This is a genomic window from Modestobacter lacusdianchii (genome assembly GCF_054177765.1).
This window is the reverse complement of sequence record NZ_JBJJTJ010000002.1, coordinates 171,767-227,400: the sequence shown is the minus strand read 5'-3', so window position 1 is coordinate 227,400 and position 55,634 is coordinate 171,767. Positions and strand designations below refer to the sequence as shown.

52 protein-coding genes, 2 tRNA genes, 1 other RNA gene and 1 pseudogene (2 of these 56 running past the window's edge) are annotated in these 55,634 nt (G+C 74.8%); 22 read left to right on the top strand and 34 right to left on the bottom strand.

Going from position 1 to position 55,634, the window contains the following annotated elements; translation table 11 throughout:
* From ACJTNH_RS02565 to ACJTNH_RS02550, 4 genes are all read left to right on the top strand, one after another.
* Positions 1-1,060, top strand: partial view of an ABC transporter ATP-binding protein gene (locus tag ACJTNH_RS02565; protein ID WP_458172702.1) — the 3' portion only. It extends 38 nt beyond the left edge of the window; the window shows 1,060 of its 1,098 coding nt (coding positions 39-1,098); its start codon lies off the left edge, out of view; it ends in the stop codon at positions 1,058-1,060.
* 140 nt (positions 1,061-1,200) lie between these two features.
* Positions 1,201-2,598 carry a GH1 family beta-glucosidase gene (locus ACJTNH_RS02560; RefSeq protein WP_458172701.1) on the top strand — a complete coding sequence of 466 codons (1,398 nt, stop codon included), beginning with the start codon at positions 1,201-1,203 and terminating at the stop codon, positions 2,596-2,598.
* Positions 2,595-3,320, top strand: a complete 726-nt coding sequence (locus ACJTNH_RS02555; RefSeq protein WP_458172700.1) for an SDR family NAD(P)-dependent oxidoreductase — start codon at positions 2,595-2,597, stop codon at positions 3,318-3,320. Before ACJTNH_RS02560 ends, ACJTNH_RS02555 begins: the two co-directional genes overlap by 4 nt.
* A gap of 70 nt (positions 3,321-3,390) precedes the next feature.
* Entirely contained in the window at positions 3,391-4,362 is a 972-nt protein-coding gene (locus ACJTNH_RS02550) for a glycoside hydrolase family 88 protein (protein ID WP_458172699.1), read from the top strand.
* A 31-nt stretch (positions 4,363-4,393) separates the two neighbouring features.
* Here the strand turns inward: ACJTNH_RS02550 and ACJTNH_RS02545 are convergent, their stop codons facing one another.
* The 9 genes from ACJTNH_RS02545 to ACJTNH_RS02505 form a co-directional block, all read right to left on the bottom strand.
* Positions 4,394-5,761 carry a glycoside hydrolase family 6 protein gene (locus ACJTNH_RS02545; protein WP_458172698.1) on the bottom strand — a complete coding sequence of 456 codons (1,368 nt, stop codon included), beginning with the start codon at positions 5,759-5,761 and terminating at the stop codon, positions 4,394-4,396.
* Between the two features lie 360 nt (positions 5,762-6,121).
* Complete coding sequence (locus ACJTNH_RS02540) at positions 6,122-7,252, bottom strand: ABC transporter ATP-binding protein (protein ID WP_458172697.1); 1,131 nt, start codon at positions 7,250-7,252, stop codon at positions 6,122-6,124.
* Positions 7,249-8,319, bottom strand: coding sequence for an ABC transporter ATP-binding protein (locus ACJTNH_RS02535; protein ID WP_458172696.1), 1,071 nt, complete (start codon positions 8,317-8,319; stop codon positions 7,249-7,251). Before ACJTNH_RS02535 ends, ACJTNH_RS02540 begins: the two co-directional genes overlap by 4 nt.
* A 5-nt stretch (positions 8,320-8,324) precedes the next feature.
* On the bottom strand, positions 8,325-9,266 hold the full coding sequence (locus ACJTNH_RS02530; RefSeq protein ID WP_458172695.1) for an ABC transporter permease: 942 nt from the start codon (positions 9,264-9,266) through the stop codon (positions 8,325-8,327).
* A 29-nt stretch (positions 9,267-9,295) separates the two neighbouring features.
* Positions 9,296-10,300, bottom strand: coding sequence for an ABC transporter permease (locus ACJTNH_RS02525; RefSeq protein WP_458172694.1), 1,005 nt, complete (start codon positions 10,298-10,300; stop codon positions 9,296-9,298).
* 97 nt (positions 10,301-10,397) lie between these two features.
* On the bottom strand, positions 10,398-12,098 hold the full coding sequence (locus ACJTNH_RS02520) for an ABC transporter substrate-binding protein (RefSeq protein WP_458172693.1): 1,701 nt from the start codon (positions 12,096-12,098) through the stop codon (positions 10,398-10,400).
* Positions 12,099-12,324: 226 nt separating this feature from the next.
* Positions 12,325-14,412 (bottom strand): TPM domain-containing protein, encoded by a 2,088-nt coding sequence (locus ACJTNH_RS02515; RefSeq protein ID WP_458172692.1) that lies wholly within the window; start codon positions 14,410-14,412, stop codon positions 12,325-12,327.
* Positions 14,413-14,429: 17 nt separating this feature from the next.
* On the bottom strand, positions 14,430-14,873 hold the full coding sequence (locus ACJTNH_RS02510) for a hypothetical protein (protein ID WP_458172691.1): 444 nt from the start codon (positions 14,871-14,873) through the stop codon (positions 14,430-14,432).
* Between the two features lie 133 nt (positions 14,874-15,006).
* Positions 15,007-15,765 carry a VOC family protein gene (locus ACJTNH_RS02505; protein ID WP_458172690.1) on the bottom strand — a complete coding sequence of 253 codons (759 nt, stop codon included), beginning with the start codon at positions 15,763-15,765 and terminating at the stop codon, positions 15,007-15,009.
* A 174-nt stretch (positions 15,766-15,939) separates the two neighbouring features.
* On the opposite strand from ACJTNH_RS02505, the gene ACJTNH_RS02500 reads away from it, so the two are divergent.
* Complete coding sequence (locus tag ACJTNH_RS02500; protein ID WP_458172689.1) at positions 15,940-16,290, top strand: Rieske (2Fe-2S) protein; 351 nt, start codon at positions 15,940-15,942, stop codon at positions 16,288-16,290.
* A 72-nt stretch (positions 16,291-16,362) separates the two neighbouring features.
* Here the strand turns inward: ACJTNH_RS02500 and ACJTNH_RS02495 are convergent, their stop codons facing one another.
* The 6 genes from ACJTNH_RS02495 to ACJTNH_RS02470 form a co-directional block, all read right to left on the bottom strand.
* Positions 16,363-16,878, bottom strand: coding sequence for a hypothetical protein (locus ACJTNH_RS02495; RefSeq protein ID WP_458172688.1), 516 nt, complete (start codon positions 16,876-16,878; stop codon positions 16,363-16,365).
* Between the two features lie 187 nt (positions 16,879-17,065).
* Positions 17,066-17,887 carry a MetQ/NlpA family ABC transporter substrate-binding protein gene (locus ACJTNH_RS02490; protein ID WP_458172687.1) on the bottom strand — a complete coding sequence of 274 codons (822 nt, stop codon included), beginning with the start codon at positions 17,885-17,887 and terminating at the stop codon, positions 17,066-17,068.
* Positions 17,888-17,924: 37 nt separating this feature from the next.
* The gene (locus tag ACJTNH_RS02485; protein ID WP_458172686.1) at positions 17,925-18,584 is read right to left on the bottom strand and encodes a methionine ABC transporter permease; all 660 of its coding nucleotides are present in this window, start codon (positions 18,582-18,584) and stop codon (positions 17,925-17,927) included.
* Positions 18,581-19,702, bottom strand: coding sequence for a methionine ABC transporter ATP-binding protein (locus tag ACJTNH_RS02480; protein WP_458172685.1), 1,122 nt, complete (start codon positions 19,700-19,702; stop codon positions 18,581-18,583). Before ACJTNH_RS02480 ends, ACJTNH_RS02485 begins: the two co-directional genes overlap by 4 nt.
* Before the next feature lie 343 nt (positions 19,703-20,045).
* A complete protein-coding gene (recR, locus tag ACJTNH_RS02475) occupies positions 20,046-20,645 on the bottom strand; it encodes a recombination mediator RecR (RefSeq protein WP_222192708.1) in 600 nt (199 codons plus the stop codon).
* A gap of 42 nt (positions 20,646-20,687) precedes the next feature.
* Complete coding sequence (locus ACJTNH_RS02470) at positions 20,688-21,029, bottom strand: YbaB/EbfC family nucleoid-associated protein (RefSeq protein WP_299955143.1); 342 nt, start codon at positions 21,027-21,029, stop codon at positions 20,688-20,690.
* A 79-nt stretch (positions 21,030-21,108) separates the two neighbouring features.
* Here ACJTNH_RS02470 and ACJTNH_RS02465 point away from each other — a divergent pair, with 79 nt between their 5' ends.
* From ACJTNH_RS02465 to ACJTNH_RS02455, 3 genes are read left to right on the top strand one after another with little or no spacing between them, the layout of a single operon-like run.
* Positions 21,109-22,344 carry an MFS transporter gene (locus tag ACJTNH_RS02465; protein ID WP_458172684.1) on the top strand — a complete coding sequence of 412 codons (1,236 nt, stop codon included), beginning with the start codon at positions 21,109-21,111 and terminating at the stop codon, positions 22,342-22,344.
* A gap of 54 nt (positions 22,345-22,398) precedes the next feature.
* Positions 22,399-22,881, top strand: coding sequence for a cation:proton antiporter regulatory subunit (locus ACJTNH_RS02460; protein WP_458172683.1), 483 nt, complete (start codon positions 22,399-22,401; stop codon positions 22,879-22,881).
* Positions 22,881-24,062 carry a cation:proton antiporter gene (locus tag ACJTNH_RS02455; protein ID WP_458172682.1) on the top strand — a complete coding sequence of 394 codons (1,182 nt, stop codon included), beginning with the start codon at positions 22,881-22,883 and terminating at the stop codon, positions 24,060-24,062. The genes ACJTNH_RS02460 and ACJTNH_RS02455 overlap by 1 nt, the downstream gene beginning before the upstream one ends.
* A gap of 4 nt (positions 24,063-24,066) precedes the next feature.
* On the opposite strand, the gene ACJTNH_RS02450 is transcribed toward ACJTNH_RS02455, so the two are convergent.
* On the bottom strand, positions 24,067-26,517 hold the full coding sequence (locus ACJTNH_RS02450) for a DNA polymerase III subunit gamma and tau (protein ID WP_458172681.1): 2,451 nt from the start codon (positions 26,515-26,517) through the stop codon (positions 24,067-24,069).
* A 98-nt stretch (positions 26,518-26,615) separates the two neighbouring features.
* On the opposite strand from ACJTNH_RS02450, the gene ACJTNH_RS02445 reads away from it, so the two are divergent.
* Both ACJTNH_RS02445 and ACJTNH_RS02440 read left to right on the top strand, forming a co-directional pair.
* Entirely contained in the window at positions 26,616-26,915 is a 300-nt protein-coding gene (locus ACJTNH_RS02445) for a type II toxin-antitoxin system TacA family antitoxin (protein WP_458172680.1), read from the top strand.
* Positions 26,912-27,433 (top strand): GNAT family N-acetyltransferase, encoded by a 522-nt coding sequence (locus ACJTNH_RS02440; RefSeq protein ID WP_458172679.1) that lies wholly within the window; start codon positions 26,912-26,914, stop codon positions 27,431-27,433. The genes ACJTNH_RS02445 and ACJTNH_RS02440 overlap by 4 nt, the downstream gene beginning before the upstream one ends.
* On the opposite strand, the gene ACJTNH_RS02435 is transcribed toward ACJTNH_RS02440, so the two are convergent.
* The 3 genes from ACJTNH_RS02435 to ffs all read right to left on the bottom strand — a co-directional run bounded on the left by ACJTNH_RS02435 (position 27,430) and on the right by ffs (position 29,800).
* Positions 27,430-28,761, bottom strand: a complete 1,332-nt coding sequence (locus ACJTNH_RS02435; protein WP_458172678.1) for a hypothetical protein — start codon at positions 28,759-28,761, stop codon at positions 27,430-27,432. The two genes, ACJTNH_RS02440 and ACJTNH_RS02435, sit on opposite strands and share 4 nt — an antisense overlap.
* Positions 28,762-28,963: 202 nt before the next feature.
* Positions 28,964-29,632, bottom strand: a complete 669-nt coding sequence (locus ACJTNH_RS02430; RefSeq protein WP_458172677.1) for a YceI family protein — start codon at positions 29,630-29,632, stop codon at positions 28,964-28,966.
* Between the two features lie 72 nt (positions 29,633-29,704).
* An RNA gene (gene ffs / locus ACJTNH_RS02425) (signal recognition particle sRNA small type) lies at positions 29,705-29,800 on the bottom strand.
* 60 nt (positions 29,801-29,860) lie between these two features.
* Between ffs and ACJTNH_RS02420 the strand changes: the two are divergent.
* A pseudogene (locus tag ACJTNH_RS02420) lies at positions 29,861-30,688 on the top strand (DMT family transporter); the annotation flags it as partial.
* A 63-nt stretch (positions 30,689-30,751) separates the two neighbouring features.
* On the opposite strand, the gene ACJTNH_RS02415 reads toward ACJTNH_RS02420, so the two are convergent.
* Positions 30,752-30,836, bottom strand: a tRNA-Ser gene (locus tag ACJTNH_RS02415).
* Between the two features lie 138 nt (positions 30,837-30,974).
* On the opposite strand from ACJTNH_RS02415, the gene ACJTNH_RS02410 reads away from it, so the two are divergent.
* Together ACJTNH_RS02410 and ACJTNH_RS02405 are read left to right on the top strand one after the other, a co-directional pair.
* Positions 30,975-31,322, top strand: a complete 348-nt coding sequence (locus ACJTNH_RS02410) for a hypothetical protein (protein WP_458172676.1) — start codon at positions 30,975-30,977, stop codon at positions 31,320-31,322.
* Positions 31,323-31,344: 22 nt separating this feature from the next.
* Positions 31,345-33,162 carry a serine/threonine-protein kinase gene (locus ACJTNH_RS02405; RefSeq protein WP_458172675.1) on the top strand — a complete coding sequence of 606 codons (1,818 nt, stop codon included), beginning with the start codon at positions 31,345-31,347 and terminating at the stop codon, positions 33,160-33,162.
* A gap of 88 nt (positions 33,163-33,250) precedes the next feature.
* On the opposite strand, the gene ACJTNH_RS02400 is transcribed toward ACJTNH_RS02405, so the two are convergent.
* From ACJTNH_RS02400 to ACJTNH_RS02385, 4 genes are all read right to left on the bottom strand, one after another.
* Positions 33,251-33,338: transfer RNA gene (locus ACJTNH_RS02400), tRNA-Ser, on the bottom strand.
* A 10-nt stretch (positions 33,339-33,348) separates the two neighbouring features.
* Positions 33,349-33,819 carry a nucleoside deaminase gene (locus ACJTNH_RS02395; RefSeq protein WP_458172674.1) on the bottom strand — a complete coding sequence of 157 codons (471 nt, stop codon included), beginning with the start codon at positions 33,817-33,819 and terminating at the stop codon, positions 33,349-33,351.
* Positions 33,816-34,454, bottom strand: a complete 639-nt coding sequence (locus ACJTNH_RS02390) for an HAD-IA family hydrolase (RefSeq protein ID WP_458172673.1) — start codon at positions 34,452-34,454, stop codon at positions 33,816-33,818. Before ACJTNH_RS02390 ends, ACJTNH_RS02395 begins: the two co-directional genes overlap by 4 nt.
* Positions 34,451-34,975, bottom strand: a complete 525-nt coding sequence (locus ACJTNH_RS02385; RefSeq protein ID WP_458172672.1) for a tRNA adenosine deaminase-associated protein — start codon at positions 34,973-34,975, stop codon at positions 34,451-34,453. The genes ACJTNH_RS02390 and ACJTNH_RS02385 overlap by 4 nt, the downstream gene beginning before the upstream one ends.
* Positions 34,976-34,987: 12 nt before the next feature.
* Here ACJTNH_RS02385 and ACJTNH_RS02380 point away from each other — a divergent pair, with 12 nt between their 5' ends.
* Entirely contained in the window at positions 34,988-35,932 is a 945-nt protein-coding gene (locus tag ACJTNH_RS02380; protein WP_458172671.1) for a prephenate dehydrogenase, read from the top strand.
* An 82-nt stretch (positions 35,933-36,014) separates the two neighbouring features.
* The gene (locus tag ACJTNH_RS02375; protein ID WP_458172670.1) at positions 36,015-36,248 is read left to right on the top strand and encodes a DUF2630 family protein; all 234 of its coding nucleotides are present in this window, start codon (positions 36,015-36,017) and stop codon (positions 36,246-36,248) included.
* An 88-nt stretch (positions 36,249-36,336) separates the two neighbouring features.
* Here the strand turns inward: ACJTNH_RS02375 and ACJTNH_RS02370 are convergent, their stop codons facing one another.
* Complete coding sequence (locus tag ACJTNH_RS02370; protein ID WP_458172669.1) at positions 36,337-37,554, bottom strand: helix-turn-helix domain-containing protein; 1,218 nt, start codon at positions 37,552-37,554, stop codon at positions 36,337-36,339.
* A gap of 271 nt (positions 37,555-37,825) precedes the next feature.
* On the opposite strand from ACJTNH_RS02370, the gene ACJTNH_RS02365 reads away from it, so the two are divergent.
* The 7 genes from ACJTNH_RS02365 to ACJTNH_RS02335 all read left to right on the top strand — a co-directional run bounded on the left by ACJTNH_RS02365 (position 37,826) and on the right by ACJTNH_RS02335 (position 45,978).
* The gene (locus ACJTNH_RS02365) at positions 37,826-38,626 is read left to right on the top strand and encodes an ABC transporter ATP-binding protein (RefSeq protein WP_458172668.1); all 801 of its coding nucleotides are present in this window, start codon (positions 37,826-37,828) and stop codon (positions 38,624-38,626) included.
* On the top strand, positions 38,619-39,392 hold the full coding sequence (locus ACJTNH_RS02360) for an ABC transporter ATP-binding protein (RefSeq protein ID WP_458172667.1): 774 nt from the start codon (positions 38,619-38,621) through the stop codon (positions 39,390-39,392). The genes ACJTNH_RS02365 and ACJTNH_RS02360 overlap by 8 nt, the downstream gene beginning before the upstream one ends.
* Before the next feature lie 44 nt (positions 39,393-39,436).
* Positions 39,437-40,321: a branched-chain amino acid ABC transporter permease gene (locus ACJTNH_RS02355; RefSeq protein WP_458172666.1), complete on the top strand. Its 885-nt coding sequence runs from the start codon at positions 39,437-39,439 to the stop codon at positions 40,319-40,321.
* Between the two features lie 2 nt (positions 40,322-40,323).
* Positions 40,324-41,487, top strand: coding sequence for a branched-chain amino acid ABC transporter permease (locus ACJTNH_RS02350; protein WP_458172665.1), 1,164 nt, complete (start codon positions 40,324-40,326; stop codon positions 41,485-41,487).
* Between the two features lie 89 nt (positions 41,488-41,576).
* A complete protein-coding gene (locus ACJTNH_RS02345) occupies positions 41,577-42,935 on the top strand; it encodes an ABC transporter substrate-binding protein (RefSeq protein WP_458172664.1) in 1,359 nt (452 codons plus the stop codon).
* A gap of 174 nt (positions 42,936-43,109) precedes the next feature.
* The gene (locus ACJTNH_RS02340; RefSeq protein WP_458172663.1) at positions 43,110-44,102 is read left to right on the top strand and encodes a UDP-glucuronic acid decarboxylase family protein; all 993 of its coding nucleotides are present in this window, start codon (positions 43,110-43,112) and stop codon (positions 44,100-44,102) included.
* Between the two features lie 196 nt (positions 44,103-44,298).
* Positions 44,299-45,978: a VWA domain-containing protein gene (locus ACJTNH_RS02335; RefSeq protein ID WP_458172662.1), complete on the top strand. Its 1,680-nt coding sequence runs from the start codon at positions 44,299-44,301 to the stop codon at positions 45,976-45,978.
* Positions 45,979-46,091: 113 nt separating this feature from the next.
* On the opposite strand, the gene ACJTNH_RS02330 is transcribed toward ACJTNH_RS02335, so the two are convergent.
* The 9 genes from ACJTNH_RS02330 to ACJTNH_RS02290 all read right to left on the bottom strand — a co-directional run.
* Positions 46,092-47,021: a glycosyltransferase family 9 protein gene (locus tag ACJTNH_RS02330; RefSeq protein WP_458172661.1), complete on the bottom strand. Its 930-nt coding sequence runs from the start codon at positions 47,019-47,021 to the stop codon at positions 46,092-46,094.
* 65 nt (positions 47,022-47,086) lie between these two features.
* Positions 47,087-48,439 carry a D-glycero-beta-D-manno-heptose 1-phosphate adenylyltransferase gene (rfaE2, locus tag ACJTNH_RS02325; protein WP_458172660.1) on the bottom strand — a complete coding sequence of 451 codons (1,353 nt, stop codon included), beginning with the start codon at positions 48,437-48,439 and terminating at the stop codon, positions 47,087-47,089.
* Entirely contained in the window at positions 48,436-49,104 is a 669-nt protein-coding gene (locus ACJTNH_RS02320) for a D-sedoheptulose-7-phosphate isomerase (protein WP_458172659.1), read from the bottom strand. Before ACJTNH_RS02320 ends, rfaE2 begins: the two co-directional genes overlap by 4 nt.
* A 23-nt stretch (positions 49,105-49,127) precedes the next feature.
* Positions 49,128-50,396, bottom strand: coding sequence for a glycosyltransferase (locus ACJTNH_RS02315; RefSeq protein ID WP_458172658.1), 1,269 nt, complete (start codon positions 50,394-50,396; stop codon positions 49,128-49,130).
* Positions 50,393-51,358 (bottom strand): glycosyltransferase, encoded by a 966-nt coding sequence (locus ACJTNH_RS02310; protein ID WP_458172657.1) that lies wholly within the window; start codon positions 51,356-51,358, stop codon positions 50,393-50,395. Before ACJTNH_RS02310 ends, ACJTNH_RS02315 begins: the two co-directional genes overlap by 4 nt.
* Positions 51,355-52,347, bottom strand: a complete 993-nt coding sequence (locus ACJTNH_RS02305) for a glycosyltransferase family 9 protein (protein ID WP_458172656.1) — start codon at positions 52,345-52,347, stop codon at positions 51,355-51,357. Before ACJTNH_RS02305 ends, ACJTNH_RS02310 begins: the two co-directional genes overlap by 4 nt.
* An 86-nt stretch (positions 52,348-52,433) precedes the next feature.
* Positions 52,434-53,933, bottom strand: a complete 1,500-nt coding sequence (locus ACJTNH_RS02300; RefSeq protein ID WP_458172655.1) for an HAD-IIIA family hydrolase — start codon at positions 53,931-53,933, stop codon at positions 52,434-52,436.
* A gap of 303 nt (positions 53,934-54,236) precedes the next feature.
* A complete protein-coding gene (locus tag ACJTNH_RS02295) occupies positions 54,237-54,752 on the bottom strand; it encodes a MarR family winged helix-turn-helix transcriptional regulator (RefSeq protein ID WP_458172654.1) in 516 nt (171 codons plus the stop codon).
* Between the two features lie 63 nt (positions 54,753-54,815).
* Positions 54,816-55,634, bottom strand: the 3' portion of a protein-coding gene (locus tag ACJTNH_RS02290) for a hypothetical protein (protein WP_458172653.1). 225 nt of this gene lie beyond the right edge of the window; only the last 819 of its 1,044 coding nucleotides appear in the window; the start codon falls outside the window, past its right edge; it ends in the stop codon at positions 54,816-54,818.

Below are 55,634 nucleotides of genomic sequence, written 5' to 3'. Positions count from 1 at the left end.
CCCCAAGGCCGAGCGGCCGGCGGTCGACTCGCTGGACCTGCAGATCGCCGACGGGGAGTTCCTCGTCCTGGTCGGCCCGTCCGGCTGCGGCAAGTCCACCTCGCTCCGGATGCTCGCCGGGCTGGAGGAGGTGGACTCCGGGTCGATCGTGATCGGCGACAAGGACGTCACCGACGCCCCGCCCAAGGACCGCGACATCGCGATGGTGTTCCAGAACTACGCCCTGTACCCGCACATGACGGTCGAGGAGAACATGGGCTTCGCGCTCAAGCTCGCCGGCATCGGCAAGGAGGAGCGGGCCACCCGGGTGCGCGAGGCGGCGAAGATCCTGGACCTGGAGTCCTACCTGTCCCGCCGGCCCAAGGCCCTCTCCGGTGGCCAGCGCCAGCGGGTCGCGATGGGCCGGGCGATCGTGCGCAACCCGCAGGTGTTCCTGATGGACGAGCCGCTGTCCAACCTCGACGCCAAGCTCCGGGTGCAGACCCGCACCCAGATCGCCGCCCTGCAGCGCCGGCTGGGCACCACCACCGTCTACGTCACCCATGACCAGGTCGAGGCGATGACCATGGGCGACCGCGTCGCGGTGCTCAAGGACGGCGTCCTGCAGCAGTGCGACACCCCCGGGGCCCTCTACGACCGCCCGGCCAACGTGTTCGTCGCCGGCTTCATCGGCTCCCCGGCGATGAACCTGGTCACCGGCGAGGCCGTGGACGGCGGCGTCCGGATCGGCGGCGCGGTGCTGCCGGTCCCCCGCGAGCAGCTGAGCCGGGCCGCCGCCGGCCACGGCAGGGTCACCGTCGGCTTCCGCCCCGAGGCGGTGCGCCTGGTCGGCCCCGGCGAGGGCCTGCCGGTGCGGGTCGAGGTGGTGGAGCAGCTGGGTTCGGACGCGTTCCTCTACACCTCGCTGGCCGACGCCCACGAGGACGTCCTGCACTCCTCCGACCTCGTCGTCCGCACCGAGCCGCGCACCGCCGTCACCGCCGGGCAGCAGCTCTGGCTGGGCGCCGACCGAAGTGCCCTGCACGTCTTCGACGCCCAGACTCAGCAGCGGGTCGACTGAAGAAGGACCCCCCTGCCCCCCACCGCTCGCACGCTCGCGGCGGGCCCCTGCAGGGGGCCGAAGCACCTCCCGCGCGACCCGGTACCGGCCGCGCCGGTCAGCCACGACCACAGACCACCCGAGCTAGGAGCAGCACCGCCATGACCTCCACCGACGTGCGCCCGGACACCGCCTCCGGGCTGTCCTTCCCGCCCGGCTTCACCTTCGGCGCCGCCACCGCCGCCTACCAGATCGAGGGCGCGGTCGACGTCGACGGCCGCGGGCCCTCGATCTGGGACACCTTCAGCCACACCCCCGGCAAGACCCACCTGGGCCACACCGGCGACGTCGCCGTCGAGCACTACACCCGGTACCCCCAGGACGTCGCCCTGATGAAGGACCTCGGGCTGGACGCCTACCGGTTCTCCGTCTCCTGGCCGCGGGTGCTCCCGGCCGGGGCCGGCGCGATCGAGCAGCGCGGGCTGGACTTCTACCGCCGGCTGGTCGACGAGCTGCTCGAGGCCGGCGTCGCGCCGTGGCTGACGCTGTACCACTGGGACCTCCCGCAGGCGCTGCAGGACCAGGGCGGCTGGGCCGACCGGGACACCGCGTACCGCTTCGCCGAGTACGCCGGGGTGGTCTACGACGCCCTGGGCGACCGGGTGCCGCACTGGTCGACGCTGAACGAGCCGATGTGCAGCTCGCTGCTGGGCTACATGGCCGGCCAGCACGCCCCCGGCCACCAGGACCCGGTCGAGGCCTCCCGCGCGGTGCACCACCTGCTGCTCGGGCACGGCCTGGCCACCCAGGTGATGCGCGACAAGGGCGCCGACCACCTGGGCATCACGCTGAACTTCACCCCGATGAAGCCGGCCACCGACTCCGCCGCCGACGTCGACGCCGCCCGCCGGCTCGACGGCCAGCAGAACCGGATGTTCCTGGTGCCGATCGCCACCGGCGAGTACCCGGCCGACGTCGTCGACGACCTGGCCGCCGCCGGGGCGCCGCTGCCGGTCCAGGACGGCGACCTCGAGATCATCTCCACCCCCGTCGACTGGCTGGGGATCAACTACTACTTCCAGTCCACCGTGCGCGCGCTCAGCGAGCCCAGCGGCAAGCACCCGACCTTCATCGGCGCGGAGCTGGTCGAGGACCTCCCGCCCGAGGGCCCGACCACCACGATGGGCTGGGGCATCAACCCCGAGGCGTTCACCGAGCTGCTGACCTGGATCAGCGGGGTCGCCCCGGGCCTGCCGATGTTCATCACCGAGAACGGCTCCGCCTGGCCGGACCAGGTCTCCGCCGACGGGCAGGTGCACGACCCCGAGCGGGTCGACTACCTGCTGCGCCACCTGGCCGCGATGACCGAGGCGATGGACGCCGGCGCCGACGTGCGCGGCTACTTCGCCTGGTCGCTGCTGGACAACTACGAGTGGGCCCGCGGCTACGACCAGCGCTTCGGCATCGTGCACGTCGACTACGAGACCCAGGTCCGGACGCCGAAGGACAGCGCCCGCACCTACGCCGACGTCATCCGCAGCGCCAAGGACGGCGTGTGACGGGCGGCTCCCCCAGCGCCGACCTCGCGGGACGCCGGGTGCTGCTCACCGGCGCCTCCCGCGGGGTCGGCGCGGCCGTCGCGCGGCAGCTGGTCGCGGCCGGCGCCGACGTGCTGGGCACCGCCCGGGACGCGGCGGCCCTCGACGCACTGGCCGCGGAGCTGGCCGACGCGCCCGGCTCGTTCACGTCCCTGGTCGCCGAGCTCACCGACGAGGCCACGCCCGAGCGGCTGGCCGAGGCGGTCGGGCAGCGGTGGGGTGCGCTGGACGTGCTGCTGAACAACGCCGGGGTGATGCTCGCCCGCGAGGCCCGTTTCGAGGACGAGCCGGCCGGCACGCTCGAGGAGAGCCTGCTGGTCAACTGCGTCGTCCCGCACCGGCTGGTGCTGGCACTGCTGCCCGCCCTGCGCAAGGGCGACGAGCCTCGGGTGGTGCACGTCAGCTCCGGGGCGGGCACCACCGAGCTCATCCGGGACGCCGGCATCGGCAGCTACCGGGTGAGCAAGTGGGCGCTCAACGGGCTGGTGCTCATGCAGGCCGCCCAGCTGGCCGGCGAGGTGGCGGTCAACGCCCTGGACCCCGGCTGGGTGCGCACCGACCTCGGCGGCGACGAGGCCCCCGGCACGCCGGAGGAGAGCGCGGCGGGCGCGCTGGCACTGCTGCGCGAACCGCCGTCGGTGACCGGCCGCATCTTCAAGGACGGCGCCGAGATCGCCTTCTGAGGCCGTTCACCACCGCTTGAGCCCTGCCCCGCACCGGGGGCAGGGCTCAAGTCGTCCGGAAGGACATCCCGTGCTCGATCAGGACACCCGCCGGCGCGTGCTCGACTGCCTGCTGGTGAGCCAGCGCCACTCCTGGGACCAGGGCCTCACGGCCGCGGCGCTCGACGACGCCGGCACGCCCGGCCCGCTGCGCGCGCTGGTCGACGACGCGGTCGCCCGGCAGCGGGACGACGGGCGGCTGGCCGAGCTGGACCCGGCGTGCGCGGTGAACGGCGGCGCGGTCGGTGAGTTCGTGCACGCGCTCGCCGTCCGCACCGGCGACCCGGCGCTGTCAGCGGCGGCGGCCCAGCAGCGGGCCTGGCTGACCAGCGGGGCGCCGCGGGCCGCCGACGGCACGCTGTTCCACCTGCTCGGCAGCCGGCAGGTGTGGGCGGACTCCGTCTACATGGTGGTGCCGTTCCTCGCCGCGGTGGGCGAGCCGGCCGTCGCGCTCGCCCAGCTCGCCGGCCACCGCGCCCGGCTGCGCGATCCGGACACCGGCCTGTGGGCGGCGCGCTGGGACGAGGACGACGACGCCCTCGCCGACGCCCGCGCCTGGGGCACCGGCAACGGCTGGGTCGCTGCCGGGGCCGCGCGCACGGTCGGCCGGCTGACCGGCGAGGACGCCCGGGCGGTGGCCGCCGAGGTGCGCGAGCTGCTGGACGCCTGCCTGGCGCACCGCCGTCCGGACGGGCTGTTCGGCGACGTGCTCGACGACCCGTCCGGGCCGGCGGACACGAACGTGGCCGCGATGCTCGCCACCGCGGCGCTGACCGGGGCGGCCGAGGGCTGGCTGCCGTCGTCCTGGGGCGAGACGGGCGGGTCACTGCTGGCGGCGGTGGTCGACCGGGTCGACGACCTGGGCCGGGTCACCGGCGCGAGCGCCGCCCCGCACTTCGACCGGCCCGGCTGCTCCCCCGAGGCCCAGGCCTTCCTGCTGCTCGCCGACGCCGCCGCTCGGCGATGGCGGGCCGGGACGCACCGGGGCGCCGCGTCGAGCTGACGCGGCGCCCCGGTGATCTCGACCCCCTCGGTCAGCGCAGCCGCGGCTCCGCCAGCCAGGCGAGCTCCAGTGCCTGCTCGGGGAACCACGCACCGGCGGCCGGGTCGGTGATGCCGCCCCACTCCGGGTCGGTGGTGCTGCCGGCGATCCCACGGTTGCACTGACCGTCGGACTGACCCGGCGTCTTCACCCAGAGGTAGGCGTCCAGCAGCGGGAAGGCGGCCTCCGGCATGGCCTGCGGGGTCTGGCCCAGGCCGCGGCCGGGCGGGTTGCACCAGGTCTGCGGGTCCGGGTAGGACGTGCCCTCGGCCGGCGCCCACGGCCCCTGCCCGTTGCGGCTGGTGTCGAGCACGAAGTGCTCGGTCGGCTGCACGCCGCCCAGCTGCTGGGCGTACCGGGAGTTGACCCCGGCGGTGTTCGCCGTGGGGTCGGCGGCCGTGTCGCTCCACTCGACCATCGGGTCGAGGGCGACGCCGGTGAAGTCGTTGGCGGGGCCACCGCTCCAGTACTGGTCACCGCAGCTGCCGTAGTCGCCGACGGTGACCACGGTGACGTAGGTGACGCAGCTGGAGATCCAGGTGCCGTACTGCTGCAGGTTGGGCGTGTACTGGTAGTTCGAGGTGTTCAGCGCGAAGCCCTGGAACTGCTGCACCTGGGCGCGGACCAACCGCTCGGAGATGCTGCCGACGTTGTGCCAGCTGCTGTGGCCGGCGTCGAGGTAGACCAGCGCGTTCGGGTTGGCCCGCTCGATGGCCTGACCGACGTAGGTGATGTCGGCGAGCCGGCCCTCGTCGGTGGGCTCCGTGCCCACCGGGTAGGTGCCTGCCGGGCAGTCACCTGGCATCAGCGCCAGGCCGTCGGGCTCGATGACCACCGTCACCGTGCCGCCCTTGGCGATCCCGGCGGCGACACCGTCGGCCCACGCGCGGTAGGCAGCGTCGTCGGCGGCACCGCCCGCGGAGTACTGCGAACAGTCCCGGCCCGGCACGTTGTAGACGACCAGCGTCGGCACCGTCTTCTGCGCCTTCGCCATGAGCACCGCGCGCTGGGCCTGCGAGCGGACCTCGGCCGGGGTCCCGCCGGTGAGCCACACCGCCTGCGGGGTGTCCACCTCGGCCTCGATCAGGCCGGCCTCGGCGAAGTGCCGTGCCCTGCGCGCGTCGCTGATCTGCCGGCGTGCGCCGGGATCGGCCTCGGGCGTGAAGAACGCGGTGCCGGCCGGCAGGACCGCCGGCTCGGGTGCCAGCAGCGCCGGCGGCTGGGCGGGCGCCGCAGGGGCGGCGGGCGGAGCAGCAGGGGCGGCCACGGCCGGGGAGACCGTGGTCAACCCCCCGGCCGCAACGGCCGCAGAGACGGCCAGCAGGGTGGCACGCCTGCGGATCGGGGAGCTCGAGAACATCGTCGTCCTGTCGTCGGTTGATCGACGGAGCCGGCACGGCGCCGTGAGAGCGCTCTCACAGGCGACAGACGAAGGCCGTCGGTCGGCTGTGGGAGCGGTCACACTCTCTCCCGTCGATCCGGCATCTGACAAGTACCCGACCGTTTCGGATCCGGTTCGACCGCACGGTCGGGGATCCCGACCGGGCGACGTGCCCAGGACGGTCGCCAGGCGGCGGCCAGCTCGCCACGACTCCCCGAGCCCCGCGGCCACCGACCACCCCGGGCGGTCGGTGCGCGGGCTGGCGGATGGACGGATGGCCGAGCCGGACACACGGCCCCGGAGGCGCAGTGGCGCGGGCGCCGAGTTCGTCGACCTGGCTCAGCGGAACTCGACGGGTTCGTCGAACCCCTCGAGCATCGTGTCGTTCGCGTCCCGCCCGCCCGGTGCGGCGATGGCGACCCCCTGCGAGGCCCCCACCTCCCGCGGTGACCGCGCGGTCAGCTCGCCGGACCGGATCTGCTCGGCCCAGTGGCAGCTGACCAGGTGCCCCGGTGCCAGCTCGCGCAGGACCGGCGCCTCGTCGTCGCAGCGGGTCTCCTGCCGCCAGGGGCAGCGCGTGTGGAACCGGCAGCCGGAGGGCGGGGCGGCCGGGGACGGCAGGTCGCCGGAGAGGATGATCCGCTCCCGCGAGTCCTCGACCACCGGGTCGGGCACCGGGACGGCGCTCATCAGCGCCCGGGTGTAGGGGTGCAGCGGCTGCTCGTACAGCGCGTCGGCCGGGGCCTGCTCGACCAGCGAGCCCAGGTACATGACCCCGACGACGTCGCTGATGTGCCGCACGACCGCGAGGTCGTGGGCGATCACCAGGTAGGTGAGGCCCAGCCGGTCCTGCAGCTCCTCCAGCAGGTTGAGCACCTGGGCCTGCACCGACACGTCGAGGGCGGAGACCGGCTCGTCGGCGATCAGGAGGTCGGGCTCGACGGTGATCGCCCGGGCGATCCCGATGCGCTGGCGCTGGCCGCCGGAGAACTCGTGCGGGTACCGCCGCAGCGCTGCTGCGGGCAGCCCCACCGCGTCCAGCAGCTCCCGGATCCGGCGGGCGATGGCCGCCTTGTCCCCGCCCAGACCGTGCGCGCGCAGCGGCTCGCCGAGCAGCGACTCGACGTCCTGGCGGGGGTCCAGCGACCCCAGCGGGTCCTGGAAGACCATCTGCATGCGGCGCCGCATCCTGCGCAGCGGCTCACCGGACAGCGAGGCGACGTCGGTGCCGTCGAAGACCACCTCGCCGGCGGTGGGCTCCTCCAGCCGCAGGATCGCCCGTCCCAGCGTCGACTTGCCGCAGCCGGACTCACCGACCAGCCCGTACGTCGTCCCGCGGTCGATGGAGAGGTCGACCCCGTCCACGGCCTTGACGTGGCCGACCGTGCGGTCGACGAACAGGCCGCGCTTGATCGGGAAGTGCACCTTCACGCCGCGGACCTGCAGCAGCGGCTCGGCCGGGGTGGTCATCGCTCGGCTCCTGGTGTCGTGGGCGAGCCGGCGACGGGCGGGACGGCGAGCGGGTGACGGCAGCGCAGCTCGCGGCCGTACCCGTCGTCCTCCAGGGGCACCGTCGAGCCGGACACCTCGGTGAGGCAGTCGTCCTGGCCGGAGTCGCAGCGGGGGGCGAAGGCGCAGCCCTGCGACCACGGGATGGCGTCCCGCGCCGACCCGCGGATCGGGGTCAGCGGCGTGCCGCGTGTGGTGTCCAGCCGGGGCACGGACGCCAGCAGGCCACCGGTGTAGGGGTGCCGGGGGCGGGCGAACAGGTCGCGCCGGTCGGCGGTCTCGATGATCCGGCCGGCGTACATGACGTGCACCCGGTCGCACAGCCCGGCGACCACGCCGAGGTCGTGGGTGATCATCACCAGCGCGGTGCCCGAGCCCTGCACCAGCTCGCGGAGCAGCTCCAGGATCTGCGCCTGGATGGTCACGTCCAGGGCCGTGGTCGGCTCGTCGGCGATCAGCAGCCGCGGCGAGCAGGCCAGCGCCATCGCGATCAGCGCGCGCTGGCGCATGCCGCCGGAGAGCTGGTGCGGGTACTCCCCCAGCCGCCGGCGCGGGTCGGGGATGCCGACCCGGTCGAGCAGGTCGGCGGCCTCCTCGGTGGCCTCCTTGCCGGTCATGCCCCGGTGCTCCTTGAGCACCTCGGTCACCTGGAGGCCGACGGTCACCGTCGGGTTGAGCGAGGACAGCGGGTCCTGGAACACCATGGCCATGTCCGCGCCGCGCAGCGAGCGGAGCGTCCGGTCACCGGCCCCCAGCAGCTCCTTGCCGTCCAGCCGCACCGAGCCGCTGACCTGCACGCCCCGCCTGGGCAGCAGGCCCATGACCGCCAGCGACGTCACCGACTTGCCGCAGCCGGACTCGCCGACCAGGCCGACGGTCTCCCCCGGGGCGACGGAGAAGCTGACCCCGTCGACGGCCTGGGTGCCGGCCTCACCGCGCCGGGTGAACCGGACGGCGAGGTCCTCCACCTCCAGGACGGGCGCCTGGCCGGCGCCGGTCGCGCGGGACGCGGCGGTCGCTCCGGACACGCGGGTCACCTCCGGAACTTCGGGTCGAGGGCCTCGCGCAGCGACTCACCGAGCAGCGTGAAGCCGAGCGCGACGACGATGATGCACAGCGCCGGGTAGATGGCCAGCTCCGGGCGGAAGGACAGCACCGACTGCGCACTGGAGAGCATGGCCCCCCACTCCGGGCGGCCGATGTCGGGGTCGCCCAGGCCCAGGAAGCTCAGCGCGGCCGCCTCGATGATCGCCGTCGCCAGCGACAGCGTCGCCTGCACGATCACCGGGGACAGCGAGTTGGGCAGCACGTGCCCGAAGACGATGCGGCTCTTGCGCACCCCCAGCGCCTTCGCGGCCACGGCGTAGTCGCTGTCCCGCTGCACGAGCATCGACCCGCGCAGCAGGCGGGCGAAGACGGGGACCTGGGTGACCGCGATGGCGATCATCAGCGCGTACTGGTTCTGCCCCAGCAGCACCGAGATGCTGATCGCCATCAGCAGCCCGGGGATGGACAGCAGGATGTCGACGAACCGCATGACGACGGTGTCCACCCAGCCGCCGAAGGCCCCGGCGAGGACACCCAGCGCCATGCCCGCCGCCGCGCCGAGCACGGTGGAGACGACACCGATCAGCAGCGACTGCCGGGAGCCGTAGATCAACCGGGAGAGCACGTCGCGGCCGAGCTGGTCGACACCGAGCGGGAAGCCCTCGCGCGACCCCGGGATGGAGCCCTGCCGCACCTCGCTCAGCAGCGCCTGCTCCAGCGGGTCGCGCGGCGCCAGCCACGGAGCCAGCGCGGCGATCACCAGGAAGGCGATCACGATGACCGCCCCGATGATGGCCACGGGGTTGCGGCGCAGCCGCCGGATGGCGCTGCGGGTGAGCGAGACGCCGCCGCCGTCGTCGGGCACCTGGCCGGCCCGGGCGGCCAGCTCGTCGATCCGCTGGCGGCGGTTGCCCAGTGATGCGGTCATCGGCCCTGCTCCCTCTCCGGTTCGCGAGCTCACCGGACGCGCACCCGCGGGTCGAGCAGACCGTAGGAGATGTCGACCAGCAGGTTCACGAGCACGTAGACCACCGCGAGGATCAGGATGAAGCCCTGCAGCAGGGCGTAGTCACGGTTGGCGATCGCGTCCCGCAGGGCGGAGCCCACCCCGCCGAAGGCGAACACCGTCTCGGTGAGCACCGCCCCGGACAGCAGCAGGCCGGTCTGCAGGCCGATCGTGGTGGACACCGGCAGCAGGGCGTTGCGGACGATGTGCCGCTGCCGCACGGTCGCCGTGGCCAGGCCCTTGGCGTTCGCCGTCCGGACGTAGTCCTCGTTCACCACGTCGAGCACTGACGCACGGGTGATCCGCACGATGATGGCCAGCGGGATGGTGCCCAGGGCGATGCCGGGGAGGACCAGGTGCAGGACGGCGTCCCACGAGGCGTCGAACTCGCGGGTCAGCAGCCCGTCGAGCACGTAGAAGTTGGTGACGTGGGTCGCGTCGATCCGCACGTCCTGCCGACCGGAGCCGGGCAGCCAGCCGAGCTCGACGGCGAAGACCAGGCGCAGCAGGTATGCCAGGAAGAACACCGGGATGGCGACGCCGAGCAGCGAGCCGATGACCGAGCTCGAGTCGATCCAGCTGCCGTGCCGGCGAGCGGCCAGGTACCCCAGCGGGATGCCGATGCCGATCGCGAAGACCATCGCGAACAGGGTCAGCTCGATGGTGCCGGGGAAGCGCAGGAAGAACTCCGACGTCACCGACTGGCCGGTGCGCGAGGAGGTGCCGAAGTCCAGCTGCAGCGCGCGGCCGAGGAACTTGCCGTACTGGACCAGCACCGGCTGGTCCAGCCCGAACACCTCGTTGTAGCGGGCGATGTCCTCGGGGGTGGCCCGCTCACCCAGGGCGGCCTGGGCCGGGCCGCCGGGGAGCGCGCGCAGCCACGCGAAGAGCAGGACCGAGAGCCCGAGCAGGATGGGGATCAGCTGCAAGAGCCGCCGGACGATGAAGCGGAGCACGCTGTCTGGTCAGCCTTCCTGGACGACGATCGGCGGGGTGGTACGCCACGGGCATGCCACCGGGGCGGTCCTGGAGGACCGCCCCGGTGGTCGTGGGTCAGTTGCCGATCGTGACGGTGGAGAAGTCCTCCGCCGACAGCGGGCTGGGGATCAGGCCCTCGACGTCGTCGGCCACCACGAGCGCGTTGGGCGCGTGGGAGACCGGGACGGCCGGGAGGAAGTCCATGATCGCCTGGTTCGCCTGCTCGTACAGCGGGCCGCGGGCGTCCACGTCCGGCTCGCCGTCACCGGCGGCCAGGGCCGAGAAGACCTCCGGCGCGCTCCAGCCACCGAACTCGGCCTTCATCCGGCCACCGCCGGCGTCGGCGAAGAAGGTGCCGATGAAGTTGTAGGCGTCGTTGTAGTCACCGGTCCAGCCCAGCAGGTGGACGTCGGCCTGTCCGGCCTGGACCGCGTCCAGGTAGTCCGGGTTCCACGGCAGCGAGACGGGCTCGATGGTGAAGCCGGCGTCGGTCAGGTTCCGGCTGATCACCTCGTACATGGCGGCCGGGTCCGGCAGGTACGGGCGGCTGACGTCGGTCGGGTAGTAGAACCGCAGCGTCGTGCCGGTCGCGCCGGCCTCGGCGAGCAGCGCCTGGGCCCGCTCCGGGTCGTAGTCGTAGGTGGTGACGTCCTCGGTCCAGCCGTCGACGGCCGGCGGCACGAACTCGATCGCCGGCTCGGCACCCTCGGGCAGCAGGGAGTTGACGATGGTGTCGCGGTCGATGGCGTGGGCGATGGCCTGCCGGACGCGGATGTCCTGCAGCGCCGGGTTCGCGCTGGTGCCCTCGATGGCGCCACCGTTCATGGCCAGGTAGAGGACGTTGAACGGGTCGCGGGGCAGCACCTGGAAGCCGCCGTCCTCCAGCGTCTGGTAGTCGGCGGGGGCGACCAGGTCGTAGCCGTCGATCGAGCCGGCCTGCAGCTCCTGGCGGCGGGTGTTGCCGTCGGCGATCGACCGGAAGACGATCTCGTCGACGCCCGGGGCGTCACCCCAGTAGTCCTCGTTCGCCACGATGGTGACCTCGCCGTTGCCCTGGTCCCAGCTGTCGAACCGGAACGGGCCGGTGCCGGTGGGGTGCTCGAGGGCGTACTCGGTGTAGGTCAGCGCGTCGCCGTTGCCGCCGAGCTCGTCGGCGGCGTACTCCTCAAGCGCCGTGGGGCTCTGGATCGCGAAGCTCGGCAGCGCCAGCACGGCCGGGAAGCGGCTGGTGGTCTGGGTGAGCGTGAGCTCGGCGGTCAGCTCGTCGGTCGCCTCGCAGCCGGCGTACAGGCTCGGGACGTCGGGGGTGTCGGCGAAGCCGCCGAAGTTGTTCTGCCAGTACTCCGAGGCGGCCGGGCTGGCGGCGAGGCCGGTGAAGTTGTACCAGCGCTCGAAGTTGAAGCAGACGGCCTCGGCGTTGAACTCGGTGCCGTCGTGGAAGGTCACCCCGTCGCGCAGCGCGAACGTGTAGGTGAGCCCGTCCTCGGAGACCTCGTAGTCCTCCGCCAGCGCCGGGGCGAGGTCGGCCGTGCCCGGCTCGTTGGTCAGCAGGCCCTCGTAGATCTGCCGGGTGACCCGGAAGGTCTCCCCGTCGGTGGCGAAGGCGGGGTCGAACATGGTCGGGTCGCCGGCCGCGCCGAAGACGAACGTGCCACCGCTGTCGGCGCTCCCCTCCTCACCGGAGTCGTCACGGTCACTGGAGGCGCAGGCCGCCATCGAGAGGGCGGCGAGCGTGGCCGCCGAGACGGCCAGCGCACGGGTGGGGCGGCGGTGCATCGCGGAAGACCTGCCTTCTCGGCCACGAGTGGCCGGATGATCTGGAGCGGGACCGCCCGCGGGCCGGAAGGCCGGGGGCACGGAGAGGGACACTAAGTGCGGTTTGTGACGGCGATGTGACCGGTCCGTCCATCGTCACCGGATCGAGACCTGTCACTGCCGCCGGCGCGGCGGGGCCCACCGGCGCCGGCCCTCGACCGGAGCCCGGGTGGTGTCCGGTCACCGGTCAGAAGTCGCCGCCGCCACCGAAGTCGCCACCGCCGAACCCGCCGCCGCCACCGAAGTCACCGCCGCCACCGAAGCCCCCACCACCGCCGAAGTCGCCGCCCCCGCCGCCGTAGCCGCCCCCGTAACCGCCACCGAGCCCGCCCAGCAGCACGCTGCCCAGCAGCCCGCCGGCCACCCCACCGGCGAAACCGCCCCCGAAGCCGCCCCCGCCGTAGCCGCGCCGGTAGCCGGGGCCGCCGTAGCCGCCTGACTGGTAGGTCTGCACGTCCTGCTGGGCCGCCGCCAGCGCCTGCTGGGCCAGCCCGTCGGCCCGCTGGGCCGAGCGCAGCGCGGCGACCGGGTCGGAGTCGCCGAGCCGTGCGGCGTCGTCCAGCAGCCGCTCGGCCTCGGCGAGCCGGGTGCGGGCGGAGCTGCCGACCGCGCCCCGGCGGGTGGCGATGAAGTCACCGGCCACCGCCACCGACGCGTCCGCCGCGCGGTAGGCCTGCTGCAGGTGCGCCGCCGCCCGCTCCTGCTGCTGGCGCGCGTCGCGTGCCGGCTCCAGCGCGGCCTCCAGCGCGAGGTCGGCCTCGTCGAGCTGGCGGACGACGGCCAGCGGGTCGGGCAGCGCGCCGTCGCGGGGCTGCAGCCGGGCGGCCGACCCGGCGAGGGCGGTCTCCGCGCGGGCGAGCTGCTCGCGCAGGCCGGGGGTGTCGACGCCGCGGGCCAGCAGCGCCCGGGCCTCGGCGATGTCCTTCTCCGTCTCGGCGCGCACCTCGTCGAACCGCCCCTGGGCCGCGGCGAGGTCACCGGCGACCCTGCCCACCGCCTCCAGCAGCGTGCGGCTCTGCGCCAGTGCGTCCTCGGCCGCGCGGATCGCCGGCACCGCCCCCGCCGGCCGGCCCTCGGCCAGCTCGGTGCGGCCGTGCGTGACGGCCTGCTCGGCCAGCTCGATCCGGGCGCGCGCCTCGGTCACGTTGTCGGCGACCGGAGCCCAGGCGGCGCGCGCGTACCGCTGCTCGAGGTCCTGCAGCGACCGCTCCGCGGCCGGCACCTGGCCGCGGGCCGCCTCGACCGCCGGGTCGAGGGCGGCCAGCGCCTCGGGCGCGGACTCCTGCAGGTGCCGCAACCGGCCGTAGGCCTCGGCCTGGTCGGCCAGCCGGGCGTCGGCCGCGCCGGTCAGCTGGAGCAGCTCGGTGAGCATCTGGCGCTGGGTCGGCTCGTCCTCGGGGTGCTCGTCGTCCAGCTCCTGGCGGATGGTGAACGCCCGGGACAGCTCGGCCTTGGACTGGTCCAGCGCCTCCTGGAAGCCGGCGACCGGCTGCTCGCCGTACTGCGAGCGGGCGTAGGCCAGGTCGAGCTCGGAGGTCTTGACCGCCTCGTCGAGGGCGAGCAGCTGCTCGCTGGCCCGGTACATCAGCTGCTGGGTGGACGTGCCGTGGTGCGGGTCGCGCGCGGCGGCCTCGGCCTCGGCGCGCTCCCGGGCGGCCTGCGCCTGGGCGGCGGCCCGCTTCTTCCTGCTCCGGCTGCGCATCAGGGCGTACCCGCCGCCGCCGAGGACGCCGATCCCGAGCAGCACCGCCAGCGCTCCCCCACCGCCGCCGTCGCCGCCGGTGGCCGCTCCGGTGGCGTTCCCCGCGCCGTCGTCCTGCAGCGCCTGGGCCATCGCCGTGGCCGCACCCGCCCAGTCCCCCTGCCGGAGCTCCGGCCGGACGTCGGCGTCGACGAGCTGCTCCAGCTCGGCCTGGTCGGCGACGCCGGTCGCCGGCCCCGACTGGTAGCCGACCAGCTGGTCGCCGGTGGCCACGGCCAGCAGCACGGCGTCGTCGGGCAACCCCGCGTCGAAGGCCTGGTCGACCCAGACGCCGGGGTCGGTGCCGTCGAAGGAGTCGACGTAGACGACGTAGAGCTGGGTGCCCTCCTGGGCCTCGAGCTCCTGCAGGGCCGACTCGACCTCGCCCTCCGCACCGCTGTCGAGCACGTCGGACTGGTCGGTCAGCTGCTCGGACGGGAGGAACGGGTCGACGGCGTACGCCGGCCCGGCGCCGAGCAGCACGACCCCCAGGCCGAGGGTGCCGACGGCGGCGGGACGCAGGAGGTGACGCATGCCCCCATCGTCGCCGATCAGGCCGTGGCCGCGCCGAGCGGAGCGTCCGCCAGGGCCAGCCGTCGCTTGGCGACGGCGATCGGCAGCTGGCCGACCACCGCCGGCAGCAGCCAGAACACCGGGTTGCCGGTCTCGGCGATGAGCACGCCGGTCACCAGCGCGATGTAGGAGCCACCGAGCAGGTGCGGCTGCCAGGTGCGCCAGCCCGACCACCCACGGCGCCGGGCCAGTGCCCCGGTCACGGCGAGCACCTCGGTGGCGGCGGCCACCGGCAGCAGCCACCCCAGGCCCGGGCCGGTGACGGCCAGCACGCCGGCGGACGCCGCCACGGCAACGACCCCGCACTGGTAGCCGACCGCCAGCAGCCGCCTGCGGCGACCAGCGGCCAGCAGCCAGGCCGGCCCGAGCAGCAGGCCGGCGGTGCCAGCCACGACGTGCAGGTGCAGAACGACGTCGCGCATGCCGACCACGCCCTCCAGCGGGTCGGGGAGGCGACCCGGCCCTGCCCGCCGCCGGCTGGTCGGTCGGTGGGCAGGACCAGCCTGTCCGCGGCCACCGGCCCGGGACAGGTGCCAGATGTCAGGTCTTCCGGCCTCAGCCCCCGGAGACCTCCATCACCGAGAACGCCGCACCCCACGGGTCGGTGACCACGGCGAACCGGCCGAAGGGGGTGTCCTCGGCCGGCATCAGCACCTTGCCGCCACCGGACTCGACCGCCTGCACCGCGGCACCGGTGGAGGCGACCGCGAAGCAGGTGCTCCATCCGCGCGGCAGGCCCTCGACCACGCCGCTCAGCCCACCGAGCGGGCGGTCACCGGTGGCGAAGGTCCAGTAGGCGTCCTCCCCCGGGATCGCCTCCCAGGCGAACCCGAACACGGCCGTGTAGAACTCCCGGGCCGCGGCCGGGTCGTCGACGGCGGCCTCGTTCCAGACCAGCGACCCGGGCTCGTTGAACACCTGGACCCCGGTGGTGGCTCCGGCCTGCCAGAGCCCGAAGGGGTTGCCCTGCGGGTCGGCGGCGATCGCCATCCGGCCGGCCGGGCCGACGTCCATCGGCGGGGCGAGGACGCGACCACCGGCCGCCGTCACCCGCGCGGCCGTCGCGTCGGCGTCGTCGGTGGCGAGGTACGTCGTCCACCGCGGCGGGTCGGCCGGGTCCTGCTGCGGGCCGAGGCCGGCGGCCTCGTGCCCGTTCAACAGGCACATCAGGTAGCCCCCGGCGTCGGGACCGGGGTCGAGGTACTCCCAGTCGAGGAACGCCGCGTAGAAGGCGCGGGCGGCGTCGACGTCGGGGGTGCCGAGGTCGACCCAGCACGGGGTGCCGGGGGGCCAGGCGGTGTCGCGAGTGGGCATGTCTCCTCCTCGGGAAGGACTGCACTCGGTCGGACGGCCGAGGCGACGACCGTCCCGCCGGGGTCCGACGGTTCCGGGGGCTGCTGGCCCCGGTGCACCGATCTGCCGGTCGAGGTCTCCCGTGTCGCTGCCCTGGGTAGGTGCCCGGGCACCCACCGAGACCAGGAGGCCCCCGTGTCCGACCGCGTCCGCGCCAGCGACCTGCCCCCGGGCACCGTCCGCCCCGCCGGCCAGTGGGCGGTGGTCAACACCGGCGACCGGCTCTCCGCCGTCTCCCGGCGCTGTCGCCACCAGCTCGCCGACCTGGCCGAGGGCAGCGTCGACGCCGACGGCTGCCTGGTCTGCCCCTGGCACCAGGCCCGTTACGACGTCTCGACCGGGGAGATGGTGTCCGGGCCGCGCGGCTTCCTCGGCTGGCACGGGCCCACTCCGGGCTACACCACGCTGGTGCGCTGGTTCGGCCAGGTCGCCCGACTGCGGGTCCGCCGCGCCATCCGGCGGGGAGACGACGTCGTCGTCCGGTGACCGCGACCCGGCAGGGACGACGGCCCCGCCGTCACGCAGGTGACGACGGGGCCGGCTCTGTCACATCAGCGGTCAGAGGGGGACGGTCTCCGCGAGGGTCCTGACGTCCGAACCGTGGACGATCGCCGACCCGATCTTGTTCCCCAGCTCGCAGGCCCTGGTCTCCTGGTACTGGGACACCACCGTGGTCGTGGGGATGCTCTGCAGCACGACCCGGCCCTGCTCGCCGGGCTGGATCGTGATCGTCAGCGTGCTGCTGGTGCTCGTGGTGACGTCGTACGTCCACGTCGCACCCACCGTCGCCGATGCCTGGGCGATCGCGAAGTCGGCCGACACGGTGCCGGACACCGAGACGCTGCCGCCGACCGACGACTGGCTGGCCGCGGTCAGCGACTGGTTCGCCGGGCTGGTCGTCGCGTTGGCCACCCACTGACTGCTGCCCAGCTCCTGCGGCGTCCCGGTGTTCGACGACGTCGTGGTCCGGACTGCGCTCCCGTCGCACGGGCTGGCCTGCGCGACGGCAGGGACGGTCAGCGCACCGGCGGCCAGGAGGGCGACGGTCGAGGTACGGGCGAGCATCGTGCGCATGGGTGCCTCCATGTCAGTAGGTGGCCGACAGCGGACCCTCGGTCACCGGGTGATCGCCGCCGGACCTCACACTGGGATGTACAGCACAATTGTAACCAAACACACACGCTGAGCTTGGTCAAGAGTTGGGCTTGACTCTGCGGCCAGACACGGGAGGCGCTCCAGCCACGAGCGGCCGCAGCGCAGCTCAGAAGGCGGGGATGACGGCGCCCTCGTAGGTCTCCTCGATGAAGGTCCGCACCTCGTCGGAGTGCAGCAGCTCCTCCAGCTGACCGATGCGCTCGTCGTCCTCGGTGCCGGCGCGCACCACGACCAGGTTGGCGTTCGGGTTGCCCTCGGCCTCCTCCAGCGCAAGGGCGTCCTCGGCCGGCGACAGGTCGGCGTCGATCGCGTAGTTGCCGTTGATCACCGAGGCGTCGACGTCGGCCAGCGACCGGGGCAGCTGAGCGGCCTCGATCTCCTGGATCTGCAGGTTCTTCGGGTTGTCGTCGATGTCGAGGGAGGTCGGCGCCGCGTCCCCGGTGTCGGCCAGCGTGATCAGGTCGTTGGCGGCCAGCAGCCGCAGCGCCCGCCCGGCGTTGGTCGGGTCGTTCGGGATCGCCACCGTGGCACCGTCCGGCAGGTCGGCGAGGCTGGTGAGCGAGTCGGAGTAGATGCCCAGCGGCTCGATGTGCACCGGCTCCAGGGCGGTGAAGTCGTAGCCGGCGTTGGCCTCCTGCTCCTCCAGGTAGGGCACCGTCTGGAAGTAGTTGGCGTCGATCGAGCCGTCGTCCAGGGCCACGTTGGGCTGCACGTAGTCGGTGAACTCGACGATCTCCAGGTCCAGGCCGGCGTCCTCGGCGAGCTCCTCGTCGACGAACCGGAGGATCTCCGCGTGCGGCACCGGGGAGGCGCCCACCCGCAACGGCTCGTCCTCGGCCGACAGCTCGGCGCTGCCCCCGCCGCAGGCGCTCAGCACCAGGGCGGTCGCGACGGCGGCAGCAGCGGCCAGGGGGTTCTTCGCGCGCATGATCAGGTCTCTCCTCGGAACGGGGTGGAACGGACGGTCAGTGGGTGGCGAGCCGGCGGGCCCAGCGGTCGCCGGCCCACTGCAGGAGCTGCACCACCACGAGCAGCAGGACGACGGTGGCGAGGGTGATGTCGGTGCGGAACTGCTGGTAGCCGTAGCGGATGGCGAAGTCGCCCAGCCCACCGCCGCCGATCGCCCCGGCCATCGCCGAGTAGCTGATCAGCGCCACGACGGTGACGGTGACGCCGGCGGCCAGCGAGGGCAGCGCCTCGGGCAGCAGCACCGTGCGGACGACGTCGCGGCGGCGGGCGCCCATGGCCAGCGTGGCCTCGACCTTGCCGTGCGCCACCTCCCGCAGGCTGGTCTCGACCAGCCGGGCCAGGAACGGGACGGCGCCGATGGTCAGCGGCACGATCGTCGCCGTCGACCCGATCGTGGTGCCGACGATGCCGCGGGTCACCGGGGCGACGAGCACCAGCAGGATGATGAACGGCAGCGAGCGGCCCAGGTTGACCACCAGGCCGAGCAGCCGGTTCAGCACCGGGTGCGGCGCAAGCGCCCCGGGCGCGGTGACGGTGAGCAGCACGCCCAGCGGCACGCCGAGCAGCACGGTCAGCGCCGTGGCGACGCCGACCATGTAGAGCGTCTCGCCGGTGGCGTCGAGCAGCTGCGGGGCGACCCGCGACCAGTCGTTCACCGCTGCACGTCCGGGGCGTCGGCGAAGCGCTGCACGTCCGGCTCCTCCTGGGTCGGGGGTTCGTCCTCGGCGGCGGGCTCCGGCCGCGGGTCGCCGGCGGCGGCGCGCTCGACCAGGGCACCGTCGGCGCGCAGCCGGGCCAGCGCCGGGTCCAGCCGGCCATCGTCGCCCTCCACCCGCAGCAGCAGCCGGCCGAAGCGGCGGCCGGCGACGGTCTCCACCGACCCGGCGGCGACCTCCACCGACAGCCCGAGCTCGGCGGCGAGGGTGTGCAGGACGACACCCTGCGGGCTGGCGTCGGTGACCGTGACCTGCACGAGCGCGCCGCTCCCGCTCTCCGGCGCGGCCGGTGCCGGCACCAGCTGGGCGGCCAGCGCGGAGTCGGGGCGGGCGAGCACCTCGGTCAGCGGGCCGCCGTCCACCACCCGGCCGGCGCTCATCAGCACCGCGCTGTCGCAGACCGCCCGCACCACCGACATCTCGTGGGTGATCAGCAGCACGGTGAGGCCCAGCTCGGCGCGCACCTGGCGCAGCAGGTCCAGGACGCCGGTGGTGCTGGCCGGGTCGAGGGCCGAGGTGGCCTCGTCGCAGAGCAGCACCGACGGCCGGGCGGCCAGGGCCCGGGCGATCGCGACCCGCTGCTTCTGCCCGCCGGAGAGCTGACCGGGCCGCGCGGCGTGCCGGTCGGCCAGGCCCACCAGGTCGAGCAGGTCGGCGACCCGGCGGCGGCGCTCGGTGCGGCCGACCCCGGCCAGCTCCAGCGGGTGCTCGACGTTGCCGGCCGCGGTGCGCGAGTCGAGCAGGTTGAAGTGCTGGAAGATCATGCCGATGCTGCGCCGCGCCTCGCGGACGCCGGTGTCGTCGAGGTCGGTGAGCACCCGGCCGTCGACGGTGACCGTGCCGGACGTGGGCCGCTCCAGCAGGTTCACCAGCCGGGCCAGCGTGCTCTTGCCGGAGCCGCTCGGGCCGACCACGCCGGCGAACTCCTCACGGGCCACGGAGATGCTGACCCCGTCGAGGGCGATCACCTCGCCGGCGCCGCGGCGGGCGGGGAAGACCTTGCGGACGTCGGACAGCTCGATCATGGGCGTGGCTCGATCATGGGCTGGCTCGATCATGGGAGTGGTCCTCGGGCAGGTGCGGGCGGTCGGGCGCTGCTCCCCGGACGGCGGTGCCACGTGTGGCGACCCGGCGCGGGAGCTCCTCGGTGGGAGGGGCGGGACGGCTCTACGTCAGAGCGTGCGGCGTCAGAGCGTGCTGGCGACGCGCATCAGGTCGATGGCGCGACGACGCGTCAGCGAACCCGGCTCGACCACCCGTCCAGAGTGCCGTGTCCCCGGGTCGACTGCCACTTCCGGACCGCTGCTGTGATGGAACGCTCAACAAGGAAGGCCCCCGAGCCCTTCGATCCCAGGCTCTCGATCGCCCCCTGGGCAGAAATGGCCATCTCTGCCCAGTGCGTCAGGCGTCGATGCGGCGGCGGCCCTCGAAGGCCCGGCCGAGGGTGACCTCGTCGGCGTACTCGAGGTCACCACCGACCGGCAGGCCGCTGGCCAGGCGGGAGACCGCCAGACCCAGCGGGCCGACCAGCCGGGCCAGGTAGGCGGCGGTCGCCTCGCCCTCCAGGTTCGGGTCGGTGGCGATGATCAGCTCGGTGACCTGGCCGTCCATCAGCCGGGTCATCAGCTCCTTGACCCGCAGGTCGTCGGGGCCGATGCCCTCGATCGGGCTGATCGCGCCGCCCAGCACGTGGTAGCGGCCCTTGAACTCGCGGGTGCGCTCGATCGCCACGACGTCCTTGGGCTCCTCGACGACGCAGATGACGTCGAGCGAGCGCCGCGGGTCACGGCAGATCCGGCACTGCTCGCCCTCGGCGACGTTGTAGCAGGTCACGCAGAAGCGGACCTCCGCCTGCACCCGCTGCAGGGCGGCCACCAGCCGCCCCACGTCGGCCGACTCGGCGGCCAGCAGGTGGAAGGCGATGCGCTGTGCGCTCTTGGGACCGACGCCGGGCAGCCGCCCGAGCTCGTCGATGAGGTCCTGGACAGCGCCCTCGTACACGGTTCTCCTTCGAGTGGGGCGGCGGTGCGCCGCCCCGGTGGGTCAGAAGCCGGGCAGGCCCATGCCGCCGCCACCGAGGCCACCGGCGAGCGGGCCCATGGTGGAGGAGGCGAGCTCGTTGACGGCCCGCTGGGCGTCACGGACGGCGGCCAGGACGAGGTCCTGCAACGTCTCGACGTCGTCGGGGTCGACGGCGGCCGGCGCGATGGTGACGGCGGTGACGTCGCCGCTGCCGGTCATGGTCACGGTGACCAGCTCGCCGCCGGCTGAGCCGGTGACCTCGGCGTTGGCCAGCTCCTCCTGCGCAGCGGCCAGTTGCTGCTGCATCTTCTGGGCCTGCTTCATGAGCTGCTGCATGTCGGGCTGGCGTCCGGGTCCGGGCATGCTCCCGAGAGTAGGTGCTGGCACCGACAGCCCGCCGCACCAGCACAGCCCGGCCCGGCGCGCGGGGCAGGATGACGCCATGCCGCTGCCCGGCCCCGCGGTGGGGGCACCCGCCCCGGGGCTCCGCTCCCCCGGGCCGCAGCTGGCGCTGATCGCGCTGACCCAGGTGCTCGCGCTGGCCGTCTGGTTCTCCGCCTCCGCCGTCCTCCCGGTGCTGCGCCGGGACTGGGCCCTGGGCACCGCCGGCGCGGTCGGGCTCACCGTCGCCGTCCAGCTGGGCTTCGTCGTGGGTGCGCTGGCCTCGGCGACGACCGGGCTGGCCGACCGGGTGCGGCCGGAGCGGCTGTTCGCCACCGGCGCCGGCGCCGCGGCCGGGTGCACCCTCGCGGTCGCCGTCCTCGCCGACGGGCCGGGGGTCGCCGTGCTGCTGCGCTTCGCCACCGGCGCGGGGCTGGCGCTGGTCTACCCGATCGGCATGAAGCTGATGGCCTCCTGGTTCGGCGCCCGCGGTCGCGGTCTGGCACTGGGTGTGCTGGTCGGCGCGCTGACGCTGGGCTCGCTGCTGCCGCAGCTGCTGGTCGGGGTGCTCGGCGACTCCTGGCGCACGGTGCTGGCCGCGGCCGCCGGCTGCGGCGCCGTCGCCGGGCTGCTCGCCCTCGCCGCGCTGCGCACCGGGCCGCACCTGTCCGTCGGCGCGCGACCGCGGGCCGCCCAGGCCCTGGACGGCTTCCGGGCGGCCCGCCCGCGGCTGGTCAACCTGGCCTACCTCGGCCACATGTGGGAGCTGTACGCGCTGTGGGCCTGGGCGTCGGCCTGGCTCACCGCCTCGAGGGCGGTGCACGACCCCTCGCTGGACGCCGCCGGGATCGCCCTGCTGGCACTGGTGGCGTTCGGGGTGTGCGGGGCCGCCGGGTGCCTGCTGGGCGGCTGGGCCGCCGGTCGGGTGGGCCGGGCACCGGTCGCCGCCGTCGCGGTGACCACCAGCGGCGTCTGCTGCCTGCTGTCGCCGTGGGCCTGGTCGTGGCCGACCGGGCTGCTCGCCGCCTTCGTCTGCGTGTGGGGAGCCGCCGTCATCGCCGACTCGGCGATGTTCTCCACCCTGCTCAGCGAGGTCTCCGACCGGCGCTGGGTCGGCACCGCGCTCACCGTGCAGACCGCCACCGGCTTCCTGCTCACCACCGTGACGATCAGCGCGCTGCCCTACCTCGCCCAGGCCGTGACCTGGCGGTGGGCCCTGGTGCTGCTCGCCGCCGGCCCGGTGCTCTCGGTCGCCGCGCTGGCCCGGTTCCGGCGGCTGGGTGCGGCGCCCGGCTGACCTGGCACCGGCATCATGGGCCCGGCCCGCCCGGGACACGACTGGAGGACACCGATGGACGTCGAGGAGACCCGGCTGCCCGGCATCGGCCTGCGGCACGACCTGGTGACCGCGCAGGGCCGCCGGGTCGGGGTGATCTCCCAGCGCAACGGGGCCCGGCACGTCGTCCTCTACGACGAGCGCGACCCGGACGCCACCGCGGCCACCATCGAGCTGACCCCGGAGGAGAGCGAGGTCGTCGCCGAGCTGCTGGGCGCGCCGCGGATCACCGAGCGGCTGTCCCGGCTGCGCGAGCAGGTGGAGGGCCTGGCCACCGAGGGCCTGCCGATCGAGCCCGGCTCGCCCTACGTGGGGGCCACCCTCGGGGAGGCCGCCATCCGCACCCGCACCGGCGCCTCCGTCGTCGCGGTGGTGCGCGGCGAGGAGATGATCGCCTCCCCCACCCCCGACTTCCGGTTCCGGGTCGAGGACCGGCTGGTGGTGGTCGGCACCTCGGACGGTGTCGCGGCGGTCGGTCGCCTGCTGAACGCCCACTGATGGACGTCGGGCACACCGCCGTCCTGCTGCTGGAGCTCGGCGCCGTCGTCTTCGGGCTCGGGGTGCTCGGCTCGCTGGCCGGGCGGGTCGGCCTGTCCCCCATCCCGCTGTACCTGCTCGCGGGGCTGGCGTTCGGCAACGGCGGGCTGTTGCCGCTGAACGCACCCGAGGGCTTCTTCTCCACCGGCGCCGAGGTGGGCGTCGTCCTGCTGCTGCTGGTGCTCGGGCTGGAGTACACCGCCGGCGACCTGGTCGACAACCTGCGCCGGCAGGCCCCGGTCGGGGTGGTCGACCTGCTGCTCAACGGCCTGCCCGGCGCGGCCCTGGCGCTGGTCCTGGGCTGGGGTCCCACGGCGGCGCTGGCGCTGTTCGGCGTCACCGCGATCAGCTCGTCGGGGATCATCTCCAAGCTGCTCACCGACCTGGGCCGGCTCGGCAACCGGGAGACCCCCGCCGTGCTCGGCGTCCTGGTCATCGAGGACCTCGCGATGGCCGCCTACCTGCCGGTGCTCACCGGCGTCGTCGCGGCCACCAGCACCGGCGACGCGGTGCTGTCGGTGGCGGTGGCCCTGGCCACCCTCGCGATCGTGCTGGTGGTCGCCGTCCGGCACGGCCACACCGTGACCCGGTACGTGGGGTCGCGGTCCGACGAGATCCTCCTGCTGCGGGTGCTGGGGCTGGCGCTGCTGGTGGCCGGGGCGGCCGAGGCGGTGCACGTCTCGGCCGCGGTCGGGGCGTTCCTGCTCGGGATCGCCCTCTCCGGCGAGGTCGCCGAGCGGATCGGTGGCCTGCTCTCCCCGCTGCGCGACCTGTTCGCCGCGGTGTTCTTCGTCTTCTTCGGCCTCTCCACCGACCCCACCGAGCTCTCCGGGGCGCTGCTGCCCGCCGCCGCGCTGGCGGCCGTGGGGGTCGGCACCAAGCTGTTCACCGGCTGGGTCGCCGGACGCCGGGCCGGGGTCGGTCCGCCCGGCCGGCTGCGCGCCGGCGCGGCGCTGATCGCCCGCGGCGAGTTCTCGATCATCATCGCCGGCCTGGTGCTGGGCAGCGTGCCGGCGGCGTTCGGCCCGACGGTCGCGGCCTACGTGCTGATCCTGGGGGTCGTCGGGCCGCTCGCCCCCCGGCTGGCCGACCCGTGGGTCCGGCGACTCGCCGCCCGCCCGGCCCGGCGGGCGCCGGCCTGACCGGTCAGCTGTCGATCGGGCGGGCGCCGAGCTGGGTGCGCAGCAGCTGCAGGGCGGCTGCCTCCGGGTCGAGCGCGGGCGGCGCCTCGGCGCCGTCGGCGGGCACGTCGGCGGCGCGCTCGGCCATCAGCTCCTCGGCCTCGGCGCTCTCCGCGGCCTGAGCCGCGGCCCGCGCGGCCTCCGGGGTCACCGCCGGACCGGCCGGCGCCTGCCCGGGCGCATCGACGCTGACCTGCACCTTCCAGCGGACGCCGAGCAGCTCCTGCAGCGCCTGCCGCAGCACGTCCTTGTTCAGGTCGTCGCCGAGCCGGCGGGCCAGCGCCGGTGAGGTGGTGGTGAGCGTCAGGGTGCCGGCGGCCAGCTCGTGCACCTGGGCGTTGTGCAGCAGTGCCTCGGTGGTGCGCTTGTGCCGCTTCACCACGCCGAGCAGCTCGGGCCAGATCCGCCGGACGTCGGCGGTGGTCAGCTCGCTGTCGCCGCCGGCGGGCTCGGCGGGGGTGGCCGAGACCAGCGGCGTGGGCTCCCCGCCCCGCGGGGTGGGAGCGGACTCGGCGGCGGCCCGCGGCGCCGGGGCGGGCTCCCCGGCCGCCCGCGGCGCGGGGGCCGGGGCCGCGGTGCGGGCCGGCGCGGCCGGCCGGGCGGGCTGGGGCCAGTCCTCGTCGTCGGTCGGCTCCGGGGGCAGCGGCACGTCCGGCTCGGTCGAGGCGACCTGCGGCCGGGGGCGCCCGCCGTCGGTCGGCTCGGCCCGGGACGGAGCCGACCCAGCCGCAGCACCCGTCGCCGGGGTGTCCCCCGCCCGACCGTCCGCGGACGGCGTCGCCTCGGACGGCGTCGCCTCGGGGGTCGTCGCTGCAGGAGACGTCGCTGCAGGAGGCGTCGCTGCAGGAGGCATCGCTGCGGTGGCCATCGCGCCGGGACGGGCGGTCACCGGCCAGCCGTCGTCCCCCTCGGGCGCGGGGGCCGGCCGGGCCGGGGCCGTACCGGGCCGGGCGGTGGCGGGCCAGCCGTCGTCCCCGCCGGAGGACCCGCGGTCGCCGCCGGAGGAGCTGGGGGCGGCGGGCGAGGCCGGTGCAGCCGGGGCCGACTGCGCGGCGCGCGCCTGGGAGGGGCGCACGTAGGCCGGGCGGTCACCGCCGGCCGGAGCAGCGGGCCGTGCTGCCGGGGCAGCCGGCGCCGGGGCGGTCGGAGCAGCGGGGGCGGGCTCGGGAGCCCGGACGGGCGCCGGCCGGGCCGGCTCGCGCACCGGCGCGGGCACCGCGGCGGCGGCCTCGGGGCGGCCGGCGTGCTCACCGGCGATGGACATCCGCCGCTCGAGCCGCTCCAGGCGCTGCAGGGTGCCCGCGGCCGACCCGTCGACGCCGGGCAGCAGCATCCGGGCGCAGACCAGCTCCAGCAGCAGCCGGGGCGCCGTCGTCCCGCGCATCTCGGTCAGACCCTCGTGCACCGTGTCGGCCAGCCGGGAGAGCGTGGCCGCGCCCAGCGCCTGCGCCTGCCGGGTCATCAGGTCGAGCCGGTCGGGCGGGCAGTCCAGCAGCCCGTTGCCCCCGGCCTCGGGGACGGCGTCGAGCACGATCAGGTCGCGCAGCCGGTCGAGCAGGTCGGTGGCGAACCGGCGCGGGTCGTGCCCGGCCTCGACCACCCGGTCGACGGCCTGGAAGACCCCGGGTGCGTCGGAGGCGGCGAGTGCGTCGACCGCCTCGTCGAGCAGCGCCTCGTCGGTGACGCCGAGCAGGCCGACCGCCGAGCGGTAGGTGACGCCCTCGGGGCCGGCGCCGGCCAGCAGCTGGTCGAGGATGGACAGCGAGTCGCGCACCGACCCACCGCCGGCCCGCACCACGAGCGGGAAGACGGTGGGCTCGACGGTGACGCCCTCGGCGGCGCAGGTCTTCTCCAGCAGGCCGCGCAGGGTGCTCGGCGGCACCAGCCGGAACGGGTAGTGGTGGGTGCGCGAGCGGATGGTCGGGAGGACCTTCTCCGGCTCGGTGGTGGCGAAGACGAAGACCAGGAACTCCGGCGGCTCCTCGACCACCTTCAGCAGGGCGTTGAAGCCCTGCGTGGTGACCATGTGCGCCTCGTCGACGATGTAGACCTTGTAGCGGCTGTGCACCGGCGCGAAGAACGCCTTCTCGCGCAGGTCGCGGGCGTCGTCGACACCACCGTGGCTGGCCGCGTCGATCTCCATGACGTCGATGGAGCCCGGGCCGTCCGGCGCCAGCGCGATGCACGAGCTGCAGACCCCGCACGGCGTCGAGGTCGGCCCCTGCTCGCAGTTGAGCGACCGGGCGAGGATCCGCGCCGAGGACGTCTTCCCGCAGCCCCGCGGCCCGCTGAACAGGTAGGCGTGGTTGATCCGGCCGCCGTCCACCGCGTTCATCAGGGGCCCGGTGACGTGCTCCTGCCCGACCACCTCGGCGAAGGTCGCCGGACGGTACTTGCGGTAGAGCGCCAGAGCCACGCCGCGAGGTTACGTGGCCGCCCCGACCCTTTGGGGTGAGACGTTGACAAGCGTTAGGGGGTGTACGTACGGTGTACTCACCAGACGAGGAGAAGGACATGTCCACGGAACGAGTCGAGGCCCGACCCACCAGAGATCAGCGCGTCAACCTGCGCATCAGCGGTCGTCAGGAACAGCTGATCCGACAGGCTGCGGCGACCTCTGACCGAACGATGACCGACTTTATCCTCGACAGCGTCGTCGAACATGCCGAGCGAGTCCTTGCGGATCGCCGGTGGTTCATGGCCACCGACCAGCAGTGGGCCGAACTGCAGCGACTCCTGGAAGCGCCTCTACCCTCGGTCGACAAGTTCCGCGCCCTGGCTCAGCGGCCATCTCCTTTCGCAGAGGAAGAGTGAGTCAGAAGCCCTGCTCCCCGGTCAAGCTGGAAAAGGCATTCGACCGGTCCTCCTTCAACTCAGGAGCCGTCGAGTTGGATGAGTGGCTGACGAAATACTCCTGGCAGAACCAGCGCGCAAACAACGCCACCACCTACGTCAGTCACGTCAACGGACTTGTCGTGGGCTACTACGCGATCACGGTGGCATCATATGAGCGCACCGGCGCCCCTGAGGTTGTCGCCAAGGGGGCGCCGAGCCAGGTTCCGTGTATCCTACTGGCTCGTCTCGCCGTGGACGAGAATTGGAAGCACAAAGGCATCGGCGCAGCCTTACTCCACGACGCCCTACTGCGCGCTGTCTTCATCAGTGGATCGATTGGCGCCCGCGCTGTCCTCGTGCACGCACGCGACGAAGAGGCGCGCGCCTTCTATCTGGCGCTCGGCAACTTCGTCGAGTCACCGGTGGACCGACTGCATCTCCTGGTACCCATCAAGGTGCTACAAGGGTTGCCCGAGTACGCCGTGACCCCGATCTAGCCCCGCGACAGGACGCCAGTCATCTCCGACTTCCATGTCGCGAGCGCATACTCCGCGATCTCAGGCGGCCCGTCCACTAGGGACTGCGGCCGCCAAAGCCATGCCAGGTGGCTGTCTGAACTCACCGGAAGTTGTTCCAATGCCGTCCGTGCTCCGCGCTCATCGCCTCGACGCAGCTTCGCCATAGCAATGTTGGCATGGACCACCGCCACCGGGAGCTCGTCATTCCCGAGCAGTCGTACGAGCCTTGATTCAGCCTTCGACGGATCAGACACGATGAGGAGGAACGCATAGGCGAGACCAACCTGGGGCACGTGGGGAACAGCCTCCATCGCCTTGTGGGCGAGCGCGATCGCGGTGTCCAGCGCAGCGACCTTGACCAGCGAGACGAAGTTTTCGATCAACTCCGCCCGTGACATGTCCGCGAAGATCGGCCCGTTGACCGATGGCAGGTAAACCCGTCGGGCAATGGCCTCGCCCACCATCTCCTCCGACACCCGCCGCTCCGCCAACCACCGCTGATCCACTCCGGCGCGCCGCGACACCTCGACGGGTCGATGTACGTAGGCGAATTCCCAGTTCAGTGAAGCTGGGCGCCAGTCATCCAGCCGCGTCAGAGAGAACCTGTCGAACACCCAGCGAGTCGCGTCTGAGCCTCCCGACAAGACCCGATCCTCGTTCGCGATATCGACACGCTGCGCGTTGAATCGCCAATCGATCAAGTGAGCCATCGCTGCCTCATCCAGCCACCGATTGAATGTCGTGGCGAATGGCCCGGTCAGTGCCCACATCTCAAGCTCACCTGCTCCGGTGTGGTCGCGACCTGGGTCACCCAACTCCCCCACCCAGCCCTGGAGCTGATGAGGCAACTCATCGAAACGGACCCGGCCGCCCCTGACCGCGCGGTGCGCTGCCACCACATGAAGGGTCATCCGACGGCGAAGTCGCCCTGCCAGACACAGGCGCACAACCGCATCGGCCGGCAGGCCTCGTTCCCCGAGACGTGCGAGCGCAGACGTGATGACCACTGACCGCCGAAAGGCGCCCTCACCCCAGGGGTGCTCCTCCAAACCCTCTTGCACCACGCGCACGAGCGCACTTGTGGGCCAGGACGCCGTTGGCTCGCCTTGGACCGAGCGGGCTTGCGTGCCAACGTCGAACGCCCGCGCAGCACTGTCCATGGCGACCTGCTGACGCAGTAGATCAGCGGCCTCCACGCACGGAACTTCCGGGTTGCAGTAGACGTGTCCCGCGCCCGAGCAGATCTCAGCGAACCGCTCCACCGACGACAAGACTGTTCTCAGGCTGAGCGCCTTGGTCTGAGTCATGAGCGAACCGCTCCGCCACCGTCAGCGCTACCCGATCCCCGCATGCCCTCCTTCGTAGCACGGCAACACCTACGCGGCCTGCACCCCCGCACCTGAGCGAGCTGGCGGCCCGGCGTACAGGTAGCCGGCCCCGAGAAGCCCGGCGGCACCGCTCGACTCCTCCCTGGTCCGCCTGACGGCCACAAGGGTCCGGCGACTGACCTCAGAGGCTCAGGTGCAGGAGGAACTCCACGGCGCCCTGGTCCTCGACGCTGACGAAGCCCAGGTCCGGCGGCTCGATGCCGAAGTCGGCGAAGGCGACCGGCACCGAGCCGGAGACGTCGATCCCCTCGGCGGTGCGCACCACGGACACCTCCGCCTGCACCTGCTGGGTCACCCCGGCCAGGGTCAGCTCGCCGGTCACCGGCACGGTCACCGGCGTGCCGGTGAGCTCGGGCAGGTCGGCGACCTCGGTGACGGAGAACGTCGCGGTCGGGTTCGCCGCGACGTCCATCACGTTGTCCCGGAAGTAGCCGTCGCGCCGGTCGCTGTCGGTGGTGATCGAGGCGACGTCGACGACGACGTCGGCGTCGGCGAGGTCCCCGCCCGTCACGACGACGGTGCCGGTGACCTGGTCGGTGGTGCCGGCGACGGTGACGTCGGCGCCGTTGAGCACCTCGTCGACCCGGTAGCCGGCGGTGGAGGCACCGGTGACGGTCCAGGTGCCGTCGGTGTCCGGGGCGAGCTCGACGTCCTCGGGCTGCGCCTGCACGGTGGGCGCGGGTGCCGCGTCCTCCTGCAGCGCCGCGTAGGCGAGGGGCCCGCCGATGGCCGCCGCGGCGACCACCACCACGGCCCCGCCGGTGATCCACCAGGTACGACGACTGGGCACGGCCACTCCCGCGTTTGAAGGTTCATGCAGTCAACCGCACGAACCTGGGAGCAGCATGTGGATCAGGTGGACGAAGAGGACCCCCCGCACACCCGCCAGAGCCCGCTTATCCTTGCTGCCTTCCGGCCCTGGGGAGGTTCACAGGGTGACGCCGTACGAGGGGTCGACGTCCACTGTAGAGGACGACGCGGGCCGGGCCGTCGGGCCGCCCCCGTACGCTCCCGCCGCATGACCGGGCAGACCCCTCAGGCACTCACGCCCGCCCGGGGCTTCGCGCTGGTCGTGCTGGCCGCGCTCTGCTGGGGCACCTCCGGCATCACCGGCGACCTGGTCGCCGACCGCACCGACCTCGACCCGCTGGACGTCGCCTGGCACCGGATGGCGGTGGGCGCCGTCCTGCTGGTCGCGGTGCACCTGCTCTCCCGCCGCCGCACGGGCGCGCGCACGGTCTGGACCCGCCCGCTGCGCGGCCGGCTGGCCGCGGTGGGCATCTGCCTGGCCGTCTACCAGAGCGCCTACTTCGCCGCCGTCGCCACGGCCGGGGTGAGCATCGCCACGCTGGTGGCCCTGGGCCTCGCCCCGCTGCTGGTCGCGGTCGGCGCGGCCGCGCTCGGGCACGGCCGCCCCGACCGGGCGACCGGCACTGCCCTGGTGGCCGCCCTGGTCGGGCTGGTCCTGCTGGTCGGGGTCTCCGCCGGTGGGGACGGCGGCGACGCCGTGCTGCTCGGGGCGCTGGCCGCGGTCGGCTGCGCGGTGGCCTACGCCGGCGTGGTGCTGCTCTCCTCCGGCGCACCCGCGGGCGTGCCGACGACGACCGTGGGCTTCGCGGTGGGGGCGGTGCTGCTCACCCCGGTCGCCCTGGTCGCCGGGCTGGACCTGACCGGCGACCCGGTCGCCCTCGCCCTGCTGGTCTACCTGGGCGCCGTGCCGACCGCGCTGGCCTACGGGCTGTTCTTCACCGGGGTGCGGGCCGTGCCGGCCGCGATCGCCTCGATCGTCACGCTGCTCGAGCCGCTCACGGCGACCGCCTTGGCGACGGTGCTGCTCGGCGAACGGCTGGCCCCGACCGCGCTGGCCGGGGGCCTGCTCATGCTCGGCGCCGTGCTGGCGCTCTACCTGCGGAGGATGGGAGATTCGAACTCCCGAGGGCTTGCACCCAACCCGCTTTCCAAGCGAGCGCCATAGGCCACTAGGCGAATCCTCCAAGTGCGTGGCCACTGTACCGGGCACCCTGGAGGCGGTGCGCTGCTCCCCTCCCTCCCGAGCGGCCCCCGCGCCTCCGGGGTGGTTGAGTGATCACCCGGGACGGCGCCCGCCGCGACCCCTGGACCGGAGGACGGACATGAGCGAGACCGAGCAGGTGCGCCCGGAGGTGGTGGCCGCGATCGTCACCGCCCTGCAGCAGACCGACCCCAGCAACCTCCCGGCCGACGCGACCCGCGCCGAGAAGGACGCGGCCAAGGACGCCTACCTGTCCGGCATGGTCGCCGACCGTGCCCAGCGGGACCGGCAGAGCCGCGCGTGGGAGCTGCTGCTGACCCGCGGGCACCAGGACCCGCCGAGCTGGCAGCAGCTGTTCGACGAGCTGCCCGAGTCCTCCGTCGCCGAGCTCGGTGAGCTGTTCGACGCGCTGCCCGAGGGGGCCCAGGCGGAGTACGCGCGCCGCTACGGGGCCCCGGTCTCCGCCTGATCCACGACCGGCCGGACGCACGGTGACCTCGCCTGGTGCCCGGGTCGCCGGGCGCTACCTGCTGCGCTCGCGACTCGGCGGCGGCGCGATGGGCGCGGTGTGGCTGGCCCGCGACGAGCTGCTGGGGCGCGACGTCGCCGTCAAGCAGGTGATCGTGCCGATGGGCAGCGACCCCGAGGCGACCGCCGGGCACCGCGAGGCGGCGATGCGGGAGGGCCGGATCGCCGCGCGGATCTCCCACCCGCACGCCGTCTCGGTCTACGACATGGTCGACGACGGCGGGACGCCGTGGCTGGTCATGGAGCACCTGCCCTCGCGCAGCCTGGCGACGGTGCTGGCCGAGCGGGGCACGCTGCCGGTCGGGCAGGTCGCCCAGATCGGCGCGCAGGTGGCCGACGCGCTGGTCGCGGTGCACGCCGCCGGCGTCGTCCACCGGGACGTGAAGCCGGGCAACATCCTGATCGGCGAGGGCCCGCGCAGCGACGGCCTGGTGAAGATCACCGACTTCGGCATCTCCCGAGCCCGCGGGGACGTCTCGCTGACCCAGACCGGCGTGGTCAAGGGCACGCCCGCCTATCTCGCACCGGAGGTGGCCCGCGGCCGTGAGCCGGACGAGGCCAGCGACGTCTTCTCCCTCGGGGCGACGCTCCACGCCTGCCTCGAGGGCACCCCGCCGTTCGGGATGACCGAGAACCCGCTGGAGATGCTCCACCGGGTCGCCGGCGGGGACGTCGCCCGACCGCGCAACGCCGGTGCGCTCAGCCGCCCGCTGATGCGGATGCTGCACAACGACCCGACCAAGCGCCCGACGATGGCGCAGGTGCGCGACCAGCTGGCGAAGCTGGCCGCCGGCAAGGACCGGGACGTCACCGAGGTGCTCACCGCCCGCACCCCGCTGGCGCCGACCCTCGCCGACCTCCGCCCCGGGGCGCCGGCCGGCGGGCCGGGCACCGTCACGGAGCTGCCGGCGCCCTCGGCCACAGCCCGGCCACCAGCCGCGCCGGACGACGGGGGCACGGCCGGGCCGGACGGTGCGGGCACGGCCGGGCCGGACGACGCGACCGTGACGGGGCCCGCCGCAGCCGCGACCGGGGCGGTGGCCGGGCCCGACGCTGCGGCAGGGCCGCCGGCCGGGGCCGCGCCCGAGGGCGACACGCGTCCAGGTGCGGGGAGCGCACCCGGGACGTCGGCGCACCCGGCAGCCGCTCGGCGGGCGCGTCGGCGGGGCCGGCTGCTGGCGGTCGCCGCCGTGCTGGTGATCGCGCTGCTCGGCACGGTCGGCGGCATCTGGCTGACCACCCGGGGCGACGACGGCGGCGCCCCCTCGGCTGCCGACAGCAGCGCGGCCCGGACGCCGTCGTCCAGCTCCCCCTCGCCGACGGAGCAGGAGACGACCCAGCCGGAGACGACGGCGCCGACGACCGAGGAGACGACGTCGCCCACGCCCACCCCGACGCCGACCCCGACGCCGACACCGACGCCGACACCTCCGCCCGCACCGTCGACCCCGGCCGGGCCGGCGCCGGGCTCGGCCGCCGAGGTCGAGCAGACGATCGCGGACTACTACGCGCTGCTGCCGGGCAACGCGTCGGCCGCCTGGGAGCTCACCGGGCCACGGCTGCGGGCGGAGATCGGCAGCCGGGCGGACTACCTGGCCTTCTGGAGCCAGTTCCGCAGCGTCAGCCGCGGGGAGGTGCAGGCCCAGGACGGGTCACTGGTCGCCTCGATGCCGGTGACCTTCACCGGGCGGGACGGCAGCGTGAGCGCCGAGCAGCACGAGATCACCCTGGTCCGGGGTGCCGACGGCCGGCTGCTGGTCGACTACGACCTGCCGGTGTGATCGGGAGGCCGGGGCGCTCCAGCGACACGGCGCGGCCGGGGACGAACGCGAGGAGGCGGCGCCCCGTGCGGGGCGCCGCCTCCTCGGCTGGCGGTGGCGGTGGGATTTGAACCCACGGAGGCTTGCACCTCACACGCTTTCGAGGCGTGCTCCTTCGGCCGCTCGGACACGCCACCGCCGGAGAGACTACAGGCCCCGCTTCGAGCGGAAGAAGGCGCGTAGCAGCGCGCCGGACTCCTCGGCCCGCACCCCGGCGACGACCTCGGGCCGGTGGTTGAGCCGCCGGTCCCGGACGACGTCCCACAGCGACCCGGCCGCACCGGCCTTCGGGTCGTCGGCGCCGTAGACCACCCGCGCCACCCGGGACAGCACGCTGGCCCCGGCGCACATCGTGCAGGGCTCCAGGGTGACCACCAGGGTCGCGCCGGTCAGCCGCCAGCCGTCACCGTGGGCGGCCGCCGCGGCCCGCAGGGCCAGCACCTCGGCGTGCGCGGTCGGGTCACCCCGCTTCTCCCGCTCGTTGGCCGCCTCGGCCAGCACCGCGCCGTCCGGCCCGAGGACGACGGCACCGATCGGGGTGTCGCCCCACTCCTGGGCCGCGGCGGCCAGCTCCAGGCCCCGCAGCATCGCGCTGTCGACGTCCACCGGGCCGGTCACCGCAGCTCGATGCCGGTGAGCTCGGCCAGCTGGGTGAGCGCGGCGTCCGGGTCGACCACCTTGATCGTGTGCATCCCCAGGGCGCGGGCGGGCTTCAGGTTGATGCCGAGGTCGTCCAGGTAGGCGCAGTCGGCGGGCTCGATCGCCCGGCCGACCGCCGCGGACAGCCGCTGCACGGCCAGCGGGTAGATGGCCGGCTCCGGCTTGCGGATGCCCTCCACCGAGGACTCGACGACGGCGTCGAACAGGGCCAGCAGCTCCCCCAGCCGCCCGGCCCGCGGCATCGGGGCGACGTTGTTCGACAGCAGTGCCAGCGGCAGCCCGGCCGCCTTGAGCCGGCCGACCGCGGCGACCATGGCCGGGCGCAGTTCGCCGGCCAGCGCGGCGAGCACCCGGCCGGCGTCCACGGTGTACCCGGCCGCGGCGGCCTCGCCCTCGAAGGCGGCCCGGAAGCCCGACTCGTCCAGCTCCCGGCGCTCGTACCGGGCCCAGGCGTTGGTGTCCGGGTCGGTGCTGTTCAGCCGGCGGATCAGCCCGTCGGGCAGCGACGCCTCGGCCTCGTAGGCGGCGAAGGCGGTCATCGGGCTCTCGGTGAGCACGCCACCCAGGTCGAACACGACCGCCTGCACGGTCACGGGGCCGCCACCGCGGTCAGCTCGGCGGCGAAGCCGAGCCGCTCGGCGATCCGCAGCACCATCTCGTCGGCCCACAGGTCGTCGGCGTCCAGCAGCCGGCCCAGCTCCTCGGCGGGCAGGCCGGCGTCGGCGAAGACGTCCAGGTCGCCACCGGGCCAGCCCTGCTCGTCGTCGTCGAAGGCGTCGTCGATCGTCGTCCCGGTCTGCACCTCGATGCCGTAGCGCTCCACGACCTCGGCAGCCAGCAGCCACTCCTGGAACGAGGCGTCGGAGATCAGCGCCCGGACCATCCCCCCGGGGCCGTGCCGCAGCACCACGAAGTAGAGCCGGCTGTCGACGACGAGGACGAACGGGCCCGGCCACTCCGCCGGGCCGGGCTCGCCGAGGGCACGTTCCAGCACCGGGAGCTCGTCGTCGGCGTCGGCGGCCAGCAGGTCGACCTGCCACCGCCCGCCGGCGCGGCCGACGCGGACGGCGAAGCTCTGCCGCAACGCGGTGCCGGGGTCCGGGGAGGGGGCCATAGCCTGTAGATCATGGCCGACGCCTCCCCCGACGACCGCGCGCCGGCCTTCCCGGTGCCGACGATGCCCGCGCCCCCCGTGTCGGTGGTCGGGCTGGGCCAGCTCGGGGGCTCGCTGGCCGCCGCGCTGGCCGCCGCCGGGCGCGCGGTGTCCGGCTGGGACGTCGACCCCGCCGCCCGCGCCGTCGCCGAGTCCCACGGCGTGTTCGTGACCCAGGAGCTCACCGGCGTCGTCGTGCTCGCCGTCCCACTGCCGGTGCTGGGCACCGCGCTCGACGGGCTGCGCATCGACCCCGGCGCCACGGTCACCGACGTCGGCTCGGTCAAGGTGCCGGTGCTCGCCGAGCTGGGCGCGACGCTCAGTGACCGGTTCGTCGGCGGCCACCCGATGTGCGGGACGGAACGGTCCGGCCCGGACGCCGTCGACCCGGAGCTGTTCCGCGGCGCGCGCTGGGCGCTGTGCCTGGAGCCGGGCACCGACCTGCGCCGCTGGCTGCGGGTCGCCGAGATCGCCCTGGCCGTGGGCGCGGAGGTCGTCCCGGTGACCGCCGCCGAGCACGACGACGCCGTCGCCGCGATCAGCGCCGTCCCGCACCTGCTCGCCGCGGCGCTGGCCGCCGCCGCCGGGCAGGCCGGCCCGCTGGCCCTCTCGCTGGCCGCCGGCAGCTTCCGGGACGGCACCCGGGTGGCCGCCAGCGACCCGGCGTTCGTCACCGCGCTCGTGCAGGGCAACGCCGGGCCGGCCGCGGCCGCGCTGGACCGGGTGCGCGCCCAGCTCGACCGGCCGGTGCCCGAGCTGGTCGCCGACGGGCACGCGGTGCGCACCGACGCCCCCGGACGCCGCCCGGTGCGCGTCCCGCTGGACCGGGCGGCGCTGCTCTCGCTGGGCCGCGCCGGTGGGGCCGTGACCCGGCGGCTGGCCGCCTTCGTCGAGGGCTGGGTGCCCGATCGGCCGTGACCCGCAGGCGTGGGCGGCCACCGGAGCGGGCAAGGTGATCACCACGCCGACCCGGACCACCAGGCACGAGGAGAGGGAGACGATGGACGACAAGGACATCCGCAGCAAGATCGAGGCGCTGGTCGAGGAGGAGCACGCGCTCCGCAACGCCAGTGAGCACACCGACGAGCAGCGCGCCCGGCTCAAGCAGATCGAGGAGGACCGGGACCAGCTCTGGGACCTGCTCCGCCAGCGGGACGCCAAGCGGCAGTACGGCGAGGACCCCGACGAGGCGCAGCCCCGCCCGGAGCCGCAGGTGGAGAACTACCTCCAGTAGCCGCCCGACGACGGCCGTGTCGGCCGACATGGCCGTTGCTCGGCCCGACCCAGCGGCCGTGTTCGCCGACATGGCCGCCGGACGTCCGTCAGGGGCGGGGCGCCGGCCGGTGCTCGGCCGCCAGGAGCGCCAGCTGCCACAGCAGGCGCACCCGGGGGTCGGTCACCGTCCGGCCGGTGACCTGCTCGATCCGACGCAGCCGGTGCATGACCGTGTTGCGGTGGCAGTAGAGCTGGTCGGCCGCCCGGGTCGGCGACCCGTCCGCGGCGAGGAACGCCGTGAGGGTGTCCAGCAGCACGTCGCGCTCGTCGCCGGGCAGGTCCAGCAACCGCCCGAGGCACTGGTCGACCAGCCGCCGGGTGATCTCCGGGGAGCTGCTGAGCAACGCCTCCGGCAGGCGGTCGTCGATGGACACCACCCGGGCGGCACCCGGCGGCAGGGTGCGGGCCGCGGTGTCGGCCAGCCGCCAGGCCGACCCGACGGACGGCGCGCCCTCCACCACCGCCGACACCCCGACCGGCCCGCGGGCGAGCTCCCCGAGCCAGCCGAGCACGTCCTCGACGCGGCGGGAGCCCAGCGCCACCACCCCGACCTGCGCCCCGGAGCGCCAGCCCCACACCGACCGCACGCCGCGCTTGAGCAGCCGGGCGGCCGGGTCGGCCAGGGTCGGGCTGCCCGCGTCGTCCGGGGGCGCGACCGCGCAGACGAGCCGGCCGTCCAGCGGCAGCGCGAGCAGCTCCGACGCCGTCCGGACGAACACCGGGTCACCGCCCCGACCCCCGAGCAGGCCGTCGAGCACCTGCTGGCGCGCCTGGTCGTCGATGCCGGCCAGCCGCCGCTCCTCGGCCCGGTAGGCCTCGGCCAGCGCAGCGCACTGCACGTCGTTGACGTGCCACACCGAGCCGGCCACCTCGAGCAGGACGTCGCTGTCCCCCGGCGCCTCCGACGCCCGCGCCGCGGCCCGCAGCGCCTCCCAGGTGACCTGCCCACCCAGCCGGTAGGCGCGCAGCACGGTCTCCAGCGGCACCCCCTGGATCGCCCGGCGGCGGCCGACCTCCCGGGCCGCGGTGAGCGCGGCGCGGCCACCGTCGTCGGCATCGCCCATCAGGGTGCGCACGGCTCGTTCGAGGTTGGCCCGGCCGGACTCGAAGAGCTCGGCACGCACCACGGGCCCCTGCTCGGTGTACGCGCCCTCGGTGCGCTCGAGGATGCTGACCATCCGGGACGTCATCTCGTCCAGCTGCTCCAGCAACGGCGGGGCGAGCTCGGCCAGTCGCGCGGCGACCTCGGGTCGGAACGGTTGCACGCCGCCACCTCTCTGTGACACACGGCACATCGCACAAGCGATCCGACTGATCACTGTGCTGGCCGCCCATTGTGACGGCTCTCACGGCACTCCACGCTCGGGGTGTCGGATCACCCGACGCTCGTCAGCCGCGGCATGCCCGGCGGGCGGGGACACCCGAGGCAAAGGAGCCGTGGGCCCGTTGGCGCAGCCGACCCCGAGCGCAGGCAGTACCGCGACCGACCGCCAGCCCGGCCGGGACCGGAGCCCGGACCCGGCCGCCCGGCTCGAGATGACCGGGATCTCGGTCTCCTTCGGTGGCGTCACCGCCCTCTCCGACGTCTCGCTCGTCGTCGAACCCGGCCAGGTGCACGGCCTGATCGGCCCGAACGGCGCGGGCAAGACGACGCTGTTCAACGTCGCCTGCGGCCTCGTCCGGCCCTCCGCCGGCGAGATGACCTGGCGGGGCAGTGCGGTGCGCCGGCTGCGGCCGCACCAGCTGGCCGGTCTCGGCATCTCCCGCACCCTGCAGGGCGTCGGGCTCTTCGCCGGGATGACGGTGCTGGAGAACGTCATGGTCGGCGCCCACCGGCACGCCCGGGCCGGCTTCGCCTCCGCGCTGCTCGCCCTGCCGCGCTCGGACAAGGACGAGCGTGAGCTGCGCGCCCGGGCCGCGGCCGCGCTGGCCGACCTGGGTGCCTCCCGGTACGCCGACCGCTACCCCGGCGGCCTGCCCTACCCGGTGCAGAAGCGGGTCGCGCTGGCCCGCGCCCTGGTCGCCGACCCCGACCTGCTGCTCCTCGACGAGCCCGCCAGCGGCCTGGCCGAGGACGAGATGCACGAGCTCGGCGAGCTGATCCGCACCCTCTCCGGCCGGATGAGCGTGCTGCTGGTCGAGCACCACATGGACCTGGTCATGCGGGTCTGCGACCGGATCACCGTCCTGGACTCCGGCCGGCAGATCTCCGCCGGCACCCCGGCCGAGGTGCAGGCCGACCCGGCCGTCACCGAGGCCTACCTCGGGGACGACGTCGACGTCGAGTCCGACGCCGCCGAGCTGACCGCACCACAGGGAGGTCGCCACCGTGACTGAGGCCCGTACCTCCGGCAGCACCGCCGTCACCACCGCCGGCGGTGGCACCGCCACCGCGCCCGCCCTGCTGGAGATCGAGGGGCTCACCAGCTCCTACGGCCCGGTCCGCGCGCTGGACGGGGTGTCGCTGAGCGCCGAGGCCGGCCGGATCACCGCCGTCCTGGGGGCCAACGGCGCCGGGAAGACGACCCTGCTGCGCACCGTCAGCGGCCTGGTGCGGTGCTCCGCCGGCCGGGTGACCCTCGGCGGGGAGGACATCACCTCCGCACCGGTCGAGGCGATGGTCGGCAAGGGCATGGCCCACGTGCCCGAGGGGCGGGGCGTCATCGCCGAGCTCACCGTCGACGAGAACCTGCGGGTCGGGTCGCTGTTCCGCGGCAAGGTCGGCCGGGACGAGTTCGACCGCGTCTACGACCTCTTCCCCCGGATCGCCGAGCGCCGCGACCAGCCGGCGCACGTGCTCTCCGGCGGTGAGCGGCAGATGCTCGTCATCGGCCGAGCGCTGATCGCCCGGCCCCGGATCCTGCTGCTGGACGAGCCCTCGCTGGGCCTGGCCCCCCGCATCGTGGCGCAGATCTTCGGCCTGCTCCGGCACCTGGTCGACACCGAGGGCCTCTCGGTCCTGCTGGTCGAGCAGAACGCCCGCAGTGCGCTGTCGGTCGCCGACGTCGGCGTCGTCCTCAACCTGGGCCGCGTGGTGGTGACCGACTCCGCGCGCACGCTGATGGGCGACGAGGACCTCCGCCACGCCTACCTGGGCTTCTGACCCGCCCTCCCGAGAACCCGTACAGCCAGGAAGGCGCCTCCGTCGTGCAGCAGTTCATCAACGTCACCCTCACCGGGCTGACCGAGGGCATGGTCTACGCGGCCTTCGCCCTCGCCCTGGTGCTGATCTGGCGGTCCACCCGGATCGTCAACTTCGCCCAGGGCTCGATGGCCGCGGCCACCGCGTTCATCGCCCTGGCCCTGATCCAGTCCGGCTGGTCGTACTGGGCCGCGCTGGTCGTCTCCCTGGTCTCCGGCTTCGTGCTCGGCGCGGTGGTCGAGCGGGTCGTCGTCCGGCGGGTCGAGGGCGGGCCGGAGCTCAACGCGGTGATCGTGACCCTCGGCCTGTTCGTCGCCATCCAGGCCGGCATCGCGATCGTCTTCGGCTCCTCGTTCCAGTCGTTCCCCACCCCGTTCGGGCTGCAGGGCTTCCAGATCGGCGACAGCCGGATCGCCTTCACCCCGACCAGCCTCTACGTCATCGGCGCCGTGCTGATCACGATGGGCCTGCTGGTGGCGCTCTTCCGGTTCACCCGGGTCGGGCTGGCCATGCGGGCGTCGGCCTTCGGCCAGGAGGTCGCCCGGCTGCTCGGCGTCCGGGTCGGCCGGATGCTCACCCTCGGCTGGGGGCTGGCCGCGGTCGTCGGCTCGCTGGCCGGGCTGCTCATCGCCGGTGGCGAGTTCATCTACCCGGCCTACATGGACAGCCTGATCGTCTTCGGCTTCGTCGCCGCGGTGCTCGGCGGGCTCGACTCCCCCATCGGCGCCGTCGTCGGTGGGCTGGTCCTCGGCCTGGCGCTCAGCTACGTCAGCGGCTACGTCCCGCGCGGCAGCGCCCTGGTCAACGTCTCGGCCCTGGTCATCCTCATGGTGGTCCTGCTGGTCCGCCCCGGTGGCCTGTTCGCCAGCAGCACGGCCCGGAGGGCATGACGATGAGCGACCTGAAGAGCACCGCCACGGACACCCCCACGGCCGGCCGAGCCTCCTCGAGCGCCCCCACCGAGGCGACCGCCGGGGCCGACCAGCCCACCGCCACCCGCCGCCGCAGCCTGCTGCCCAGCAGCACGCTGCTCCGGCACCTGCTGCTGCTCGCGCTCGCCGCGGTGGGTGCGGTGGTGCTGCTGGAGGTCACCGACCCGTTCACCAACTCGCAGTTGGCGACGCTGAGCTACTACGCGATCGCCGCCGGCGGGCTCACCGTGCTGACCGGCATGAACGGCCAGATCTCCCTCGGCCACGGCGCGCTGATGGCCGTCGGCGCGTACACCACCGCGCTGTTCCTCTCCGCCGAGGAGCCGCTGCCGCTCCCGCTGATCCTGCTGGCCGGCATCGTGGTGGCCACCGCGGTCGGCGCCCTGGTCGGCGTCGCCGCCGCCCGCCTGCACGGCCCCTACCTGGCCGGGGCCACCCTCGCCCTCGCGGTCGGGCTGCCCGGGCTCGCCATCTACTTCCACGACTGGCTCGGTGGCGAGCAGGGCCTGCGGGTGCGGGCACCCCGGGCGCCGGAGGCCTTCGACTCCTTCATCAGCACGGTCTCGGGCAACTCGGCGACCAACACCAAGTGGCTGGCCTACGTCGGCGCCGTCTGCCTGCTGATCACGTACTTCCTGCTGGCCAACCTGGTGCGCAGCCGGATCGGCCGCACCTGGCGGGCGGTGCGCGACCAGGAGGTCGCCGCCGAGCTGGCCGGGATCAACCTCGGCGCCTGGCGGGTGCTCGCCTTCACCGTCAGCGCCGCCGCCGCCGGACTGGCCGGCGGGGTGCTGGCCCTCGTCGTCCGGCTGGCCGCGCCCAGCGGCTTCACCCTCGTCCTGTCGCTGTCGCTGCTCACCGCGATCGTGATCGGCGGGCTCGGCAGCCTGCTCGGCGCCCTGCTCGGGTCGGCGCTGCTGGTGTTCCTGCCGCCGTTCGTCACCGACCTGGGCGCCGGCTGGGGCCTGGACAACACCGAGGCCGCCCAGCTGGCCCCCTTCGTCTACGGCGTGGTGCTCATCGTGGCGATGATCTTCGCCCCCGCCGGCTTCATCGGCACCCTCCGCATGCGCTGGCTCACCAGCCGGGCGAAGCGGTCGGCTGCTCGCTCGAGCGGGGGGTGAGCACGACCCGACCGGCCCGCCGCTCCCGGCCCCTCGACTCCCCACCCACTCCCGGGCAACGCCGCCCGGACCGCACCAGAGGAGATCAGTTGTCCACTTCCTCCCGACGCGCCATGACCGTCCTGGCCGCAGCAACCGTCGTCTCCACCCTCGCCGCCTGCGGCGGGGGCGACGACGGCGGTGGCGGCAGCAGCGGCGGTGGCGGCGACAGCAGCGCCAACGAGGCCTCCGACATCGGCATCACCGAGACCTCGATCAAGCTCGGCGCCCACTTCCCGCTCACCGGCGTGGCCGCCCCCGGCTACAGCGAGATCCCGACCGGCGCACAGGCGTACTACGAGTGCCTCAACCAGCAGGGCGGGGTGAACGGCCGGGAGATCGAGTACATCTACCGCGACGACGCCTACAACCCCTCCACCACCAGCCAGGTGGTCAACCAGCTGGTCCTGGAGGACGAGGTCTTCGCCATCGTCGGCGGCCTCGGCACCCCGACCCACAGCGCGGTCCTGGACTTCCTGAACAGCGAGGGCGTGCCCGACCTGTTCGTCTCCTCCGGCTCGCTGCTGTGGGGCGACGACCCGGAGACCAACCCGTACACGTTCGGCTGGCAGACCGACTACATGAGCGAGGGCAAGATCATCGGCGACTACATCGCCGAGAACTACCCCGACGCCCAGGTCGGCCTCTTCCTCCAGGACGACGACTTCGGCGAGGACGGCGAGGCGGGCATCCGGGAGTACATCGACGACCAGATCGTGGCCGCCGAGCGCTACACCCCGGGCAACACCAACGTCGGCCCGCAGATCGCCGCGCTGCAGGCCGCCGGCGCCGACTTCGTCGTCGGCTTCAACGTGCCCAGCTACACCGCGCTCTCCCAGCTGGCCGCCCTGCAGCTGGGCTACGACCCGCAGTGGTTCTACTCGAACGTGGGCTCGGACCCGACGCTGGTCGGCAACCTGCTGAACAACTTCTCGCAGGGCAAGGTGAGCGACGCCAGCCTGCTCGACGGCGCGCTGACCACCGACTACCTGCCGACGGTCGACGAGCCGGACAACCCGTGGGTGCAGGAGTTCCAGCGGATCTGGGACGAGTGCGGCGGCGAGGGTGAGCTGACCAACTACCGGATCTACGGGATGGCGCAGGCCTACACCACGGTCCAGGCGCTGCAGGCGGCCGGGCAGAACCCGACCCGCGACGGCCTGGTCGAGGCCATCGAGACCGCCGGTGGCGACTGGGAGGGCCCGGTGCTCGCGCCGTTCCGCTACTCCGCGGACAGCCACATGGGCACCGCCGGCATGTCGATCAGCCGGATCACCGGCACCACGACCGAGGAGGTCGCACCGGTGCAGCTGACCGACATCGGCGACGCCGAGATCGAGGCCTACGACGGTGAGCCGGCCGAGGTGCCGGAGAACGGCATCCCGAACGAGGAGTCGGTCGTCGACTAGCAGCAGGACGACGCCGGACGGGCCGTCGGTCTCCCTCACGGGGGCCGGCGGCCCGTCGCACGTCGGGGGTCGGCGGAACACTTCGGCTCCGAAGTGTGTGCGGAGTTGATCTCCTGGGTAGGGGGCGCGGGACCCGCGGGGCAGGACGCGTGGGCTCGGCAGACAGGAGAGGTCATGGCGGTACAGGGACCGGTACGGAGCACCCGGGACGTCCGGCGTGCGGTGGTGACCGGCGGGGCCGGCTTCCTCGGCTCACACCTGTGCGAGCAGCTGCTGGACCGCGGCGTCGAGGTCGTCTGCCTGGACAACTTCCTCACCGGCTCGCCGCAGAACGTGCTGCACCTGATGGAGCACCCCGGCTTCCGGCTGGTGCGCTGCGACGTCACCGACTACGTGCACGTGCCCGGCCCGGTCGACCTGGTGCTGCACTTCGCCTCCCCGGCCAGCCCGCTGGACTACCTGAAGATGCCGATCGAGACCCTCAAGGTCGGCAGCCTGGGCACCCTGCACACCCTGGGCCTGGCCAAGGAGAAGGGCGCCCGCTACCTGCTGGCCAGCACCTCGGAGGTGTACGGCGACCCGCTGCAGCACCCGCAGCGGGAGGACTACTGGGGCAACGTCAACCCGGTGGGGCCGCGCGGGGTCTACGACGAGGCCAAGCGGTTCAGCGAGGCGCTCACCACCGCCTATCGGACGTCGCAGGGCACCGACACCGCGATCGTCCGCATCTTCAACACCTACGGCCCGCGGATGCGCGCCGACGACGGCCGGGCCATCCCCGCCTTCGTCGGCCAGGCGCTCGCCGGCCGGCCGCTGACCGTCGCCGGTGACGGCTCGCAGACCCGCTCCATCTGCTACGTCGACGACACCGTCCGCGGCATCCTGGCGCTGGCCCTCTCCACCGAGACCGGCCCGATGAACATCGGCAACCCCGACGAGCTGTCCATGCTCGACCTGGCCCGCTGGATCGTCGCGCTCACCGACTCCGACTCCGAGATCGGGTTCATCGACCTGCCGGTCGACGACCCGAAGGTCCGCCGTCCCGACACCACCCTCGCCACCGAGGCGCTGGGCTGGGCTCCGACGGTGAGCTCCGAGGAGGGCCTGCGCCGCACGGTCGCGTGGTTCGCCGCCCAGCGGGAGGCCGCAGCCGCGCAGGCCGGCTGAGGCAGCCGCCGTTCGGGAGGGCTGAGGCAGGGGCCGTCGCAGGCACGCTCGCGACCGACCGGCAGTGCGGTCGATCTCGCCGGACGAGGGGTCGACGAGCGCTGTTCTCTGGGTAGAGTCACCGACCGACCGCTGCCCGTGCGCGCCACGCGTGGACGGGGCTCAGCACGGTGCCACGAGACGACGGAGAACTCAGATGGGGCGCCACGCCCACCCTCGCGCCCATGCCCGGGCCCGGTCGCGGACGTCCGGCCGCCGCCCGGCCCTGCTCGCCGGCCTGTCCGCCCTGCTGGTCGCGGTGGTCGTCGCCGCACTGGTCTGGTGGGTCTCCGGGCGCGACGGCTCGACCGCCGAGGCCGCGGAGTGCGCGGACCCCCAGACGGTGCGGGTCACCGTCGCCCCCGAGCTCGGCCCGCTGGCCGAGCAGCTGCTGTCGGACCCGCTGCCGCTGGACGACTCCGCCTGCGCCGTGGCCGAGGTGACCGCCACCGAGCCCCTGCAGACGCTGGCCGCGCTCGGCTCGCTGGACGCCGCCGCGCTGCCGCAGGTGTGGGTGCCCGACTCCTCGCTGTGGGCCGCTCGGGCCGGCAGCACCCAGCTCGAGGCCGCCGGCTCGCTGGCCACCTCCCCCCTGGTCCTGGCGACGAGCCGGGCCGCCGCCGACGAGCTCGGCTGGACCGCGACGCCCCCGACCTGGGGCGAGGCCCTGGGCACCGGGCGACCGCTGGCCGTCCCCGACCTGGCCGCCAGCGCCGAGGGCCTGTCCGTGCTCGCCGCCGTCCGCCAGTCGCTGGGTGGGGACGAGGACGCCGACAACGCCGTGGTCCAGGCCGTGCTGGCCGCCGGCCGCGGCGACGTCCCGACCGTCGCCGACGCCCTCGCCGCCGGCACCGACGGTGGGGCCGACGCCCCGCTCGTGCCGGTCAGCGAGCAGGAGGTGCTCACCACGAACCGGGCGGCGGGCTCGGACTCGCTGGTGGCGGTCTACCCCAGTGACGGCTCCCCCGCCCTGGACTACCCCGTGCTCCGCGTCGGGGCCCCCGAGGGCGACGCGGCCGCCGCCGTCGATGCCGCCGTGAGCGCGCTGACCGCGGACGCGGCCGCCGCCGAGGCCCGCGCGGCCGGCTTCCGCGACCAGGACGGCACCGCGCCGGAGGGCGCCGGCGCCGGCACGGGTGTGCAGGAGGCCGCGCCGGAGCAGCTGCAGCTCGACCCGGCGGCGCTGCAGGCGCTGCTCGGCCGGCTCGCCAGCCTGGCCACGCCGTCCCGGCTGCTCACCGTCATCGACGTCTCGACCTCGATGAACGCCCCGGCCGGCAACGGCACGCGAGCCACGCTGGCCCGGGACGCGACCAAGAGCGCACTCACCCTGCTGCCCGACTCCTACTCCGGCGGCGTCTGGGCGTTCGCCTACCAGCTGGACGGGGAGCGCGACTGGGTCGAGCTGGCGCCGCTGCGCACCTTCGGTGCCGATGCCGGCGGCCAGACCCACCGCGAGCTCATCGACGAGCAGTTCGACACGCTGCCGAGCCTGCTCTCCCCCGGCGGCACGGGCCTCTACGACACGACGCTGGCCGCGGTGCGCGCCGCCCGGGAGGCCTACGACCCGAACGCGGTGAACAGCGTCGTGCTGATCACCGACGGCGACAACGACGACGACGAGGCCGGCATCCAGCTCGAGCAGCTGCTGAGCACGCTGCGCGCCGAGGCCGATCCCGCACGGCCGGTCAAGGTCATCGGCATCGCGCTCGGCCCGGACGCCGACCTCGGGGCCCTCGAGCAGATCGGCGAGGCGACCGGGGGCGCGGCCTACCAGGCGCTCGACCCGGAGGACCTGCAGGGCGTGCTCTTCGACGCCATCCGCCGCCGCAACTGACCCCACCGCGCTCCCGCGCGACAGAGCACCGCGCTCTCGCGCGATGAAGCACCGCGCTTTCGCGCGGTAAAGCACCACGCTTTCGCGCGAAAGAGCACCGGGCTCTCGTGCGATCAGGTGCTGGGTCGCGGGGCTCGGAGCAGGGTGTCGAGGGCGGTGGTGACCTCGTCGACGGTGACCTGGGCGAGCGCGGGGTCCAGCTCGGTGCCGTGCGGGTCACCGGTGCCGTCGCCGTGCCACAGGACGACGTGCTGGTGCCGGGGCGGCGGACCCCACAGTGCCGGTGACACCGGGCCGAACAGCACCACCGACGGACGGCGGTAGGCGGTCGCCAGGTGTGCCACCCCGGTGTCGCCGCAGACCACGACCCGGGCCGCGGCGACCACGGCGGCCAGCTCGAGCGACGTCGTCCGGCCGGCCAGCACGGCGTCGTCGGGCAGCCCGGCCAGCTCGGCGACCCGCTGTGCCAGCTCCTGCTCGGCCGGACCGCCGGTGACCACCACCCGTTCCCCCGCCGCGGCCAGGTGGCGGGCGACGGCGGCGAAGCGCTCGACCGGCCAGCGCCGGCCGGGGAAGGCAGCCCCCGGGTGCACGACCGCCACGTCCCGCTCCGGGGGGTCGACGTCCGGGACGGCGAGGTCGAGGGCGTCCGGGTCGCAGGGCACCCCGAGGCCCTCGGTGACCAGCCGGCACCACCGCCGCACCTCGTGCTCGTCGGCGTACCAGGTCGGCCCCGGGTAGCCGGGGCTGTCGAAGGTCAGCAGCCGCTGCGGGTGCAGGTCGGCGACGACGACGTGCGACAGCGGCCCCTTGCCGTGCAGGTCGACGGCGAGCTCGGGCGGGGGCGCGGGCCAGTCCAGCGGCTGGAGCTCGACCGCGGGCAGCACCTCGTCGACGGCGTCGATCAGCCCGGCCAGCGGCGCCAGCGCCCGGGTGGTCGCCAGCACCAGCCGGTGGTCGGGCACCGCAGCCCGGATGCCGCGGATCGCCGGCACCCCGGTCAGCAGGTCGCCGAGCCCCAGCGGCCGCAGCACCACCGCCACCGGCCGCCCGTCCCCCGGAGCCTGGGGGCGGCCATCTCGGCCGACACGGCCGCCGGTGGGGTCGTTCACACGCGGGAGCGTTCGACCAGGGCGGTGGTCGAGTGGCCGTCCAGGTAGGGCAGGACGACGGCCTGCCCGCCCCAGGTCTGCAGCACCGCGGCCTCGGGCAGGTCCGCGCCGGCGTAGTCGCCGCCCTTGGCCCACACGTCCGGCCGTACCTGCTGCAGCACCTCGGTCGGGGTGTCCTCGTCGAAGACGACGACGGCGTCGACGAACTCCAGCGCCTCCAGCACCCGGGCCCGGTCAGCGGCGGTCACCAGCGGGCGGCTGGGCCCCTTGAGCCGACGCACCGAGTCGTCGGAGTTGATGCAGACGACCAGGCAGTCACCGAGCCCGCGGGCGGCGCGCAGCGTGGCGACGTGCCCGGCGTGCAGCAGGTCGAAGCAGCCGCCGGTGGCCACCACCGTGCCACCGGCCGACCGCACCCGGTCGAGCAGCGCGGCGACGTCCGGGGCGGCGGGTGCGGCGGTGACCACGGGCGCGGCGTCCCAGGCGGTGGCCCCGCCCCGGCCGACGAAGGCACCGGCGGCGGCGACGGCGCTGGTGACGGCCTCACCGGTCACCGCTCCGCCGGCCAGCGCCACGGTGACCGCGGCGGCGAAGGAGTCCCCGGCACCGCACGGGTCACCACCGGTCACCGGGGTGGCCGGCACGACCATCGGCGCGCCCTCGCCGTAGGAGAGCAGCGCGCCGCGGGCACCGAGAGTGACTGCGACCGCGCCGACGCCCCAGTGCCGGATCAGCGCCTCGGCGCGGGCACCGACCGCGGCCAGCCCCTCGCCCTGCACCTCGGCTCCGGCCACCCGGGCGGCCTCGGCACCGTTCGGGGTGACCAGCCGGGTGTTCGGCACCGGGTCGGCGCCGCGCGGGTGCGGGTCCCAGACGACCGGCCCGCGGGCGGCCGAGAGGGCGGCCCGCACGTCGGGCGCGGACGTCGTGCCCCGGCCGTAGTCGGCGACCAGCACGGCCGCGGCGTCCCGGATGGCACGGGCGGCGGCGGCCGGCAGTGCGCCGAAGGTGGTCGTCGACCCGCCGGCGTCCAACCGGGCCACCGAGTGGTCGCCGACCCGGATCCGCTGCTTCACGGCGGTGCCGCTGGTGGCCGGGACCTCGATCAGCCGCACCCGGCCGGCCAGCAGCGCGCGCAGCCGGTCGGCGCCGGCGTCGTCGGCGAGCGGGGCCACCAGGGTGACCTCGGCGCCGGACTGCGCGGCCAGCACCGCGGCCAGCGCCGCACCGCCGGGGCGCTCCCGGGTCTCGACGTCCTCGACGACCGGCACCGGCGCGTCGGGGGTCAGCCGGGACGCGGTGCCGACCAGGTCGACGTCGAGCAGCGCGTCCCCCACGACGACGATCACCTGACCACCTCGACGTGGTTGGTGGAGGAGACCCGCGGCGACTCGGCCAGCACCGCGGCGTCGAAGGCGGCGCAGAGCAGGTGCAGCGCGACCAGGTGGCACTCCTGCACCGTGGCGGTCCACGGCGAGTCGATGCAGACCGCGTCGTCGGCGACGGCGGCCAGCGGGTTGGGGGCCGGGCCGGTCATCGCCAGCACGGTGATCCCGCACTCCCGGGCCCGCCGGGCGGCGGCCACGGCGTTGGGCGACCGGCCGGACGTCGACAGCAGCACCAGCACGTCGCCGTCCCGGCCGTGCGCCTCGACCTGGCGGGCGAACAGCTCGTCGGCCGGGTAGTCGTTGGCGATGGCGGTGAGCGAGGAGGTCTCGGCGGTCAGGCAGATCGCGGAGAACGGCGGCCGGTCGGCGCGGTAGCGGCCGACCAGCTCCGCGGTGAGGTGCTGGGCCTGGGCGGCGCTGCCGCCGTTGCCGGCCGCCAGCAGCCGGCCGCGCGACGGGCCGGTGAGCACGCCGGCCAGCAGCTGCCCCCAGCGGTCGAGGGTGTCGACCTGCTCGGTGACGCTGCGCAGCGCGACGGTCAGCGAGGTGACGTGGTCGTGCCCGGTGAGGTGCGTGCAGGTGTCGGGCGAGACGACCTCGAGGTCCGACGACGGTGCGGTGGTCATGGCGTTCCTCTCAGCGGACGGGCTCATCGGGCTGCCTCCGCGGGGGCGCGGGCGGCGAGCACCTGGCGGTAGACGGCGTCGGTGTCGGCGACGACCCGTGACCAGCGGTAGCGGGTGCGGGCGCGCTTCACCCCGGCGGCGCCGTAGGCGGTCCGGCGCTCCTCGTCGGCGAGCAGCGGAGCCAACGCCCGGCCCAGTGCGACCGGGTCGCGGGGCGGGACCAGCTCACCGGTGACGCCGTCGGCGACGGTGTCGACCAGCCCGCCGACGGCGGTGGCCACCACCGGGCGGCCGCAGGCCATCGCCTCCAGCGGGGTGATCCCGAAGGGCTCGTACCAGGGCACGGCCAGGACGACGTCGGCCGAGCGGATCCACGACGGGACGTCGGCGCGGGCGATCGCGCCGGTGAACACCAGCCGGTCGCCGACCCCGAGCGCGTCGGCGATCCCGCGCAGCCGGCGGACCTCCGGGTCGGCGTCCAGCTCGTCGGTGGGCGGGCCGCCGACGACGACCAGCTCGGCGTCGGGCACCTCGGCCAGCGCGCGGACGGCGTCCTCCTGGCCCTTGCGCTCGACGAGCCGGCCGAGCACCAGCAGCCGCTGCCGGTCGGTGCGCGGGGCGACCGGCCCGCGCGGGGTGAAGACGGCGGTGTCGACGCCGCACGGCACGATCGAGACCCGGTCGGTGGTCAGCCCGAGGCGGCGCAGCTCGAACACCTCGTCGGTGCAGGTGGCCACCACGTGGTCGACGTCCGCGCACAGCCCGCGCTCGAGGTCGATGCGCTGCTCGGGCGAGGTGTCGGCGTCGCCCTGGTGCCGGCGCTTGACCGACCCGAGGGCGTGGAAGGTCTGCAGCACCGGCATGCCGAGGCCGGCGGCGGCCTGCACGGAGGCCAGGCCGCTCATCCAGAAGTGGGCGTGCACCACGTCGGGGGGCGCGGCGGCCCACTCGGCCCGCAGCACGTCGGCGAAGGTGCCCATGTGCTGCAGCAGGTCGTCCTTGGGCAGGGCGGCCGGCGGGCCGGCGGGGACGTGGGAGACGACGTAGCCGTCGGCGGTGGTCACCCGGTCGGGCAGGTCCGGGTCGTCGCGGCGGGTGTGCACGGTGACCTCGTGCCCGCGGGTGGCCAGGCCGGCGGCGAGCGCGGCGACGTGCACGTTCTGGCCGCCGGCGTCGACGCCGCCGATGGCGGCCAGCGGGCTGGCGTGCTCGCTCACCAGGTCGATCCGCAGCGTCGACGTCCCCTGCGGGTCGGGCAGTGCCGGGGAGGCGCTGAGCCGGTCGTTGGTCATCGGGTCACCTCGTCCAGCAGCCGGTCCCAGTCGGTGAGGAAGCGCGCCAGGCCGTAGCGGTCGAGCGCGGCGGCGCGGGCGGCCTTGCCGGCCAGCCGCGCCCGGTCGGGGTCGTGCACGAACTCGCGGAGCGCCGCGGCCAGCCGCTCGGGCCGGGTGGAGATCACCCCGGCCTCGGCCGGCACCGCCTCGACCGCCTCGGTGGTGGCCAGGGCGACGACCGGCATGCCCAGGTGCATGGCCTCCAGCAGCGACAGGCCCAGGGAGGTCCAGCGCACCGGGTGCACGTACACCCGGCGGCGGGCCAGCTCGGCGTGCATCGCGGCCTGCGGCGGGTCCTCGTGCAGCGCGACCCGGTCGGGGTCGAGGCCGTAGCGCTCGTGCAGCCCGGCCAGGCCCATGCCGAACACGTCCAGCGGGGCCTCGGCGGCGAACCGCGGCAGCAGGTCACCGCCGGTGTACCGGCCCCGGCGCACCGGCTCGTTGACCACGACGCCAGCCCGGGCCAGCTCACCGGTGTACAGCTCGCCCGGGTCGACGATGCCGTGCTCGATGACGGTCGTCGGCGCGGACCCGTTGTCGTAGAAGAGCTCGTTGAACCACGTGACGTGCGCGATCGGGATGGTGCCCTGGTCGGCCATCGGGTGCCGGGTGTTCGGCACCCCGCCGTCGGGGGCGTTGTGCTCCAGGAAGACCGCCGGCAGGTCGCGGCCGGGCTCGCGGCCCAGCCACTCGCGGACGAGCTCGAGGTCGCGTTCCCGCTGGAGGACGACGACGTCGGGCTGCTCCTCCCGCAGCTGCGCCGGCGTCACCTCCCGGGCCGACGCCGGCCAGTCCCAGGTGCGGGCCCGGCCGAGGCCGTCGGGGCCCCGATCGGGGACGACGGGCAGCAGGTAGTCGTGCCGGCCCTGGACGAACGCCGTCGTCCACGAGCCGTGCACGTGCCAGAGCAGGACCTTCATGCGCTCACCAGCTTCTCCACTGCGGCGACGACGTCGGCGGGGCTCACCGACGAGAGACAGGGGTGGCCGGGCACCGGGCACTCGCGCGCCCGGGTGTCGCGGCAGGGGGCGGACTGGTCGCCCAGCAGCACGGTGGGGACGCCGTAGGGCGCCCACCGCACGGCCGGCACGACCGGGGAGAACAGCGAGACGACCGGCGTGCCGACGGCGGCGGCCAGGTGCGCCGGTCCGGTGTTGCCGACGACGACGGCGGCCGCCCCGTCGAGCAGCGCCGCCATCTCGGCGAGGGTGGTGGCGCCGCCGAGGTCGGTGCCGCGGGTGCCGGCGACGGCCGCGGTGAGCGCCCGCTCCCCCGGCCCACCGGTGACCAGCACGCGGTGGCCGGCGTCGGCCAGCGCCTCGACCGCCGCAGCGCAGTGACCGGCCGGCCAGGCCCGGGCGGGCACGGACGCCCCGGGGTGCAGCACCACGTAGCCGGGCTCGTGGGCGACCGCCGGCAGCGGGCGGCGGACGGCGAGCCGCCCGTCGTCGCCCGCGGGCAGGGCGAATCCGGCGGCGTGGGCCAGGGACAGGGCGCGCTCGGGCTCGGGCAGGTCGTCGTCCACGCGGTGCCGGACGTCGAGCAGCGAGCCCGGGTAGTCGACGCTGATCGCACTGATCCGCCCGACGCCCGCGGTGCGCAGCACCAGCGCCAAGGGCAGCGGCGACTGGTGGAAGCTCGTGCTGATCACCGCCTCGTCGACGCCGAGGGCCCGCACCCGGTCGGCGAGCGCGGCGATGTCGGCGGCGTCGACCGGCTGCGGGGAGCCGTCGATCCACGGGCAGTGCCAGGTCAGCACCTCGTCGACCCCGGGCAGCAGCTCGGCGGCGGCGGTGCCCTGCGGGCTGGCGAGGAACACCACCCGGTCGGCGCCGGCGTCGACCGCCCGGACGAGCGGCCCCTGCAGCAGGACGTCACCGGCGTTGTCCAGCCGCGCGACCAGCACCACCCCCGCGCTCCCTCGCGCGGGAGCACCCGCGCTTCCTCGCGCGGGAGCACCCGCGCTTTCGCGCGCGAAACCGTGGGAGGGGGCGGTCACCAGGCGCCCGCCAGGACGTCGTCGACCGCCTCGGTGAGCGTGGGCGCCCGGTGCGCGGCGGCGGTGACCTCCTCGGGGCGGGTGACCGGGGTGGGCACGAGGATGCCCACCGCGCCGGCGGCCTCGGCGGCCAGCACGTCGGCGGAGATGTCGCCGATCAGCACGCAGCGGGCCGGGTCGACGTCCAGGTCGGCGCAGGCGGCCTTGACCATGCCGGGCGCCGGCTTGCGGCAGTCGCAGCCGTCCTCGGGCGCGTGCGGGCAGACCTGCACGGTGTCGAAGGGGCCGAGCAGCTCGGCGACCCGGGCGTTGACCGCGTCGGCCTGCGCCCGGGTGATCAGCCCGCGGCCGACCCCGGACTGGTTGGTCACCAGCCCGATCCGCACACCGCGGGCCCGCAGCGCGTCCAGCGCCGCGCGGGCGCCGTCGACCGGGCGGACCAGCGCCGGGTCACCGTTGTAGGGGACGTCGTGCACGAGCGTGCCGTCCCGGTCGAACAGCACCAGGTCGGGCAGCCCGCGCCACGGTGTCACGGTGCGGTGCTGCACGCCGCCGCGCAGGAAGTGCCAGGTGGCCAGCGGCGGGATGACCGCGCTGGTCAGCGCCATCGTGGTGACCTCGTCACGGGTGCGCGGCCCCGGGGCGATCCGGGCCCAGGCGAACTCGGCCGTCCCGACGGCCCAGCCGAGCGCGGCCAGGGCGGCGGCCCTGGGCTTGCCGGCGGCCAGCAGCCCGACCGCGCCGAGGGCGGCGGCGGTGACGGCGAGGTGGCGGGGCCGGCGGCCGACGGCGGCGTCGGCGCGCTCGCGCCAGGTCGGGCCGTGCAGCCGGCGCATCAGCACGTCGTCGGCGTTGCCGGCCTGCACCCTGGCGGACACCCAGCGGTCGGTGGGCCGGACGGGGTGGGTGATCCACCGCTGGCCGCGGGTGAGCGTCGAGCCGGTGTCCATGACCCGCAGCGCCAGGTCGGAGTCCTCCCGGAAGGCCCGGGGGAAGCGCTCGTCGAAGCCGCCCACCGCGGCCAGGCTGCTGCGGCGGTAGGCGAGGTCGGCGGTGATCCAGCTGCTGGTGGCCAGGCCGGCGGTGCCGCGCTCCCAGTCGGTGGGGCGGCGGTCGGGAGGCAGCGGCACCCGCACCCGGCCCTGGGTGCCGGCCACGTCGGCCGGCAGCGCGGCCAGGTCGGTGGCCAGCGCCTCGTACCAGTCGGGGTCGGGGACGACGTCGTCGTCGAGGAAGGCGATCCACTCGGTGCGCGCGGTGCGCCAGCCGAGGTTGCGGGCCACGGCCGGGCCGCCGCCGCCGGTGCGCACCACCCGGACCGGTGGGAGCCCCGGGCGCTCGGGCCGCAGCGGTTCACCGGTGGGCCGGTCGTCGACCAGCACGATCTCCGCCGGACGCGGCCCGACCGCGTCGGCGAGCGCGTCGAGCAGGACGTCCAGGGACGGCCGCCCGATGGTCGGCACGACCACCGTGCAGTTGGCCAGGGCACCCGTCATGCCCGGCTCGGTGCCCACAAGATCGCCGCCGAAACACTACGGGCTTTAAGTTTTCTGCCCACCGCGCAGAGTTCCACCGGTCGGGCGACCCCGGTCTCCCCCGCACCCGGGTCGCCCGTCGCCGTCAGGTCAGAGCCGCGTCCACCAGGTCCAGCCGCATGCACCCACCGGCTCGACCCCGCGCCGCCCGGGTCGAGCCGTCGCCGTCGTGGTGGCGCCGCATGCGCCACCCGCCGCATTGGGGTCGGCCCGCGCGCGGGCCCGGGCACCCCTCAGCGTGGAGCCGGCCGGCGTGAGCCGTCGTCAGTGCGGGCGGCGGGCGGCTGCCGAGACCCGGGCCAGGGCGTCGGTCACCACCGACGCGTCGTCCCCGAGCAGGGTCAGCAGGTGCGCGACCAGGTCGTCGTGGGTGACCGTGGCGGCGCGCACCCGCTCCCGGCCGACGTCGGTGAGCTTGGCGTGCAGCAGCCGCCGGTCGCCGTCCAGCCGCTCTCGGGTGACCAGCCCGTCGTCGACCAGCCGGTTGACCGTGCTGGTGATCCCGGGGCGGGACAGGCCGACGGCCTCGGCGAGGTCGCCCATCGAGGCGCGCTCACCGGGTGACTCGGCGACCCGGCGCAGCACCTCGAAACCGGTGAGCGAGAGGCCGTGCTGGCGGTGCAGGGCGGAGTCGACGCGGCGGGTGATCCGGTCGTGCACCTGGACGATCCGCAACCAGGTCTCCGGTGCGCTCGGGCCGGCCGCGGCCAGCCCGCGCACGTCCCGGGGCACCCCGCGCGGGGGTGCGGCGTCGTGCAGTGGGTCCGCGTGCTTGTCCATGTCCGGTTCCTCGTCGCCGATCTCGTCAGTCCTCGTCGCCGATGCCGTGGGCCGGGTGCCCGGTCAGCGGGTGCCGTGCCGGCCGCGGGTGCGCCGCGTGCCGACCAGTCCGAGCGTGCCGGCGGCGCCGACGAGCGCCAGCCCGGCGGCGACCACCGCCGGGGAGCCGGTCTGCGCGGTCGTCGGCTGGGACCGGGCGGCGACCTGCAGGTCGAGCCCGGCGGTGGCGGCCGACTCGCCGCCGACGAACTGCACCGTCGCCGGCCCCAGCGCGGCGCCGCGCGGGATCTGCACGACGGCCTGCACGCTGCCGTCGGCGGCCGCGGCCACCGTGGTCAGCGGCTCGTCCAGCCCCGCGATGCCCACCGCGACCGGCTCGCCGGGGGCGAACCCGGTGGCCCGCACGGTGACGACGCCGCCCGGGGAGACCGACGCGGCCGGGGCGCTGCCCGCCGACTCGGTGGACGGGCCGCCGTCCGCCTGGCCGGTCGTGCCGCCGTCCGCCGGCCCGGCCGGGCTGCTCGGGGACGACGCCGGCGGGGTGCTGCGCGGCGGCGAGCTGTCGGGGACCGGCCCCGTCGGGACGGCCGTCGACGGCGCCGGGGCGGTGGACGGCGGGCTGGTGGGCGGACGGCCGGTGCCGCTCGGCGCCGGGGTCGCGGTGGTCGGGCGGGAACTCGGGGCGGTGGTCACCGCGGCGCAGTCCTCGGCGCTGGGCCGGGTGTAGGTGCTGAGCTCCAGCGGCCGCTCGACCGCGCCGTCCTGGTCGGTGACCGCGACGGAGACCGACACGGTCACGCCCCAGGCGACGTCGGTGCTGACGAGCTCGACCTGCTCGCCGGGGCCGACCAGGGCGGCGTCCTGCTCGACCGCTCCGTCGAA

Bases quoted from the DNA above. Each gene is read 5' to 3' on its own strand.
- ACJTNH_RS02560 (WP_458172701.1), top strand. From the start codon at position 1,201: ATGACCTCCACCGACGTGCGCCCGGACACCGCCTCCGGGCTGTCCTTC.
- ACJTNH_RS02545 (WP_458172698.1), bottom strand. From the start codon at position 5,761: ATGTTCTCGAGCTCCCCGATCCGCAGGCGTGCCACCCTGCTGGCCGTC.
- ACJTNH_RS02540 (WP_458172697.1), bottom strand. From the start codon at position 7,252: ATGACCACCCCGGCCGAGCCGCTGCTGCAGGTCCGCGGCGTGAAGGTG.
- ACJTNH_RS02530 (WP_458172695.1), bottom strand. From the start codon at position 9,266: ATGACCGCATCACTGGGCAACCGCCGCCAGCGGATCGACGAGCTGGCC.
- ACJTNH_RS02520 (WP_458172693.1), bottom strand. From the start codon at position 12,098: ATGCACCGCCGCCCCACCCGTGCGCTGGCCGTCTCGGCGGCCACGCTC.
- ACJTNH_RS02515 (WP_458172692.1), bottom strand. From the start codon at position 14,412: ATGCGTCACCTCCTGCGTCCCGCCGCCGTCGGCACCCTCGGCCTGGGG.
- ACJTNH_RS02510 (WP_458172691.1), bottom strand. From the start codon at position 14,873: ATGCGCGACGTCGTTCTGCACCTGCACGTCGTGGCTGGCACCGCCGGC.
- ACJTNH_RS02505 (WP_458172690.1), bottom strand. From the start codon at position 15,765: ATGCCCACTCGCGACACCGCCTGGCCCCCCGGCACCCCGTGCTGGGTC.
- ACJTNH_RS02495 (WP_458172688.1), bottom strand. From the start codon at position 16,878: ATGCGCACGATGCTCGCCCGTACCTCGACCGTCGCCCTCCTGGCCGCC.
- ACJTNH_RS02490 (WP_458172687.1), bottom strand. From the start codon at position 17,887: ATGCGCGCGAAGAACCCCCTGGCCGCTGCTGCCGCCGTCGCGACCGCC.
- ACJTNH_RS02480 (WP_458172685.1), bottom strand. From the start codon at position 19,702: ATGATCGAGCCAGCCCATGATCGAGCCACGCCCATGATCGAGCTGTCC.
- ACJTNH_RS02470 (WP_299955143.1), bottom strand. From the start codon at position 21,029: ATGCCCGGACCCGGACGCCAGCCCGACATGCAGCAGCTCATGAAGCAG.
- ACJTNH_RS02465 (WP_458172684.1), top strand. From the start codon at position 21,109: ATGCCGCTGCCCGGCCCCGCGGTGGGGGCACCCGCCCCGGGGCTCCGC.
- ACJTNH_RS02460 (WP_458172683.1), top strand. From the start codon at position 22,399: ATGGACGTCGAGGAGACCCGGCTGCCCGGCATCGGCCTGCGGCACGAC.
- ACJTNH_RS02455 (WP_458172682.1), top strand. From the start codon at position 22,881: ATGGACGTCGGGCACACCGCCGTCCTGCTGCTGGAGCTCGGCGCCGTC.
- ACJTNH_RS02445 (WP_458172680.1), top strand. From the start codon at position 26,616: ATGTCCACGGAACGAGTCGAGGCCCGACCCACCAGAGATCAGCGCGTC.
- ACJTNH_RS02435 (WP_458172678.1), bottom strand. From the start codon at position 28,761: ATGACTCAGACCAAGGCGCTCAGCCTGAGAACAGTCTTGTCGTCGGTG.
- ACJTNH_RS02410 (WP_458172676.1), top strand. From the start codon at position 30,975: ATGAGCGAGACCGAGCAGGTGCGCCCGGAGGTGGTGGCCGCGATCGTC.
- ACJTNH_RS02385 (WP_458172672.1), bottom strand. From the start codon at position 34,975: ATGGCCCCCTCCCCGGACCCCGGCACCGCGTTGCGGCAGAGCTTCGCC.
- ACJTNH_RS02380 (WP_458172671.1), top strand. From the start codon at position 34,988: ATGGCCGACGCCTCCCCCGACGACCGCGCGCCGGCCTTCCCGGTGCCG.
- ACJTNH_RS02375 (WP_458172670.1), top strand. From the start codon at position 36,015: ATGGACGACAAGGACATCCGCAGCAAGATCGAGGCGCTGGTCGAGGAG.
- ACJTNH_RS02365 (WP_458172668.1), top strand. From the start codon at position 37,826: ATGACCGGGATCTCGGTCTCCTTCGGTGGCGTCACCGCCCTCTCCGAC.
- ACJTNH_RS02350 (WP_458172665.1), top strand. From the start codon at position 40,324: ATGAGCGACCTGAAGAGCACCGCCACGGACACCCCCACGGCCGGCCGA.
- ACJTNH_RS02340 (WP_458172663.1), top strand. From the start codon at position 43,110: ATGGCGGTACAGGGACCGGTACGGAGCACCCGGGACGTCCGGCGTGCG.
- ACJTNH_RS02335 (WP_458172662.1), top strand. From the start codon at position 44,299: ATGGGGCGCCACGCCCACCCTCGCGCCCATGCCCGGGCCCGGTCGCGG.
- ACJTNH_RS02320 (WP_458172659.1), bottom strand. From the start codon at position 49,104: ATGACCACCGCACCGTCGTCGGACCTCGAGGTCGTCTCGCCCGACACC.
- ACJTNH_RS02315 (WP_458172658.1), bottom strand. From the start codon at position 50,396: ATGACCAACGACCGGCTCAGCGCCTCCCCGGCACTGCCCGACCCGCAG.
- ACJTNH_RS02310 (WP_458172657.1), bottom strand. From the start codon at position 51,358: ATGAAGGTCCTGCTCTGGCACGTGCACGGCTCGTGGACGACGGCGTTC.
- ACJTNH_RS02300 (WP_458172655.1), bottom strand. From the start codon at position 53,933: ATGACGGGTGCCCTGGCCAACTGCACGGTGGTCGTGCCGACCATCGGG.
- ACJTNH_RS02295 (WP_458172654.1), bottom strand. From the start codon at position 54,752: ATGGACAAGCACGCGGACCCACTGCACGACGCCGCACCCCCGCGCGGG.